This window comes from Kitasatospora sp. NPDC058444 (assembly GCF_042721415.1).
Classification (GTDB): domain Bacteria; phylum Actinomycetota; class Actinomycetes; order Streptomycetales; family Streptomycetaceae; genus Kitasatospora.
This window is the reverse complement of record NZ_JBHXLL010000059.1, coordinates 1-46,914: the sequence shown is the minus strand read 5'-3', so window position 1 is coordinate 46,914 and position 46,914 is coordinate 1. Positions and strand designations below refer to the sequence as shown.

Here is a 46,914-nt window from a genome sequence, read left to right as displayed (position 1 = left end):
CAGGCCGCCTTCTGGAACGTCTTCCCCACCCAGGGCCGGTGACCGACCCGCGCCCGTGACGAAGGGCCCGGCCTCCCACTGCTCGGGAGGCCGGGACGGGCCCCGTCAAAGGGGGCCCGTCCGTCGGTGTTCAGCCGGTGCCCGCGGAGATCCGGTCCACAGAGGCATCGCACGGCGGGACGTCCGGCACGCCGTGAGTGCGAGTCGACGCCCGCCAAGCCGTCAGATCATCCGCTCCGCCCCCGCGGGGAGGACCCAGTCAGGGATGTCGGACATCGGAATTGCTCCGGCTGACCCCCGCCAGCGCGGGGGTCAGCCGCCCTCACCCTGCTCCGCCGCGAAGGCGGGGATGTCCTCCCCGCGAGCGCGGGGGTCAGCCGACGACGCTCGCGCGGTGGCTGGCGGTTCTCCTCGCACCTGCGGGGGTCAGTCGACCCGCGCCAGCAACGCCAGCGAGCGCATCGAGTCCTCCCCGCGCCTGCGGGGGTCAGTCGTCCAAACACAGCTCGGGCGTCGCCCCCCCGCGCCTGCGGGGGTCAGCCGGACATCCAGGCGGCCGACGCGATCAGCCTGATGTGTGACTGCCCGCCGTAGATGTCACCTTCGAGGACTGCCGACCTGGGCTGGTGCCAGTTCTTAGCAGCACAGCGGCGGCTGAGCTGCCAGGTGTTGTTGTCACTTACGTACAACGCCGCATCTAGCAGACCCGAGGTGCGGAATGCCGGGTTTCGCGGAAACCCGCTTCCCAGCCGAGGACTTCCCCGTAACTTCCGCCTGGCGTTATCAGCTCACAGCGGAGGGCGAAGAGGCATGTCCTCGTCGTTGCCTGGTGGATTCTCAGCGAATGTGGTTTCGGGTGCTGGCTTGTGGTCCGATACGTGTGACCTCGGCGACCTTGCCCGTGTTCATGCGGGGTTCGACGTCCGCAGGACGACATTGAACCTTACGGTCGGCTGGAGCGACCGATGGACCGCGACGTGGTGCTCCGCACGGACGCCGGTCACCTGCACGGTACGGAACGTCGGCGAGGTCGAGGTGGTCCAGATCCGGCCGGTACGGCGCTTCACATGGCGGACCGGCCAGTGGCACAGGCCGGGCCTGGAGTACCTCGTCAGCACCGATCGGCACCACGGTTTCGAGAGCTATCAGGAGGAACTGTTGCTCCTGATCGCCGACTTCGCGGGCGATCTTGCGGAGGCGCTGGCCCAGCCGTTTCGCCTGCGGTTCTTCACCGCGGACGGTGGGATGGGTGAGCACACCCCGGACTTCCTGCTGCTGACCGGCTCGGGGCCGTGGTTGGTGGATGTCCGGCCAGCCGGACATATCCGGCCGGAGGACGAGGTGAAGTTCGCGGCGTCCGCCGAGGTTGCGCTGGCGGTGGGCTGGAACTACAGCGTGGTGACCGGCTGGCGTCGGCACGTGGTGAGGATCGTCGACGCCCTGTCGGCGGGTCGACGGGAGCTGACCGATCAGCTCGGCCTCCAGGAACAGCTGCTCCGGGTTGCCGCGTCGGGGCCGATCCCCTTCGGCGAACTGGTCGAGCAGTGCAGCTACCCGGCGATCGCCCGGGCGCACGCGGTCCACTTGCTGTGGCACCGCTGTCTGGGCGTCGACATGTCGCATCCGCTGTCGGACGAGAGCCCAGTCCGCCTGGCGGCGGACAGCAGAGCGCGCGGAGGAGAAGGGTGACGACATCCGCCGTGGTTGTCTGGGATCTGGCGCCCGGCAACGAACTGATCATCGACGGCTCCGAGTGGACGGTGGAGGCGTTCGAGCCCCAGGTGGGCAAGGTCGTCCTGGTCCCGGTTGACGGGTCTTCCTGGCACACCTCGGTGCAGGAGCTGATGCATCACCCCGGTTGCCGCCAGCCGACCCGCACGCGCAGGGATCTGCCGGCCGCGAGCCGGGGTCGCCAGCCGAAGGCGATGACCGACCTGACTCCGGAGAAGCAGCGGCTGACCCTGTTGCGGCTGGCCCACCTGAACGAGGTGGAGACCGGATACCTCAGTGGTGACCCGCTGCTGGCCGGACCGGCTGAACCGCGTCCGCAGTACGACCCGGAGCTCACTACGCTGACGCAGCGCAGGCAAGCGAAGGCGGAGGAACTGCGCCTGGCCGCAGTCGAGAACCCTGACCAGGCCGCCGTGCTGGGCCTCAAGCGGGCCGGGTACCGGACGCTGATCCGCTGGGACATGGACCGGCGCCGGTTCGGCCCGGTCGGTCTGGCGGATGACCGCTGGCTTCGTGAGGCGACCGGCCGCCGGATCTCGCTGGCAGTCCGGGAAGCGCTGTTCGCGGTCCGGGCGGAGACGCTGCACCGCTCCAAGCTCAGCGCGAAGGACCGCGAGCGTCTGATCCACCAGTACGTCCGGGAGACCTTCGGCCCCGACGAGCCGGTGCCGAGCTACACGACGCTGCGGACGGTGTGGAAGGAGTGGTTCGGCTCCAGCGGAGCACGGCAGCGGTATCTGCGCTCGGCCGCCCGCGCCCAGGAGGTGGCGACCGGCAGGCATGTCGTGGTCCACCGGCCGGGCCAGGTGGTGGCGCTCGACACCACGATCCTGCCGGTCAAGGTCCGCGAGAACGTCTTCGGCCACCCGGTGTCCGTCCACCTGACCCTGGCCCTGGATGTGTACACGCATTCGATCGTGGCGTTCCGGCTGACGCTGGTCTCCGACACCTCGGTCGACGTGGCCATGGTCCTGCGGGACGTGATGATGCCGCTGCCGATGCGGCCGGACTGGGGCGAGGACATGGAGTGGGCCTACCCCGGTGTCCCGGCGACGTTGGTGGCCGAGTTCGCCGGGCACAAGGTCGCGGGCCTGCCGTTCTTCGCCCCCGAGACCATTACCGCCGACCACGGCTCGGTCTACAAGAATCACCATCTGATCGAGGTCCAGCGGGTGATCGGGGCGAACATCCGCCCCAGTCGGGTCCTTCGTCCGACCGACAAGCAGGCCGTGGAGCGGGCCTTCGGGGCCATCCAGTCCCTGCTGTTCCGGATCCTGCCGGGCTACCAGGGGGTGGACGTGGCCGACCGCGGCGTGGCCCCGGAGGGCGACGCCGTCCTGACCGTGGCCGAGATGGAGCATCTGGTCGCTACCTGGATCGTCAAGGTGTGGCAAGAGCGCCGATTCGGGGCGTATACGCCGAGCTGGGATCCGGCCGGAGACCACAGCCCGAACAGCCTGTTTGCGGCCTCGATGGCGCAGGGCGGCTTCGCGCTGCAAATCCCCCGTCCAGAGCTGTACTACCAGCTGCTGCCGACCCACCGGGTGATGATCCACGGAAAGCGCGGCGTGAAGATCAAGAACCTCTGGTACGACGGCAACGCGCTGGACCCTTACCGGTTCATGCCGTCCGGGCGGGGCGGGGTCGCGAAGAACAAGTACGTCTTCCACCGCGACCCGCGTGACCCGTGCCTGGTGTTCTTCCAGGACCCGCGCACCCACGACTGGCACACCCTGCGCTGGACCGGCCTGCCGGAGGAGGGCGAGGTGCCCGCGTTCAGCGACGCGCGGGTGCGCGAGGTCATGCGCGAGGTCCGCAGCCGCGGCCTCGCCCCGAAGTCGGACGCGGAACTTCTTCCGTTGCTGCTTGAGTTGATCGGCGGCCACATTCCCGTCGAGCAGTGGCCGACCCGGCTGACCCGGGGCCGGCGCGTCGAGCACGCCCGCGAGGTGGCCCAGGCCGCCGCGGCGGCCGCCGACCGCCCACCGGGCGCGACCAGCACCGCCGTCGGCCGGCGGACAACGGCGGATGACACGGCCAATGTGGTGCCGCTCAAGTGGCGGGAGCGGGCCCGGCAGGGGCAGACGGCGGTGGACGACGAGCGCCGCCGTCGGCGGGAGGACGCCGTGCCCGAGCGGCCCGCCCCGCCTCCGGCGCTCGGGCAGCGGCTGCGCGAACGCAGCCTGCTCGCCCTGCCGGACGAGGACGAGTACGAGGCCACCGAGGGGGAAGCGTGAGCGGCGCGGCAAGCACACCACCGTGGGCGGGCGCGGCCACGTTCCTGCCCGGGCCGCCGCTGGACCGCACCCGGCACGACGGCTGGCAGCGCTGGCGCACGACCCGCGCGAGCTTCATCCCGGCGCCGGTGATGTCGGGTGAGGAGTACAAGCGGCTGAGCCCGAGGCAGCGCCGCATCTACGACCTGCACCGCCTGGCCACCCACAGCAGCCTGCCCGTTCAGGCCACCCCGATGAGCGAGGCCGTCGCCTGGCTGGTGCGCACGCGGATCGAGGACGGCGCGTTCAGCCACAAGTCGGGCACTCGCACCGGGGTGATGGTCAACGGCGGCGGCGCCCAGGGCAAGACCGAGACCGTGTGCGAGGCCGTGGCTGCCTTCGAGGACGAGTGGCTGACCCTGAACCAGCAGGTCAACCCGGAGGCGATGCCTGGCACCCGCGACCTGTTCGCCCCGGTGGCGTACGTGCGCTGCCCTGTCAAGGCCACCCCGATCTCCACCTGCCAGCGCATCCTCGACTTCTACGGCGAGGACCACAAGGGGATGCGTCTGGAGGACCTCGTCCGCACGGTGAATGCCGCGATCACCGACCACGCCACCAGGGCGCTGGTGATCGACGACATCACGAGGCTCAAGCTCCACCGCGAGGCCGACCAGGACGTGCTGGACCTGATCCGCGAGATGATGAGCATGCCGGTCACCCTGATCCTCGTCGGTGTCGGCATCCCGACCTCCGGCCTACTGCGGGACGGCCGGTGCGACCCCGTCACCCGGCAGTGGGTCTTCCCGCCAGTCAAGGACCGCGGACGCAGCCCCAACGCCGACGCCGCGACCCAGCACGAACGCCGCTTCGAAATGATCGACCTCGATGCGTTCAGCTACGACACCCCCGCCCAGATCGAAGCCTGGACCGCACACCTGCGGGGCCTGGAGAGCTGTCTGCGGCTGCTGAACGACACCGACGGCATGCTCACCACCGGCGGCATGCCCGAGCAGCCTTTCCGGCGCACCAACGGCGTCGTCGGCCTCCTGGAGAAGCTGATCCAGACCGGCTGCCGCCACGCCATCGAGACCCGGGCCGAGCACCTGACGGTCGACCTCCTGCAATGGTGCACGGTCAGCCCCACCGACCTGCCCGACCTGGACGCCGACTCCGGCGAACAACCGGAGATCCCCCAGATGCCGAAGAAGAAGCGCCCCGGCCGCAACACCGTCTTCGACGACGACGGCCCCACGGGGGCGGTGGGGTGACCGGCACGCCCCGCCCGCTGGCCCGCAGCCTCGCCCCGCTGCCCGACGAGTCACTGCCGGGCTTCCTGCTGCGGCTCGCCCACCGGCTGAACCGCACGCCGGCCCGGATGGCCGTGCTCACCGGCATCGCCCCCTACCGGCTCGGCCACGCGGTCAAGCTGCCCGCGCACCTGCTGGTCGCATTGCGGCCGGAGGCCGCAGCCCGCTTCGCCGCCACGACGCGCCTGACCCTCAGCGAGGTCCGAGCACTCGGGCTGCGACCGCACCAGGTGACGTATCCGCCGCTCACGGACGCCGGGGAGCGTCCGGACGGCCGGTTCGGCTCCCACGTGTGGGCGTTCACCGCCGCCAGCCGCTTCTGCCCCCAGTGCCTTGCAGGTGACGGCACCGCGGTCCAGAGCGCGCACGGCGGCCCCTGGCGCCTGCCGTGGCACCTGCCGGTCGTCTTCGCCTGCACCCGCCACCGGCGCCTGCTCGACCACCTCTGCCCGAGCTGCCGCCAGCCCCTCAACGCATCCGTCCAGGGCCGAGCTGGCCTGATCCTGCACCCGACCGGTCCCGCACTGCACCCCGCCCAGTGCCGCAACCACGCCCCCGACGCCGGCACCCGCAAACCCAAGCCCGCCTGCGGCACCGACCTGACCGCGACGGCCGCGGGCACCCGCGCGAAGGCGGACACCGACCTGGGCACCCTGCTCGATCTCCAGAGCAGGCTGCTGGCGCGACTGGCCTCGCCGGCCGCCGACGAGCCGCTGTTCTTCCCGGACCTGATCGCCGTCAGCCAGATGATCACCATCTCGTGGCCGGCCGCCGTCGACAACCTCAGCCTTCCTGAGGTCGCGACCGACGCCCTCGACAAGCACATCCACGCCATCCGCCGCCGCACCGCCGACCGCCCCCGCGGGGACAACGGCCGCATCGTCATCGGACCGCCACCCGCAGCCGCCGCCTGCGCGAGCCTGCTCGCCATGAGCGAGTACCTGGTCAGCCACCCGGACCCGGCAGCCGCCCGCGACTGCGTCCAGACCCTGGCCCGCCGCGCCGTCGAACGCGACCGCACCCGCTTCGTCGGCATCATCCGGCGCGGACAGCTCTCCCTGCCACTCGCCCGCGCGCTTGCCGTCCAACGGGGCGGCTTCCACGCCACGGCCGGCGCCGGCACGTCCGCGGCCCTGCGCGTACCGACGCGCACCTGCCGCTTCACGGCCCAGGAGATCCCCCAGCTCCTGCCGAACGCCGCCTACGAGCGCCACCTGGCCCACTTCACTACCCGCCTCACCGTCGCCAGCCGCAACAACGCACGTCTGGCGCGGCGGGCCGCCACCCTCAAGCTCGCCGAGATGACCAGCGGCGGTACCTTCTCCGACAGTGCCCGTCTGCTCGGGATCCCGCGCGGGCACGCCCTCTCCGGGCTTCAACAGCTCCGATTGCGTACGGACGGCGAGGACACCTGGCAGCAGTTCCTTCTCGGGCTCGACGCGATCGCCGCCGAACTCGACGGTCAGGAACACCGCATCGACTACCAGCGCCGCCGAACGGTGCTTGAGGACTGGAGCATCCCGCCGGCCCACTGGGCCCACCTCACCGATGGCCTGCCCACCCTCGACGCGGCTCCCGAACTGCGGATCTGCGCGTCGGTCCTGGTGTGGACTCAGGTCACCGAGGGCGACTACCTGTTCAGCCCACTGGTGCGGGACCGTGGCTGGGGCGGGCGACTGCTGGGTGGCCCGGACCTTGTCCGCGACCTGCCCCACCTCGCGGGCGCCCGCCGCGGCGCCAAGGCCCGCCTCCTTCCCCGCCTGGCCGCCTACACGCAGCAGACAGCCGCCTGGTGCGACGGCGGTGCACGGACCGGCGAACAACGGACGACCCCATGACCTCCCGGCCGATGGCCCGCAGCCTGGCACCGCTACCGGAGGAGTCCGTGGCCGGCCACCTGCTGCGGTTGTCCTTCCGCCTCCACCGGTCCCCGGTCCGCCTCACGGAACTGACGGGGCTCGGCCCGCAGAAGACCGAGCCACCTCAAGCAGTCGGGAAATGACCCAATCGCCGGTACTTCGGTTGGAGGGGATTGACCGTGAGATTAGCGATGGCGCGTCTGGAAAGAACTCTCCCGAAGGTGCACGGGATGCGACGACGACAACGCTGAGGACGACATCTCATGGGCATAGCAGGGCGCCTCCACGAACGAGGAGACTCCGCCGTCGCCACCGCTCTGTACGGGCCGGACCTCTTCCGGCCCGACGAGCTGACCGCGAGCCGCCTCGCCGCCGACATGCGACGCATTCCCGACCTCAGGAAGACCTGGAACCCGACGATGGGACCCCGGCTGTTCAACAGTCGCAATCCGGTCGGCACCTACGACTCCCACATGAAAGGCATCCCCTTCCAGGAGAACCTGGCCAAGACCCGGGCCCCGAAGGACTTCCCCGACCTTCCCCTCGCCACGGACGCCCCACGCCGCCACGGCTTCGCTGCCCGCGGCACGGCACTGCTGCGGGCCATGACCGAAGCGATCCCGGTACCCGACACCCCTTTCTGGCACGCAGTGGCCGAACAGACCTACGGGTACGCCTGGTGCCTCATCGACAACAACCGTCTGTGCCGAGAGTGTGTGCACGGATCCTGCTCCGTCAGCCTGTTCGACTCCTTCGCCGACTACTATCACTTCGCCGAACAGATGCCCGAGACCCTCGACATCTGCGCACAACGCGTCGTGGAGTACATCGACCACGTCCACCGCGACCACGCGGTCGACGGCCAGGAACGCAAGATCATGGACGCCTGGCTGGCATCGACCCAAGCCATCTACGCCGACGTCCTCCACCCCAAGGCCAAGCGGCTTCGTCTCCCCGACGACGAGCTCCGCACCATCCGGTACCGCGTGATCAACGCCGCGATCCGGGCGTTGACCCTCCAAGCCCGCCACGAGCAGGGCCCACTCATCGGGGACGACAACACCATCGACGCGGTCGCGCTGGCCGCCGTGGTGACGCACGACGCCTGTGACCGCCGCCACGACAACACCGCCAACGAGTACTACAACACCCTCACCTTCATCGCCGCCCACACCGGCATGGAAAGCGTCGACATCGTCCGCCGGTTCTGTACCGATGTCTGGGCGTGGGCCATCGACCAAGGCGCCGACTGGGCCCTGCACATCGCAGGCCGGCTGCTGGTCTGGCAGGTCTACATGGCCCGCTACCAAGCCGACGTCCTCCTCGACCACCTGACCGCCCCCGCCCGCCGAAAGAAAGCCAAGGTCGACCCCTACGGCGACCCCGTACTCAACACCCTCAACCCTCTGCCGCCCAGCCCCACCCCCGACGACTACGACCTGCGCTCGCGCTGCCAGGACAAAGCCCGCTACGACCACCTGCTCCACGCCTGCCTGGCCCACTTCCAGAACTGCCCCGGATGCCGCGGCTACGACACCGCCACCTGGCAGCAGCGGGTCCCCCTCATCGAGGCGGCCTACCGCACCAAGTACACCGACTGCCGCTGCCTGAACACCCTCAGCACCTACTCGATCCTCGCCTCGCTCGACCACCTCTGGTGGGCAGCGGACCCCTCGTCCCGCTACACCGGCCCGACCGGCGAATGGTCCCCCTTGCTCTGCTGATCCCCTCCTGCCGGATATGGCCGAACCACCGGTGTTGGGTGCCCTTGAGTGCCGTCCTGGCGTGCTTGCACGACGTCTGCCAGGGGCACGTAGCGGGCCGGAGACCATGTCGTCCGACATTGCTGGAGCTCGAATGATGGATCGATCGAGGGTGCTTGACGCCCCCGGTGCCCTTCCCCTGTTGGGGCACGCGTGGGAGCTGTGGCGCCGGCCGCTGGCGTTCCTGTCCTCCCTGGCGGGAACGTGTGACGTGGCCGCACTGCGGCTGGGACCCCGGCCGGCGCATCTCCTGGTCAGTCCCGAGGCGGTGTGGGAAGTCCTGGTGACCCGCAATCAGGACTTCAACAAGGGCGCCCTGTTCGAAAAAGGCAAGGCGGTCACCGGGAACAGCATCGTCGCCTCGGAAGGGGACTTCCACAAACGTCAACGGAACCTGTTGCGGCCGGCGTTCTCGGCTTCGCGGTTCGGCGCCTACACCGAACTCATCCGCGACGTCGCGCAGGACATGTCGGCGCGCTGGCACAGCGGCCGCACCATCGCAGTCGACCAGGAGATGTTCAGGATCAGCGCCGCGGCGGTGATGGTGTGCCTGTTCTCGGCGCCGGGGCTGGCGGAGGAGGCCGCCGCGGTGGCGATGCGCTCCATGCCGACGGTGGCCACCGGTGTCGCCATGCGGGCCCTGTCCCCCTCGCAGCTGCCGTTCCGGCTCCCGCTGCCCGCCAACCGGCGCTACGAGCGGTCGCTGCGCGACATGCACGCGGTGATCGACCGGATCATCGCCGACTACCGTGCCACCGCGGTCCGCCACGGCGACCTGCTGTCCATGCTGCTGGACGCCCAGGACGAGGAGAGCGGCGAGCGGATGACGGACGCCCAGATCCACGACGAGTGCGCCGGGCTGCTCGCGGTCGGGTCCGAGACCACCGCCCGTACGCTGGCCTGGATCTTCCACATCCTGGGATCCCGTCCGCACATCGCGGCGAAGGTACGGGCCGAACTCGACGACGTCCTCGGCGACGGCCCGGTGACGTACGAGGCCATCACCCGCCTCGACTATCTGCCCCGTCTGGTCGACGAGGTGCTGCGGTTCCACTCGCCGGCGTTCCTGTTCACCCGCTCCCCGCACACCGACCTCGACCTGGGCGGGCACCGTGTCCCGGCGGGGACGCTGATGCTGTGGAGCCCCTACGTCCTGCACCACAACCCGGCGTTCTTCCCCGCGCCCGAGCGGTTCGACCCGGACCGGTGGATCGAGCCCACCGCCGAAGCGAAGCGCGCCTTCCTGCCCTTCGGCGCCGGCCCGCACCGCTGCATCGGCTCCGCGTTCGCCGTCAACGAGATCATCACGATCCTCGCCACCGTGACCCGCCGCTGGCACCTGGCCCCGGCCGCCACCGGGCCGGTGCGCTCCACCGCACTGGCCATCCACTTCCCCACCCGCCTGCCCATGGTCCCCGTCCCCGTCACCGCCGCGAGCTAGCCACGCCCCGCCTCTCGACCGGCCGGCTCGCCGCGAGATGGCGGGCCGACCGGCCTCCAGGTACGCCGGACAGGTCTGCGGCCACGGGGCCGGCAGTGCCTCCGCTCCTTCGAGCTGTTGCCGTGCTGCCTGAACACCGTGGGCCGGATCTCCGGCTGGGCCGGACGGCCGCCAGAACCCCACCGAAGGCTGCGGGGCGACGGCGACGCGGCGTCCTCGGCGTTGATCGCCGGCGAGAACCACCGGGCCCGTGAACCGGCTCGGTCCTCGCGCCCCGGGCCCGAAGGCCCAGGCCCGGGGCGCGCCGTGCGTACCAGGGACGGGGGTGTCAGGGGTTCGGGTGGGTACCGTGCTCGGGGTGTGTGGTGTTCTCGATCGGAAGGCCGTCGATGCGCGGGACGTCCGCCCAGATGTGGACGTCCCTGATGTCGGTGGTGGCGGTGGCTGCTCCCCCGGTCAGGGTGAAGGTGAAGGTCTCGCCCGGTTCGATCGCCTTGCGGGCCGACCAGGGCGCGGCGCTCAGTTCGACGAGCAGTCCGCGGTCGTGGGGTTTCGCGGAGACCACCTCGGGTGTGATCGGGTGGCCGGTGGCGTTCACCGGGCCGCCGAGTTGTGGGGGCAGGACGAGGGACAGGCGCCAGTTCGCCGGGATGGTCCTGCCTCGGGAGGGGTTGGAGACGGTGACGGCGGCCTCGAAGTAGCCCACGTCGCGGCGCCGCGTGCGAAGGGCCAGGCTCGGCCGGGTCCCGTCGTGTCGGCGCCGGGGGGGCGACCTTGACGAAGACCCACCTCATCCGGAGGTCTTCCGGGTCGAACACGGCGGCCTCCACGAGCGTGTCCACGTTCGTCGTCAGGAATCCCTGTGCTCCTCGGCTGACGACGTACGTGCCGTCGTCCTGGCGCGTCCACGCGAACGACGTGCCTGGCACGTCCAGGGTCACGGCGACCGCGGGAGGCTTCACGCGCAGGTACGCCCCGGACGCGGTGTTCCTCAGGCATCCGGCGTCGTCGGGCGACCAGAGGGCCCCTGTGGCGTCGAAGTCGCGGGTCAGGCCGATCTGCGAGCCCTGCGCGAGGCTCTTCGGCACGAGGTAGCGGCCGTCGTGCACGGACTGGAGCAGGTACTGTCCGCCCGCCGCGGGTTTCTCCGAGGGCCTGTGGTGTGTTGGCAGCGGGCGGAACCCGAACGCCATCCATTCGATGCCGGCGATGACGGGGCGCCCCCAGTCGTTGAACTTGCCGCCCTGGATGTCGGAGAGGACGTAGTCGGTGCGGTAGAAGTCGATCCCGTCGCGGCTCAGGGTGCCCGTGTTGCCGACCCATCCCGGGGGCGCCTTGGTGGTGTCGTTCTCGCCGCCGACGCCGAACGCGAGCTTGAGCACCCCGTGTTCGGCGCCGTCCCACTCGATGCCCCACACGTGGGTGACGGGGCGGGCGCCGGTCTCGATCGGGCTCGGGGCGCCGGTGTCGGTCTTGCCGACCGACACGACCGGACCGACGGGCTTGCCGTTCCAGGGCTGCCAGCGGGCGCCCGCGACGCGCGAGCCGTCCTTGACGCTGCTGCGGTACACGGTGAGGTCGCGGACCTGCGTGTACGGCAGGGGACGTGCGCGCACGGCGGCGGGCATATCCTCCATGATCCTGCCGAGCGGGCCGTCGTAGACGACCCAGTCCAGGTCGACATCGTGACCCTCGGGGTACTGGAGGGCGTCGAAGTAGGGCCAGGAGCTGTGCTGGGCCCAGCCGTTGAAGACCATCTCGCGTTCGTAGCGCAGGCGGTCCTCGTCGGCGCTGTAGGCGTTGAAGCCCTTGTCGTAGGTGCGTTTGGCACGGTTGGGGTAGGAGTCGGGGTCCTGGGTCCCGACGATTTTGGTGAGCTTCCCACTGAACGTGTCCACGGTCGAGGGTTCGAAGCCCCAAGCGCGGCCGTGCAGGGTCATGTCACGGAGCAGGACCAAGTGGAGGTTGACGACCTGGATGAACAGCGGCAGGACCAGGACCGGGTTCAGCTGCGTGCCGGTGGGGTTGAAGCGTGGTGCCGCCGCGGCGATGACCGTCTCGGTGGCGATCCATTTCGCCCGGATGGCGGGAAGGTCCTCGCCGAGACGGGCGAGGTCGCTGTAGTCCTCGGCGGCGGTCCGCAGGCCGTTCAGGTCCGCCTGCAGTTGTTCGTAGTACGCCTGGTTGAGCTTCTCGCCGATCAGTTTCTCGACCTTCTCGCGCAGCTGGCTCCACACGTCCGGGCCGGGGAACAGGTGCTGCAGGATCAGCCCCATCGCCGCGCCCGCCACCGTCCCGATGCCGGGAACCAGCTTCAGCAGCGCCGGCAAGGCGACCTTGACAGCGTCGATCGCGGTCTGCGAGATGTCCTTGCCCTCGCGTGCCCACTGACCGAACGCCCCGGCCGTGGTGTCGGCGCCGGCCCGCTCGCCGGTTCCTCGCTCCTGGCTCATTGCCCCTCCCCGCCCCGCGGTTCGCGGTGCACCGGCCGGCACGCCGCGCGAAGCCCAGACAATCAGTCGGTTACGACCTGTTGAAGGCGCTAACCGGACATCGCGCACCGCCTGTCGCGGACACCGCACGGGACCGCAGTAGCGAGCCGGGGCCGGTGTGCCGTTCGAAGCGCGCGATGGTCCCGGCCGAGTCCACGTCGCTCACCCCTCGCGCAGGGAACGACCACAGCACGGCACCCATTGGGGGCGAAGGCCGAAAGTCGCGCAGGACGCCGGAGCTTCCCCGGTCCTGGCCGGCCCGGACCGGACGACGCCGAGCGCGCGGCCCTGGGCCGTGGACGGACGCAGTTCGCCGGGGCCGTCGCTGCGATCGACGGGGGCCCGCGTAGGCCAAACGGGTGATACCGGCCGGTACTGCGAGCCCGAACGGTGCGGCTCACTAGGCTCCCGTGATGTTCATACGACCAAGGGGAGGGCTCGCATGGCGAAGACGGGACCCGGGGACGGCGTGGTGGGGATCATCACCACCGTCGCGGGCTGCTTGGAGTTCACGGACGGCAAGGGCGACGGCGGGCCCGCGACACAAGCGGATCTCACCTTCCCGTCGGCGGTGGCGGTGGACGCCCACGGCAACCTCTACATCGCCGACACCGGCCGCAGCCGGATACGGAAGGTGTCGGCGGGCGACGGGATCATCACCACCATCGCGGGAGACAGGCATGCCGGGAGCGGTGGTGATGGTCCCGCCACCCGCCCGCCGCTGTATGAGCCGCAAGGGGTGGCGGTCGACGCGCACGGCAACCTCTACATCTCCGACACCGAGCACCACCGGGTGCGCAAGGTGTCGGCAAGTGACGGGACCATCACGACGGTGGCGGGTACCGGTGAGCGCGGCTTCGGTGGTGACGGCGGCCCCGCCACCCGTGCCCGGCTCCAGGCGCCGGAGGCGCTGTGCGTGGACGCGCAAGGCAACCTCTTCATCGCGAGCGACTCCCGGGTGCGCAGGGTGTCGGCCGTCGACCAGACCATCACCACCGTCGTGGGCACCGGCAGGGCCGAGGGCGGCGGCGATGGAGGCCCCGCTCGGCTCACGGCCATCTACACCCCGAACGGTCTGGCGGTGGATGCCGAGGGCAACCTCTACCTGGCCGACGGGATGCTCGAAGCGGTGCGCAGGGTGTCGGCGAGCGACCAGACCATCACCACCATTGCGGGAAGAGGGTTTCGCCTGTACAGCGGTGACGGCGGCCCCGCACGCGAGGCCTACTTCGACCGTCCTGAAGGGGTGGCGCTGGACTCCCGGGGCAACCTCTACATCGCAGACTCACACAACTACCGGGTGCGCATGGTGTCGGCCGGCGACGGGACCATCACCACCGTCGCGGGAGACGGCAAGCAGGGCACCGGAGGGGACGGCGGCCCCGCCATCAAAGCGCGGCTGGCGCTTCCGAACGCGGTGGCCGTGGACGCGCAGGACAACCTCTACATCCTTGACAGCGGCACCGTGCGGAAGGTGACGTTCACCGCTCCGAAGCCGGCACCCGCACCGGCACCCACAGTGCCGAAGACCCGCGCGAACCTCTCCGGGCAGGCGTCCTGCGACAACCAGAAGACCACGCCGGCCGCGGCCTTCAAGAAGCGCCTCACGGTAACCGCCAGGAGCACCGACGACGGCTCGCTGCTCGCGGGAATTCCCGTGCTGTTCACCGTCTCCGGCGGCACCGGCTCCCACTTCCCCAACGGTGCCGCGACCGCGGAGGCGGTCACCGACGCCCAGGGCACGGCGAAGGCCCCCCAGCTCACCGCGGGCCCCACCCCCGGCACGGTGACCATCAGCGTGGAGGCCCACCGCAACCCCGGCAGCAACCCGGCCCGCTACCGGGCCCAGGTCACCCCGGCCTGACCGAGACGCGCCCCTGGTGGGCCCGGACCGCCCCGGACCCACCAGGGCTGCCAGCAGCCCCGTTCGCCGGTGCATCAGCAGGGGCTGCCCTGCCCTGGAAACCACCGGCCACCACCATGTTCTCCCCAGGACAACCGCCAGCGTGCCAGGGAATATCGCACGATCGGAATGACGCTCCCCGCCAGTCGACGAGCGCGAGCGCCGTGTCGTTGCGCTCACCGGAGGTGCTGGCCCACACGACCCTGGCCCCCGCAGTGCCGGTGCCGGCCCCTTCGCGGCCGTCACTCGAAACGAGCCGCACCCATCTGAATGACCAGGGGCGTTGTCGGTGGGTCGGCCAGCGGTGACAGACGTCGGCGCTATATGTCAGCTAAAGGCATCAACAACATGATGTCCTCCCCGCGCCTGCGGGGGTCAGCCGTTGATCCACGCCGTCATGAGAGGGCTCAGCAAGTCCTCCCCGCGCCTGCGGGGGTCAGCCGCGCCCGGCCGCCGTCGAGCCGACCCTCTTCGAGTCTTCCCCGCGAACGCGGGGGTCAGCCGTTCGTGGACCTGGTCCAGGAGGCGGTGGAGGAGTTCTCCCCGCGAGCGCGGGGGTCAGCCGCCTTCGTCGGTCAGGGTGGGCAGGTCGGTGACGTTCTCCCCGCGAGCGCGGGGGTCAGCCGCAGATCGCCCCCGAGCCGCCGGCCGCACGTTCTCCCCGCAGGCGCGGGGGTCAGCCGTTCACCAGGGGCACGGTCAGCCGAGGTTGAGGTTTCTCCCTCCGCGGCCACCCGAGTCCTCCCCGCGAGCGCGGGGGTCAGCCGGCCGAAGCGTCGTCCCCGTCGCCCTGCTTCCCGTCCTCCCCTCGCCCGCTGGGGCAGCCGCCCATCACGGCCCTGGCCGGTCCTCCCCGCGCCTGTGGGGGTCAGCCGAGCACCTGGGCCCGCCGGGCGCCGGCCGACGAGTTCTCCCCGCAGGCGCGGGGGTCAGCCGGCCACACCGGCATCGACCCGACCCTGCTGCGCGCCCTCCCCGCGCCTGCGGGGTCAGCCGGTGGCCGACGCGGGCGGCATCCTCGCCTCCGTGCCCTCCCTGCGCCCGCGGGGGTCAGTCGGTCAGGGTGTCGGCGGTGGTGTGAGCTGGCAGACGACGACGAGCTCCAGGCGGGGAACGACGTAGTAGGCGAGCAGGCCTCCGGCGACGTCGAGGTAGCGCATCGACTCGCCGCTACCCTGGTAGGAGGTGCCGTCGAGGTAGAGCGCCTCGGCGGCGCGGACCAGTTCGGCGGCCCGCTGCTCGACAGCGGCAAGGAAGTCGGCCAGGGCGCCGGCGGTGACGTGCCGCTCGCTGGGCAGGTACTCCCAGCTCCAGGTCACGCGTTCACCGCCGCGTAGGCGGCGCGGTAGAGCTCGGCGACAGTGGTGGCGTGCTCCCGGCACTCCTGCACGGTGCCGGCGTGGTTCGCGAGGTAATTCGCCCGGTGGTAGGCCTGGGCAGTGGCCGGGTGCCGCTCGACCTCCACGACGGCGGCCCAGTGCGCGACGAAAGCCCGGATCGGCTGGACGCTGCCCGTGGCGATGGCCTCGGCCATCGCCCTCGTCTGCCCGTCGATCATCTCCGGAAGGCGGTCCGCAGCGACGACGGCCAAGGCGGCCTTCAGCGCGGCCGGACTTCGCTCGGGCCGGGGGATCAGCTCGATTCCGTCGTGCACGGGCTGACTCATGGCGACACTCCATCTCTCGTCTGCTGCGAGGCTACTCGCTTCGGAACGTACGGTCAGCGGCCTCACCCTGCAGTCCCCCCGCGAGCACGAAGGGCAGCCGGCCAACGCAGGCGACACCAGCGGCGACCTCCCCGCGCCCGCGGAGGTCAGCCGGAGTGGCCAGCCGCCGTACGGCTGACCGTGCAGTCCTCCCCCGCGCCCGCGGGGGTCAGCCGGCCATCGAGGACGCCTGCGGCGTCTCCTCCAGCTCCTCCCCCCCGCCTGCGGGGGTCAGCTGATCGTGGCTGCGGTCCAGGCCGAGGTGCGGGCGTCCTCCCGCGAGCGCGGGGGTCAGCCGGCCATGACGCGCGGACTCGCCGAGCTCGGCATGTCCTCCCCGCGCCCGCCGGGGTCAGCAGAGGTAGCCGGGGGGGCAGCTTCGCGCCGTTGGCGTCCTCCCCGGGCCCGCGGGGGTCAGCCCCGTAGGGGTCGACTACGCCATAGCCACGGGTATTCGACAGCAGCACCGCACTACGGGGGTCGCCGAATGGCTAGCGTCGCCTTCCATGACGAGGACCACGCCCTTACGCCCGATCGATGTCGAGGCGCTCTTCCCGGAACTGGCTGCCCACCGGGGCACGACGACGCGGCTGCACCCGCGGCCCGGCAGTCCGCAGACATCGGACAGCTCGGTCGGCGGTCCCATGCTGTGGCCGGCGGACGAGCCGTGGCCGGTGTGCCGTGTGGCGCACGGCCGCGGGCGGGGGCGGCGCCCGGTCGACATCCACCACTACCGGCAGGTGCTGGCCGCCGCCTGGGCCCGAAACCAGGCCGCAGGCCCGACAGAGGAGGAACAGGAGCTGCTGCAGGAACTGCACCGGGAGCACCGGATCCCGGGGACATCGGAGACGGATCCGCTGCCGATGATCGGCCTGGCTCAGCTGTACCGGCGCCATGTCCCCGACCTCCCGGCCGGACCGGGAGGCTGCGACCTGCTCCAGGTGTTCTGGTGCCCCTTCGACGCCCACGGCCCGAGCCGGTACGACCCGGCGCTGCACCTGCACTGGAGGCGGTCGTCGGACGTCGACGAGGTGCTGGCACCGCAGCCGCAGCCTCCGGTCGTCGGATCGGACGGGTTCGTTCCCGAGCCCTGCGCCCTGCACCCGGAGCAGGTGGCCACCTACCCGTTCGCCGGCCTCCTACCCAAGGACCTGTGCGCCCGGATCGACGCCTGGGACGAAGCCCAAGAAGACAAAGCCAAGCAATCGACGGACGAGAACACGGCCAAGCCGATCGGCTACCAGTACGACCTGTCCATCCCGCCCGGCTGGCGCGCAGGCGGCTTCGCCTCCTGGCACGCCACCGACCCGTACCCCATGGACTGCCAGACCTGCGGCACACCGATGCGCCTCCTGCTGACCATCGACAGCACAGAGTGGGACGGCGGCAGCAGCAGCTGGAAGCCACTGGAAGACCGACACCTGCCCACCCACCAATACGCCACCCCCACCGAAGTCACCGTAGGCCGGCGCGGCGAACTCAACGTCTTCGCCTGCCCCACCGATCCAGACCATCCGCACCGCTGGAGCACCCAATAACTCGAGGGCAACGGCCCCGTACCTGGTGCGGTACTCCACTCATCGGTGACCATGGACGCTGTCGCTTCTCTTGACGATGCCTCCTCCCCTCGGCTCCGTCCCGATCCACGCGGGCTCAAGCCCTGCCCGGACGCCCGATGGCGACCGCGGAGCACGCAGTCGCGGCCGTCTGCCACCATGGGCGCTGCTCCTTGACACCTCAACAGGCCAGCCCGCCTCGTGCCCCTCGGCAGGATGGTCAAGAACTGGCAAAGCCGTCAGAACGGTGCAGGTCGCGAAGGTCCTCCCCGCATGCGCGGGGGTCAGCCGGTCGTCGGGCACGCCCAGGTCATGGCCGCGGTGTCCTCCCCGCATGCGCGGGGGTCAGCCGGTCGTCGGGCACGCCCAGGTCATGGCCGCGGTGTCCTCCCCGCATGCGCGGGGGTCAGCCGGACCGCCGATGAGCACCACGACGCCCGCCCACGTCCTCCCCGCGCCTGCGGGGGCAGCCGACCATGGAGACGGAGAAAGGGACGTCGAGTGGGTCCTCCCCGCGCCCCCAGGGGCTTGGCTCGTCTTCAGGGCCAGCCGTCATGCGGTGCTGCAGTCCGTGACAATGGCTCCTTCCCTCGGCTCCGTCCCGATCCACGCGGCTCAAACCCTGCCCGGACGTCCGGTGGCGATCGCGGAGCACGGTGTCGTGGCCGTCTGCCACCATGGGCGCTGCTCCTTGACACCTCAACAGGCCAGCCCGGCTCGTGCTCCTCGGCAGTCTGGTCACGAGATGGCAAGGTCGTCAGAACGGTGCAGGTCGCGAAGGGTCCTCCCCGCGAGCGCGGGGGTCAGCTGGCAGCCGTCGACGTCGTCCTCACGGCCTCCACATCCTCCCTGCGAGCGCGGGGTCAGCCGCAGCCCGCCCAATTCCTCCCGCTCCCGCAGTTGTTCTCCCCGCGGACGCGGGGGCGCCGACACCGCGGGCAGCGCCAAGACCTTCCTCGCCCACCTACGCGCCCTGCGGCGGCAAGGCACCCAGACCACCTTCTCCGTCGGGCATGCCGTCACCGAACAGGTCCGCAAGGCCATCCGGATCCTGCCCGACCAGGTCTGGCACCCGGCCCTGGAACAGGACGGGACCCTTCGTGCCGGCGCCGAGGTCGCCGAGCCGACCGGCCTGGTCGACCTCACCGGATATCCGGGCGGCACCCGCATGATCGTCCGACGCGAGCGTCCCCACCCCGGCGCCCAGCTCTCCCTGTTCGACCAGGACGAAGGCATGCGCCACCAGGTCTTCCTCACCGACACACCCGTCGCCGACGGCGGTTCGATCCAGTACCTGGAGGTCCGCCACCGCGCGCACGCCAGAGTCGAGGACCACATCCGCTGCGGCAAGACCACCGGCTTCGGCCGCTTCCCCTCCCGCCACTTCGCCATCAACCAGCCTGGCTGGAGCTGTCCCTGACCGCCATCGGCCTCCTCGTCTGGGCCCGGACCCTGCTACTGGAAGGCGAGTTGGCCACCGCCGAGCCCAAGAAGCTCCGCTACCGCCTCCTGCACGCTGCGGCCCTGATCACGCGCGGAGCCCGCCGCATACACCTGCGGATCGCCGCCACCTGGCCCTGGCGCGCCACGAACTGGCCGCGGCGTTCAGCCGCCTGGCGGCACTACCCCGACCGGCCACCTGACAGACCAAGCCGCCCCTGACCACGACACGACACGAGGGCCCAGGAGCACCCGGCCATCGCGCCGGGCCCTCGGCATGCCCAACCTCCAACGGCGGCCTCGAGACCTCCGATACAGGGATCGCCTCAGATCAACCGACGCGAACCGAAACATGGAGGCTAGGCACAATCAGCGGGTCATGACAGCAGATTGGTCACCCCGTAGCAGCGGAAATCCACGGCCCTCTTCAAGAAGAAGCCGAGCTCAGCGGCTCCTTCCCCTCGATGAGCACACTGCTGACCATCGACTGACACCACCCCACCCACTCACAAGGCCACCGCCGGGGTCCCGCACGGCGGGTGTCGCCGTGAGCCGATCGGACGAAATCCGTGGACACCCGCCGCCGGGGTCCCGGCCGGAGACCCTGTGGGCTGAACACTGACTGCCGCCCGGAACCGGCGAGCGCGAGGGAGCGAGGAGACCTGGTGAACCACGGAATGAGCGTGCTGCTCCGGGTGATTCCGCTGCTCATGGGCGCGGTGTCGGCCGCGCTCGGCGGCTACGTCCTCGCGCACTCCACCGGGCCGAGCGCCCGGGTCGCGGGCCTGACGCTGGTCTTCCTGGCCGCCGTCTGTCTCTGCCTGTTCGCCGTCGCGGCGACCGTCGTGCGGCAACTGATCGGCCGTTTCGGCGTGTTGGAACGGATCGGCTACCCGGCGTTCGGCTTCGCGGTGGCCGGGGCCGCCGTCGGCTACGGGCTGGGCCTGCTGGCGGAGAGCCACCGGCCGGTGGCCGACTTCGTGGCCGGCAGCGTGGTCCTCGGCATCGGCCTGGTCTGCGTGTGCGCCTCGTCGGTGGCCGCGGTCGCCACCCGCTTCACGCTGATCGGGCAGAACGCCGTCCTGCCGGAGGGTTCCCCGCCGCGCTCGCCCGCGCCGTTCGGCCGGTCCGCGGCCTGGGTGCTGGTGGCGGTCCCAGTCCTTGCGGCCGCCGCCGCCTGGGCATGGGCGATCGTCATGCTGGCCAACGGGGGCGGCGGGGACTCGGACGGGCGCTTCACGGCCGGGCATGTGGTGGTCGACCAGGCGATCGTCTGCACCGCCCTGATCGGGCTGGTGATCACCCTGCTGCGGCAGATCCGGAACACGTACACCCGGCGGGAGCGGGTCTGGTGGCTCGTCCCGGCCGCCGTGCTCGGCGCCATGGACATCACCGGGGGCCTGGTCGTCGTCGCCCTGGACCCCCGGCCTGGTCAACTGGCCACCGGGTACGTGCAGATCGGGCTGGGTCTGCTGTGCTGGACAGTGCTGAGCGCGGTGCTGCTGCTCGCCCTCGGCTGGCGCCGTGCCGCGCCGCCGGCCGGCCGCGCCCCGCTGGTCCCGGTCGGCACCACACTGCTGTGCCTGTTCATGTCGGCGTTCCTGTTCGAGTCGGCCGACCCGGACGTGACGGTCGCGGCCCGGGTCCTGGTCGGCCTCGGCGCCGTCTGCTTCTCGCTGTTCGCCGTGGTCTCCGTCCTGGAGGCCGGCGTCGCCGACCGGAACTGACCGGCCGCCCGAAAAAGCCGGCCGAGAAGGTGACACACGCGGAGAAAGAGGCCCGAAACCTCGCCGCAGCCACCCAGCACCGCGAGCGGGAAGGGCACCTCAACGTGCCGCGCAAACACAAGGAGACCCTGCAACTCGCCGACGGCGAGCACAGTCGAGATCAGCCTCGGCCACCAGGAGCCGCTCCGCTCCGAAACAGAACCAGAACGGCCACCCCACAGAGCGCCAGCCGACCGCGCGCAGCCGCCGGGGCGTCCCGGGCCGCCAGGTCGGATCGCGGGTCGGGACCGCGGTGCAGCAGTGCGGTACGGATCCTTCTGTCCAGGGGAAACGCGCCCTTGTCCAGGGGAAACGCGCGGCCGCCGCCGAGGTGGTCCGGGGCACGTCGTGGGAGCGGATCGCCCACGGGCTGCACATCACCGCGCAGGAGGCCACGAAGATGTGGCAGGGCGAGGTGGACAGGAATATGGAGGCCCTGCACGACAACACCAGCCCGAGGAGCTACGGCACCATCAGCTGGGGGCCATCGACCGCTCGATCGCCGCACTGCCCGAAAACCGCTCGCCTTTCCCACCGCGACCGCTCGGCCCGGTTCGGTCCTGGACGCCGGAGCCACCTGGACGGTCCTGCCGGGGCTGCGGGGGCCGGCCCGCAGAGGGTTACCCGCTGGCGGCGCGGCCGGCCGGCCCGGGCCGGGGCCGCTGACCGGTGCAACGGCGGGTCGGCGGACGTCGCCGACGTGGCGCTTGCCGGTGGCGGGCCCGGCCCACCAGGGCGGCGGCCTCCTCCTCGGTGAGACGGCCGTTGGCGCGGACGATCTCGCGCAGCGTCCGGTCGACGTCCCTGGGCCATCCGTGCGGCGCCGCCGCAGACGTGGAGGCGGGCGCCGCTCCAGAAGCCGCCCCACCCGGCGACACCCTGGAGCCGCTGCCCGCGCCCGCCATGCACCGTCGGGAGGTGGACCCGGTCTGGTCGGCGCGGACGAAGCCCCTGGCGAGCTTGTTCGCCAGGTACGGGGCCTCCGGCGTCATCTGCCCCGGGCGAGGTCGCCGCAGTCACCGGCCCGTGCGCGTCGAGGGCCGCCCGCAGCCGGCGCGCCGTCGCGGAGGTCACCTCGTCCACGTCCACGGGGCGGCGCGGCCCACCGTCCCGGGCCGGTGCGGCAGGCGGCGGGCCGGCGGCGGCGGGCCGGCAGGCGTCAGGCCGGCGGGGGCGGGACGGTGACCGGGGAGGAGGCACCGGGGAGGAGGAGGCGGGGCGTGCCGGTGCCGTCGGCGGGGGTGGCCCAGACGTCGGGGGCCTGGCCCGCCCGGGCCGGGAGGGCGTAGGCGAGGGTGGCGTCGTCGAGCCAGGCGGCCTGGTCGTCGACACTGCGGGTCTCGGCCAGCGGGTGTTCGTGGAGGTCGGCCAGGTCGAGGACGTGGAGGCGCCAGGGCGCGGCGGGATCGGCGGAGACCTTCTTCTTGAAGGCGATCCGGGTGCCGTCCGGGGAGAGCGAGGGGCATTCCACGTTCTCCCGTAGGGTGCGGGCCGACCAGGCCTTGAGGTCGCCCTCGACGAGGTGGGTGCGGCCGGCGGTGGAGACGGTGGCGTAGAAGCGGTTGTCGTCGGCGGCGAAGTTGACGCCCCAGTAGTTGACGTCGGCGGCGTGGTAGCGGGTGCCGCCGATCGTCAGCGGGATCTCCTCGACGGACTTGATCAGGTAGCCGGTGCGCAGGTCGAGGATCGAGGTGCGGGTGGAGAAGCGGTCCGCCGCGTAGGAGTCGCCGACGGCGAAGGTGGTCCAGGAGAGCACCTGGCCGGAGGGCGAGACCCGGGCCCGGTTGGGGATCCCGGGGACGATCACCGACCGGAGCTCGGTGAACCGCCGGTCGTAGACCACGGCCTGGGTCCGGGCGGGGGTGCCCGGCAGGGCGCGCAGGCACAGGGCGCGGTCCCCCGCGGTGTAGAAGCGGGCGCAGGACGGGCCGCCGGGCTCGCCGCCCGGGCTGCGGGCGACGCGGCCGGTGGCGGTGTCGCGGTAGTAGAGACCGGGCTGGTCGAGCGTGAACGAGACGTCCGCGGCGACGGGTTGCGGTCCGCCGTCCCGTTGGCGGGCGTGCACCACGTAGCCGAGGGAGCCGCCCAGGAGGACGAGGGCGGCGAGGACCAGCAGGACCGTTCGCGACTTCATCGGCGCGCCTTCCTTCCCGGGAGGATCCGCCAGGCGGCGGTGAGTGCGGTGGCCAGGGCGAGGGCGGCCGCGACGAGGGCCGGGCGCGGCCCCCACCACGTCCAGGCCGCGCCGAACCCGGCCGCGCCGACCAGACGGGCCAGGGCCTGTCCGGTCTGCAGGACGGCGAGGCCGCTCGCCCGGCCGGCGGCCGGGAGCGCGGGCGCGGCCAGCGCCATCAGCACGCCGTCGGTGGCGGCGTAGAAGACGCCGAGGAGGACCAGGACCAGCACGGCGGTCGGCAGGCCCGACGGGACCAGGAGCGTCAGGTAGGCGGCGAGCAGCGCGCCGTGGCCGAGCAGGAACGGGATCCGCCGTCCGGCGCGGTCCGCGATCCGCCCGGCGGGGACGGCCAGCAGCAGGTAGCAGGCCGCCGCGCCGAGCGGCAGCAGGGGGAAGAGCGCGGCCGACAGGTCGAGGCCGCGCTGGAGCAGGAGGTAGAGGAAGGAGTCGCCGACGGTCGCGGCGCCCAGCAGCGCGGCGGCCGCGACCACCCGCCGGAAGGCGGGGTCGGCAGTCGACCGGGCCGCCGTGCCGGCCGGGCCGGGTGCGGCGTTCGGCCCCGCGGCCGGGGCAGCGGACCCGTCAGCGGTCGGGGCAGCGGACGGGAGCGCGTTCGGGAGCGCGGACGGGACCGGGCGGGTCGATGCGGCCCGTGGCGGCGGTGCCGACGGGTCGGCCGGGACGAAGAGGCCCAGCACCACGACACCGAGCAGGCCGGTGGCGAAGCTGACCACGAACACCGCGTCGTACGCGTCCGCGGTCGCCCACAGCACCACGAAGGCGACCAGCGGGCCGAGCAGCGCCCCGGTCGTGTCCATCGCCCGATGCACGCCGAACGCCCGGCCGAGGGTCTCCGGCGGTGCGCTGAGCGTGATCATCGCGTCCCGGGGTGCGGTGCGCACGCCCTTGCCGAGCCGATCCGCGGCCAGCGCGGCGGCGATCCCGCCGGCGGCCCCGCCGGCCATCAGCAGGCCCAGCCGGGAGAGCGCCGACAGCAGGTAGCCCGCCCCCGCGACGGTCCGGTGCCGGCCGGCGCCGCGATCGGCGAGCCGCCCGCCGAGGAGCCGGACCAGTGCCGTGGCTCCGTTGAACAGTCCGTCGAGGAAACCGAACTGGAGGGGTGAGAGGCCGAGGCCCAGGACCAGGTAGAGCGGCAGCACGGCGGTGACCATCTCCGAGGAGACGTCCGTGACCAGGCTGACCGCGCCGAGCGCGACGACCGTGCCCGGGACGCGCCGCCCCACCCCGGCGGGGCGGCGCGGCGCGTCCGGACGACGGCCCGTGGTGGCCAGGTACATCATCAGTGGCAGCTGTAGGTCGGGCTGGTGTCCTTGGCCTTGCCGTCCGTCCCGACGAAGCTCCAGCCGTACCCGGAGTCGGTGAAGTCCAGCTTCAGCACGCCGTAGTCGCCGCTGATCCGCTTCTGGCTGTTCGGCTGGACCTGCTCGATCGGGTACGGCTCGGCGCCGCCCATCCCGCCGACGATCTCGACGATCCCGTCGGCGGTGGCCTTCCCGTCCGGGTCCTGCGGGGCGAACCGCTCGTAGTGGTGGTCGTGCCCGTTGAGCACCAGGTCCGCCCGGGCGTCGTAGAGGATCCGCCACACCGGCCGGGAGACCGGGTCGTTGCCGTGCCCGCCGGAGGAGTACAGCGGGTGGTGCCAGTAGGCGGCGACGCACTTGCGGGTGTTGGCCGCGAGGTCGGCCTTGAGCCAGTCGATCTGGGCGCTCTGGTCGAAGGCGTTGGAGTCGAGGGCGACGAAGTGCCAGTTCCCCTCGTCGAAGCTGTACCAGCTCTTGCCCTGCGGGTAGGCGATGCTGCCGAAGTACGCCTTGTACCCGGAGAGCGAGCCGGCCGGGTCGTAGGTCTCGTGGTTGCCGGGGACGGGGTGGGTCTTCGCCTTGAACGCGCCCCAGCTCTTGTCGTAGTAGGCGCGGAAGTCCGACAGCCGGGCGTCGTCGTACTGGTTGTCACCCATCGTCAGATAGAACTTCGGGTCGATCCTCTGGGCGAGGGCGGCGGTCTTCGGGTGCGCGCAGGCGCTGTCCGAGGCGGTGCACTGCGCCGCGATGTCACCGGCCGCGACGACGGTGAACGCCCCGCCCGGGGCGGTCCCGGTCGGCGACGGCGTGGCGGTCGGCGAGGGCGTGGCGGTCGGCGAGGGCGTGGTGTCCGTGACCCCGTAGACCTCCATCTCGAACAGCGAGTACCCGTAGGACGTACCGCGGGCCGTGCCGTACATCCGGACGTACCGGCCCTTGCCGGTCAGCCCGGTCCAGTCGTCCGTGCCGCCGTTGCCGGCCTTCTCCTCGGCGACGGTGGTCCAGGTCGCCCCGTCCGCCGACACCTCCAGCCGGTACGCCTTCGCGTACGCGGCCTCCCAGGAGAGCTTGATCCGCGAGACGGTGGCGTTCGCCCCGAGGTCGACCCGCAGCCACTGCGGGTCCTTCCCCTCCGTGCTCGCCCACCGGGTACCGGTGTTCCCGTCGAACGCCTTGCCCGCCGCGTAGGACGAGCCCTCCGTGGACGAGGCCGTGGCGGCCCTGCCCCGCGAGAGCAGCGGATCGGCCGCCGCTCCCGCCCGCCCGGACCAGCCGAGCAACAGTCCGCCGACCAGCACGAGCACCGCGGCGAACACTCCGATGTGAACAGGCCTTACCGAGACTTGGGGACGCATCCCTGAACTCCCTGACCTCGAACGACGGCGAGAGCTGGACTCCGGCGGGGCCCGCACGCGATCCCCGCCGGTCGAGCGGTGGTTCCCTCACCACCGCGGCGGCCGGGTCAGAGCTCTCGCTGAGCGCGTCACACCCCGATCGAGGGGGCGCCGCGCCAAGCCGCCGCAGAGAGCCTAGTAAAAAGTAAAGTTTCCTGACAATAGTCCGGGCGTGCCGAAATCCCGCGCGGATCGACGGGCGCCGGCCTACGGGCGCCCTGGAGCGGCGACCCGAAAAATACCCCCGGGGGTACAGTGGAGACAGAAGCACGACGCGCGGACCGCGCACCAGGAACGGAGCACGATATGGACTACGGGCTCTCCACCACCCTCGATAAGCGGCCCTTGACCTGCTTAAACGCGGATGAGGTGGCATCGGTGGGGGTCTCGCGTCAGGACCCACGGCAGGCGCTACGTCAGGGCCCATGGCAGGCCGGCCAGGGGCCAGAGCACTGCCAGGCGACAGATGACTCGTTGGGTCGGTGGTGGGCGGCGCCATACAGCACTGGCCTCATGCGTCACTTCTTATCGGCGCGGACACGTCCCGTAAGCCGTCGCACGCACCCGAGCGCGTTCGGACGCGTCTCTGCGCTGTCGCAGCACTGGTGCGGTCTATCGCCGGCGGGCACACTCTAACTCCACGGTCGCGGCATGAAGGCTTGTCAGCGACTCGGACACTCCCTCGCGAGGTGAACCATGACCGCCGGTGATCTCGACACCACATTCGGCACGTCCGGAACGGTTACCGTGAACTTCGGCCAGGCATCCATCGCCAACGCACTCGCCATCCAGTCCAACGACAAGCTTGTCCTCGTCGGCCGCGTCGGCCCCGTAGCCACCGGCGACTGGGGCATCGCCCGTCTGAAGAAAGACGGAGCCCTCGATCCGAGCTTCGGCACCGGCGGTCTGGTCACCATCAACTTCACCACTGCGGAAGACGTCGCCCGCGCGGTGGCCATCGACTCCAGCGGAAACATCGTCGTCGGTGGATTCGTCGGCTCGGAACCGACAGGCGCCATCGCCTTCGCCCGCCTGACCTCCAGCGGCGCTCTCGACACCACGTTCAACCCGAGCGGCAGCGTCCCTGGCACTGTCACCTACCGCATCGACCCCACTCTCGGCAACGCGGTACGTGCTCTGGTCATCGACTCCTCCGGCAAAATCCTCGGTGTCGGAGTCGCCGGGGCCAACCCGGGCTTGATCCGCCTCAACGGCAACGGCTCCCTCGACACCACGTTCGCCGGGGGCGCGGGCAAGGAATCCGTGTCCATCGGCGCAGCCGGGCACGTGTTCGCGCTCGCGCTGCTGTCCTCGGGCGAGTTCGTCGTCGCCGGGTTCGACACCACCACCACGACTCTGGACGACTTCCTCGTCGCTCAGTTCACCTCCACCGGGTCCCTCGAGACCACGTTCGGGAGCAGCGGCTTCACTGACACCGACTTCAACAGCCTCAACGACCTTGCCTTCGCCGTCGGCCTGCAGAGCACCGGAAAGATCGTTCTCGGTGGCGACACCGACTCCACCGACCCCGTCGGAATCAGCGGTAACGTGAAGGCCGGATGGACCCGCTACTCCACCGGCGGCGCCCTCGACACCACCTTCGGCACCAGCGGCAGGACCCAGATCAACCCCACCCTGTTTGCCGACGGCGTACGCGGCATCGTCATCGACAGCAGCGACAGGATCGTCTCCGCCGGGTTCATCGGTGAAACCAACGCCCTGACCAGCTTCGCCGACCCCGTCGCTGGCAGCTTCGGCGTCTACCGCCTCACCTCCAGCGGCGCGGCCGACACCAGCTTCGGGGCCGCTGGCGTCGGATGGGTCCGCACCACCTTCGCCAACGGCGGTGACGGAGGGCGCGCCGTCGGCCTGCAAAGCAGCGGAAAGATCGTCGTGATCGGCGGCGCGACCACCGGCACCCTGCCCCAGCTGAACTTCGCCGCGGCCCGCTACCTCAGCTGACACACCCGGACAGCCAATCCGCTCCACCGAGGGGCCCCTTGCACAGCGAGGGGCCCCTCGAAAATGCAAGATCAAAATGCACAGCCCCAGATCGCAGCGGGCGCCGCATTCCTTCATCCCGGAGCTCGGTACCGCGCACAAGTGCAACGTTGAACGCCAACAGCCAGAGATGGCCGGATACATCGAGATCGCCGAGTCCTCCCCGCGCCTGCAGGGGTCAGCCGCTCTCGGAGCAGACTGCCGATCTGCTGTACAGGCAGTCGTGAACTCAACCCGAAAGCGGGACAAGATGCCCAACCCGTCGCCTGTGGGCGGGTCAAGGGGGAGACTCATACGCAGCGGCCGTTCTCTCGTGCTTCGTGACTCGACATCTCGAAGCGTGGAGAACGGCCGCCTCCGCTGTCCCGGGAAGAAGCGCAGATCAGCAGGTCGGGTGACCTGCGAGGTTAAACGGAAAGCTGAGATGACAAGCTCAGACGGCTCAGGTCGAGCGGTGCGGGCCGAGGTCGAGGAGGATGGCCGCCAGTTGCTCCGCGGTGAGGCTCGGTGCGGGCAGGGCCGATGTAGGGCGTGTCTCGGCGCGCAAGCCGTCCAGGAACAGGGCAAGTTGCCGGCGCCAGGCATGTGGAGGGCCCACGGCCTCGAGTGAGGGGGCGGAACGGCCCAGCGTGGCCAGGCTCATGAGCAGGTCCTCGACCGTGACATCGGAACGCATCGCGCCGTCCCGCTGGGCACGGTCCACCAGCAGGGCCATCGTCTGGTGATTGTGGACGTGGACGGCGTCGAGGGAGGTCACACCCTCGACCGGGGTGGTCATCAGATCGTTGATGCCGCGGTCCGCGGCCAGCACCGTGAAGACCGCCTCCAGGTAGTGGGCCAGGCCTTCCCAGGCGTCGGTCGCGCCGCGGGCTTCTTCCCCGGCTGCGATCGTTCCCTGGAGCGCGTCCTGGAACACCGCGTCGATCAGGGCGGCGCGGGTGGGGAAGTGCCGGTACAGGGTGGCGTTCCCGACGCCGGCCCGGCGGGCGATCTCGTCGAGGGGAGCGTCCAGGCCCTGGGCGGCGAAGGCCTTGCGCGCGGCGGCCAGCAGCAGCTCGCGGTTGCGCCGCGCGTCACGCCGTACCGGCGTGGGCCGTTCGGTGCCAGGGGTCACACTCTCGCTCCTTGTGTTGCTCGCGCCCACGTGCACACCGCGGTGGCGGGGGCCTGGGTCCGGTACGGATGCTAGCGCCATCGGTGGCGGCGTCATGCCGGGAGCCGCCGCGACCAGCGCACCGGCAGGGCGGTGAGGCCCCTGAGCATGGATCCCGGGCGGCGTACGAGGGAGTCGGGTTCGACGGCCAGGGCGAGGTCCGGCAGCCGGCGTAGCAGCGTCTCCACGGCGATCCGCCCTTCGACGCGGGCGAGCGGCGCACCCAGGCAGTGGTGGATGCCGTGGCCGAAGGCGAGGTGACCACGGGCGGTACGGCGGATGTCGAAGCGGTCGGGATCAGAGAAATGTTCGGGGTCGCGGGAGGCTGCGGCCAGGGAGAGCATCACGCTGTCGCCGGCCGCGATGAGGACGCCCGCGATCTCCACGGGTTCCGCGGCAAAGCGGAAGGCCGCGGCGGTGACGGGAGCATCGTGGCGAAGCATCTCCTCAACGGCGCCGTCGAGGAGGCCGGGATCCGCCTGCAGAGCGGCGAGCTGGTCGGGGTGGCACAGCAGGTTCAGGACACCGCCCGAGATGAGGTTGACGGTGGTCTCGTGCCCCGCGACGAGCAGCAGGAAGGCCATGCCGAGCAGTTCCTCGGCAGAGAGTCCGTCCGGTCCGGTGGAGGCGTGGACCAAGGCACTCATCAGATCCGGGCCGGGATCACCGGCCTTGGCGGCGATGAGCGCGGCGAAGTACGCGCTCATCTCACCGGCGGCGGCGCCCGCCGCGGCGGGCGATGACGGCGCGACGAGCTCGGTCGACCAGGTGTGGAAGAGGTGCTGATCCCCGACGGGAACTCCGAGCAGCTCGCAGATGACGGCCAGCGGCAGCGGCAGGGCGTAGTCGGCGACCAGATCGGTGGCCCCGACGGACGGGAGGGCGTCGAGGAGGCCGTCGGCGATCTGCTGCACGCGGGGCCGCATGCTCTCAATCCGCCCGGCGGTGAACTCGCGAGCGACCAGGGCGCGCAGGCGGATGTGCTGGGGCGCGTCGGTCTGCAGCATGTTCAGCCCGATGGCGTTGCCGCCGTCGCTCTCCCACGTCGCGGAGTGCCGTATGTCGTTGCGCAGCCGGGGGTCCGTCAGCGCGGCGCGCACCTCGTCGCGGCCGAGAACGAGCCAGACGTCACCGCTCCCGGGAATGTGGACACGGTGCACGCGGCCCTTCTCGCGCAGGGCGGCGTAGACGGGGTAGGGGTCGGCGGTGAAGTCCGTGCCGGTGGGAGCGAGTTGATCGAGAGTTGGGGCAGTCATGTCGGGCGCCTTTGCTTTTCGGCTGGACAGGGAGTGATGCCCGGTTAGGGGGCAGGGCGGGCCGGTGGGTCCGGTGGGCCGGTAGGCCCGGTGGGTGGCGGCGGCGTTGCCGGGCACCCCCGGCGGTTCCGACCGGTCAGGCGGGCTTCGGCAGGGTGGCCTGTGTACCGGCGCCTTGGGCACGTATGAGTCGCTGGCGCGTGCCGCCGCGCTCCAGGAGGTGGAACTTGTAGCCTCCCGGCTTGTGGGCCTCTTCGGCGAGGTGCTTGACGACGCCCGCGCAGACGGCCTCTTTGAGCTTCGCTCCGAGGCGGCCGTCGGCCTTGAACCAGACCGCGGTGTCATACCGGTCGGCGAACTGGAAGATGCCGTCGCCCCGGCCCAGGCTGAGGCACTGGGCGCCGAAGGCCTGGTTGAGCACGGCGGGCCGTTCGCCCCCGATCAGGCTGAGCACGGTGTCGGCCGCCCGGGTCCCGTCGGCATCGCGGCCTGGCAGCTCATCCGCAGCGGCAGGCCCGACGGGGCCGCCGAGTCGCCGGCCGCGACGATCCGGCCGTCGTCCACGCTGATCAGTGTCTCGTCGGTGAGCAGACGGCCTTCGGCATCGGTGCTCAGCCCGCTGCGCACGGCCAGGTCCGGGACGGCGAAGCCGGCGTCCCGGACGGTCAACCCGCTCGGCACCTCACGGCCATCGGCGAGCGACACGGCGTCGCGGGTCGCGGGCCGTCACCTGCGTTCCGGAGCCTTCGAGCACGGTCACCCCGAGCTTCGCGAGCCGCCGGGCGACCGAGCGTCGGCCGCGGGGGTGCAGGTACGGGCCGAGCGCCCCGCCGCAGATCAGGGTGACGGCACGGCCCTCCCCCGCAAGTTCGGCGGCGGTCTCGATGCCGCTGGCGCCACCTCCGACCACCGTCACCGCGGCCGACGCCGGCGCGGCCTCCAGGACCGGCCGCAGCCGGGCGTCTTCCTCGAGGGTGGCGAGCGGGTGGGCGAACTCCGCGGCTCCGGGGACCTCCGGGGCGGCGCTGCCGCTACCGACCGCGTAGACGAGGTAGTCGTAACCCAGCGTGCCTCCGTCCGCGAGGGCGAGAGTACGGTCGGCCACGTCGATCCGGATGACGGTGTCCACGACCAGCCGTACCCGGTCGGCCGGCACGTCTCGTACGCGACGACCGCGGTGCCCGTCCCGCCGACCAGCTGGTGCAGCCGGAACCGGTGGACGAACGAGGGCCGCGGGTTGACCAGGGTGGTGTTCACATTGCCGCGCCGGGTGAGGCGGTTGGCCGCCATGACGCCCACGTAGCCGCCACCGATCACTACGACGTTCGTGCTGCTGTTCATGATCACACTTCGCTTCGGGGTTGCGGCGAAAGGGGCCGCGTTGGTGACTGTCATGGAGGTGGCCCGCCCGTCGGAGGCGGACACCGTTCAGTACGTCAAGCAGCCCATACCGCGCGGACGGCGTCCGCACATGAGGCTGCCTGGATACGGCCGGCCCGGGCGGCTGCTGTCCGGCGGGTCTGGTCGAGCATGTTGCGCCCGAAGGCCTTGCGTGACGCACGGTCTGGGGTGAGGACCGCCACCAGCGACCCGTCCGCGGTGAGTTCCGCCCCCTGCTCGGTGGCGCTCGGGTGCGGGCCGACGGCTTCGGGGATCGGAGTGATGGCGACGACGCGGTCAGCGCCGCGGGCGAGATGCACGTTGGCCGTCGAACGACTGCCTCCGTCCATCCACCGGCGTCCGGCCGCCGACACGGGCGGCCAGACCACGGGTACGGCACAACTCGCCGCCACCGCCTCGGGGAGGGTGACGAGTGAGGCCGAATCGAAGACGACCAGTTCTCCGTCGGCGGCGTCAACTGCGGTCACCCTCAGGTCCGCCGCGGCGGGCCAGTCGGATACACCGGCCAGGAGCACGGCGACCGCCCTGTGGACGTCTGACTCGGGGACGGTACGGGAGGCCAGCGCAGCCCGCCCGAGACGCTGAGCGGATCGCTGCGGATCGCGCGACCCGAGTGCGGCCCAGAGGAAGCGGACCGTCTGGCGCAGCGTGACGGTGACGTCAATCTCCGGGGCTCCGTCGAGTTCTTCGCGGTACATCTCCTCGATGCGGACGCCGGAGGTCAGCCGTGCACCGATCACGGAGCCGGCGGAGGTTCCGATCGTCAGGTCGGCGCCGGAGAGGTCGAGGCCCTCCTCGGCAAGCCCGGCCAGCATCCCGACCGTCCATGCGAGACCGACCGCTCCCCCGCCACCGAGTACCAACGCCGTGTTGGTCATGATCCCCACCTCTCAGTTCAAAACGGGGAGTAGTCCCCGTTTTCTCGACAGGGGCACAGTAGCACGAGAAGTGGGGAGTGATCCCCGCTTTCTTCGCAGCGGTTCGGTACGGTCTCGACCTGGAACCAGCACGTGAGCATCTTGTCCGCGCTGTACAGCTGGGCGGTGGACGAGGAGTTGGCGAGCGCTGTGCCGTTTACCTACAAGCAGGCCGTCACGGCGTACGGCGACCAGTTCCGGTTGCGGCCGGTGAACACGGCCAGACGCCGGATGCCGAAGCCCCACGTGACGATCAAGTACTTCGAGGAGGACTTCGAGGACCTGTTCGTGAAGGGGCTGGCGGGCCTTTGCCCGGATGGCAGCGAGGATCTCGACTACCGGGGCCGGACGACCGCGCGTAACGCGGCCGTGGGTGGGTTCGCTCTGTCCAGCGGGATGCGGCGGCAGGAGTTCACCTATCTGCTGCGCTGTGAGGTACCGGCACTGCCGCGGCGGCGGCCACTGTTGCCGATCCGGGTCCCGACAGCGGCACCGAGCGCACCACCCACCGTTACGGCACCGCCCGCGTCCGCGCCTGGCACCACCTCCACCCGCAGATCTGGCGACGCTCCGCCTGGAGCGCCCATCAGGGCCAACTCCCCGCCATCGAAGGGACCTTGAACCGGATCGACGTCGACCACCTGCCCTCCGGCGGCATCCCGAAGCCGGTCTGGCTGTGGTTCTCCGACCCCACGCCCAGCGGTGAGGACACCGACACGGCCTGGCACGCTTTCCTGCGGCGCTTCGACCTGGAGCGCACCTTCCGCTTCCTCAAGCAGACCCTTGGCTGGACCCGTCCCCGCCTGCGCGGGGGTCAGCCGCCCGGCCTCATAGTCGCGGTGGACGAGATGGGCATCCCCCCGCGCCTGCAGGGGTCAGCCGACGCGGTTCGCGCGGAGGGGGACCAGGCCACCGTCGAGATGAAGCTCACGCAAACCGGACGGCCCGACGACACCTCACAGGCCTCTGCGGCCTGACCAGCCCGGCCTCGTGACCGAGGCCAGGCCCGCCGGATGCCGTCGCCCTACAGGTGCGGGCCGATCACCAGCACCGTGACAACCGAGACCGGCTCGTCCTGGCCGTTCTTCTCCTCCGGCCCGTACATCCAGTAGATCCGCCAGGCGGACGGGTTGTTGTTCTCACGTAGGAGTCCCAGATCTTCTCGGCGGTGCGCCCGGGGAAGGCCTCGTACTGGTGGGAGTGCAGGCCGGGGTAGCGCGCATCGCTGCCGGGCGTGCGGTGCGCAAGAGGCTCTCGCCGGGCATCCCTCCACTGCATCCCGCCATTTCGCCCCATCCTGCTGACACGCCTCGCGGGCCGTCTCCAGAGTTCGTGGGCATCGACCCCCGTTCGAATAGAGCCCACATGAAGTGGCGGAAGACGGCCGTGACGCTCGGTCTGGTCGGCGCGCTCTCGGTTCCTGCGGTCGGCGTCTCCACGGCCGCGGTGCTCGAACCCACGGCCGCCCAGGCGACGGCTGCGGCGACATGCTGGCGCGCTTCCTTCTTCGGGTACTACTGCGGCTACGACACCAGCAACGCCTACGCGAGCCGCGGTGACTCGGGGGCGAAGGTCAAGGAGCTCCAGGCACTGTTGATCTTCTGGGGCTTCTCCGTGGGCTCCTCTGGCATAGACGGCCAGTTCGGGTCCGGCACCGAATCCGCCGTGAAGCGCTACCAGAGTTCCGAGGGGATCTCTGCCGACGGCATCGTCGGCCCGACCACCTGGTCGCACCTGCGCGCCTTCCCCAGCTGACTCTGGGCGGGCATGGAGGGTGATCGAGGCGCAGCGTGCGCTGGTGGCCGTGTAGTCCGAGCGTCGGGCGGGCGCATCTGGCCGCGTTGCCGGCGTGGGGCGGTGATGTGGGGGTGGTCCGTGGAGGGGCTCGCCGAGAAGCTGGCGGCGGAGTCGGCGCGGTTGGACGAGGCTGAGCGGCAGGGCTGGAGGGTGTTCCAGTGCCGTACGGCAGCGATCTGCGCGGTCTGGCCGGTGGCCGTGCGCAGGGTGTCGCCGGGCACGAGGCCGGCGGCGTTCTGCCAGGTGCCCCGGTTGGCCGCCCAGTACGGGTGCTGGTCGGTCGAGGTGATCGTGCTGGTGCTGCCGTCCGGACTTCGTAGTCTTCCGAACCTCTGGGCAAAACCTCACCCCGATCGGTACGGGGATCGAGCTGGCCTCCCGGGTCATCGAGCCGCTGCTCCTGGCCCTCGTCATCCTCGCGGTTCGCGAACGCGTCAAACGGTAGCCGTGTAGATGAGGCCATCGTCAGCGGGTTTCGTGTCCGACACAGCCATCAACGAGTGGTGGTCGCTCATCTCCTCCGGGCCATGGCCGTCCCGGCCTTGGCGGGCCGGGACGGCGGCTCGTCCGGTCGCGGGGTCAGTCAGCGACCGTCTCGGCCGTACGCCATCCGCTCACCAGAAGGGTCACGCCCGCCGGTCCTTCGCCGGGTAGAGTCTCGCAGGTGGAGGGTCAGGCCCAGGCCCGAGCTGGTTCCAAAAGGCCCCCAGTTCGAACGGCGACGCCACCGCCCGCGCGCGTTGGGGTTGTCGCAGAAGTCGCAAATTTGCGATCCTCAACCGCTCCGAAGGGCGCCCGTGCCCGGGTGACGACAGCCTCGTGCTCCAACGCCCCGGCTTCCAGGAGGACATGGGCTCCTCTCAGCGCGGCAGTCGTGGCCCGGGCGCGGCATGCCCGGTGCAGAAGCGGGTGACCGACCCGGCCGGGCGGCAGGCGGCGTACGACCTCCTGCTGAAGGAGCGGCCGATGGGTGGACCGGCCCGCACGAGGGAAGGTACGCGTCGGGGCTCAGTCCACGCACGGGATGCCGCCCGCCTTCACCGGCGGCCCCTGCATCGGCAGCCCTGCCGCCGGGTCGGCGGAGGGGTCGGTGGCCGCGGTGCCCGATGGCAGGGCCGTCGGGCTCGGGCTCGGGCTGCGGGTGGCGGCGAGGGTGACCAGGACGCGGCCCGCGGGGACGGCCGAGGAGTAGAGGGCGTTCACCCCGTAGCGGGCGGCGAGGTGTTGTGCGTCGGCCTTCGCCCCGGACCCGTACGCGACGCTCGTGGCCCGGGTCCTGGCCGGGGCGTCGCCGATCCTGCCCGCCTGGTAGCCGAGTTCGGCCAGCGCCCTGGACTCCTCGGCCGCCGTGCCCGCCCCCGCAGCCGCGTTGACGTCGACCACCGCCTTGGGCGGCACGCTCGGGGTGGCGGTGGCCGGCGGGGCCGCTTCGCCCGGCGCGTCCCCGGACGGCGTGGCGGCCGGAGGGGGCGGCGCCGGTTCGTGGTTGAAGAGCTGCCGGACGATCTTCCTGATCAGCTCCGGGTTGACGGTGTTGACCTCCTGCCCGCCGACCGTCTTGAAGCCGCTGATCGGCAGCGTGTTGAACTCCACGTTGCCGCCGGTCAGGTTGGGCGCCTGCTGGGCGAAGTCGAGGATGTTCCACTCGTTGTCGATGACCACGTCCTTCTTCACCACCGCGAACAGCTTCTGCATCTGCCCGAAGTCGTTGAGGATGCCCTGCTGCTTGAGCTTGTACTCGACGGAGGACAGGAACGCCTGCTGCCGGTGGGTGCGGTCGAGGTCCCCGTTGGTGAGGTGGTGGCGCTGGCGGACGAAGGAGAGCGCCTGCGCGGCGTTGAGGGAGCTGATCCCGGCCGGGAGCTTGAGGCCGGTGCCGCCGCCCTCGTGGGTGGCGGTCCGGGCGATGATCGGATCGTCCACCGGGTGGTTGAGGCAGACCTGGACCGGCTCGACCGCCTTGGCGATGTCGTAGAAGCCGATCAGGTTCACCTCCGCGAAGTGGTCGATCGGGACGTTCAGGAAGCTCTGCACGGTCTGGATGGTGGCCGAGCGGCCGGCCTCGCGGCTCTGCCGTTCCAGCAGCGCCTTGGAGAGCCCCTTGCCCGCCAGCTTCTGCTCGGCGGCCTCCTTGGCGATGCCGTACGCCTCCTTGATCTTGTGCATCCTCCCGTCCGCGCCGACGGTCTGCACGTAGTCGTCACGCGGGACGGAGAGCGCGGTGACCTTGCCGCCGTTGGCCGGGATGTGCAGCACGATCAGCGCGTTGGTGTTGTACCCGCCGATCCCGCTGGAGCCGGCGTGCAGTTCGTCCTCCACGAACTGCCTGGGCAGGTCGTTGCCATCCATGTCCTTGCGGCTGTCCAGGCCGATCAACAGCAGGTTGACGGACTTGTCGAGGTGCGGCGGGGCGTTCTTCTTGGCCTCGCTCAGCGCGGTGGACTTGACCATGCCGTCGTCCAGGCTGCGGTACTCGTACCAGGTGAAGCCGCTGGCGCCGAGCACGGCGACCGAGACGGTACAGGCCAGGGTGCGCCCGGCGACGGTCAGCGGGGCGGCGCCGCGGCGCAGGGCGCGCCCGCGCCGGTCGCGGCCGCCGGTACGACTGCCGCCGGTACGACTGCTGCCGTGCTCAGCCACGCCGGCCCCTTCCCGCCGGGGCGGCCGTCCGGCCGGTTCGTCGGCGCTCCGGCGCCGGCCGGCGGCGAGCCGAACCGGCGCGGACCGCGACCACGGCGAGCGCCACCGCCACCGCCGCGGCCATCACCGGGAAGGCCCCGACCACCCAGCGCAGCGCGCCGGTGCCGAGGTTCTCCCCCCGGTACTTCCCGGGGTGCGCCAGGTACTCGACGCCCGAGGCGGTGAGCAGCACCACGACCGGCGCTGCCGTCACCACCCACCACCGACCCGCCCGGCTGCACAGCAGTGCCGCGGCCGCCGTCCCGAGCACCGAGCCCATCACGAAGAGGGGGCCGACGCCCGGCCCGTCGAGCGCGTCCGCGACCGCCCCGAGCAGTGGCAGCCCGACCGCCGAGAGCGCGGTCGCCCTCCCGCCGCGACGACGCGCCTGCTGGCGACGGCGGGCGGCCCCCGGACGCGGCCCGCGGGCCGGCCGGGGCGCCCCTGGGCCCGCGAGACCCCCGGCGGCGCCTGCGGCTCCGGCACCGGCCGCCCAGGAGCGCTGGGCGGGCAGGGCTCGGTCCTCGGTGCGCGGTCCCGCGTCCTGGTACGGCGTTCTCGCCCGCTGACCGGCCATGCGCACTTCCCTCGATCGTTGCGGCCGCGGCGGAGCGATCGCGCCGCCGCGCGTGCCGGGACGCCTTCGGTCCCGGTGACGTCCTGGTGGGGATCCCAACCTCGACATTTCCGTAGAAGACGGTCTGGAGCATACGAACCCGTTTCGGCAAAGTCATCCGCCGTCACCCGGCGGCGACGAACCACCTGGTGGGCCATCGTTAGGATGGTCACGATCCCCGCCACGTCGGCACACCATCAGGAACGCATCAGAGGAGCAGAGCGTCACCATGTTTGAGAGTCTGAAGAACCTCGCGGACAAGGCCACCGACCTCGCCCGCGAGCACGGCGACGTGATCGGGCAGGGCCTGGACAAGGTCGGCGACGCGATCGACGGCCGCACGGACGGCAAGTACAGCGGGCAGATCGACACCGGAGTCGAGAAGGCGAAGGACTTCCTGCGCAACCTCGACGGCGACCGGAAGCCCGCCGAGTAACCTGCCGCAGGGAGCGAGCAGCCGCACGGCGCTCGAACGGGCGCACGAGCGAACGGGGAGGGGCGGCAGCGGTGAGCGAGGAGAAGAAGGGGTCCGGCCGGGGGCGCTGGCTGGTGATCGGCGTCGTGGTCGTGGCCGGACTCGGTCTCGTCCGCGGTACCGGCCACGACGGCGCGGCCTCCGCCGACCCGTCCCCGACCGCCGCCGCCTCCGGCCCCTCCACGGGCGCCGCGCCGTCGGCCGGCTCGTCCGCGGCACCGTCGAAGCCCTCGAAGCCCTCGGGCCGCTACGACCCGGCCGACTACGCGGCTCCGGTGCGCCAGTACGCCGCCGAGGCCGGGGTCAATCCGCAGCTGCTGATGGCGATCCTCTACAACGAGTCGTACAAGCCGCACGACCCCGAACTCGAACGGGCCTGGCAGCGCGGCAAGCCGGACGCCTCGTTCGGCATCGCCAACATGCACCGGGCCGCCTTCGACGACACCAAGCCCGGCCGCCCGTTCGCCTCCCGGCAGTGGGAGGAGCTCCCGGACGACCGGAACCTGGCCGTCCAGGCGGCCGCCTGGCACCTGCACGACCTCGCCGCGCAACTGCCCGCACGCCCGGGCGTCCCGCTCACCCGGGACGAACTGGTCGCCCTCGGCTACAACGCGGGCGCGGGCAACATGCTGGCCTTCGCCCGGGGCGTCAAGATCGGCTCCCAGGCGCAGTCCTACCTCGACCGGCTGCGCGACAACTGGTCGAAGTCCGGCGAGGCCGTCACATGACGATGTCCGGTGGTCAGCCCGGGCCGATCCGGGCGGCCCGCGGCCGGTCGGAGACGTCCCACGGCTGGTCGGGGACGTCCCGCGGCCGGTCGGAGACGTCCCACGGCTGGTCGGGGACGTCCCGCGGCCGGTCGGAGACGTCCCGCGGTCAGCTGACGCCGATCCGGGCGGACCAGACCCTCCGCCAGGCCAGCGCGTCGGCGACCCCCTCGGCGAGGCCGCGCCGCGGCTGCCAGCCGAGCAGGTCCCGTGCGGTGTCCACGACGGCGTAGCAGCCGATCACGTCCCCGGGCCGCGGACCCGCCTCCCGCACCTCCAGGCTGGTGCCGACGGCCTGTTCGAAGGCGGCGATCAGCTCCCGCACCGTGGTCCCGTCCCCGGTGCCGACGTTGATCACCCGGTAGCGGTCCGCCACGCCCGGGGCGATCACCTCGTCGAACCGCAGCAGTGCCGCCACGTGCGCCTCGGCGAGGTCCTGGACGTGGACGTAGTCGCGGATGCCGGAGCCGTCGCGGGTCGCCCAGTCGGTGCCGGTGACGGTGAACGGAGTGCCGGTGGTGTGCGCCTCGATCAGCTTGCCGAGGGCGTGGGTGGGCCGGAGGTCCTGGAGGCCGGTGCGCAGCTGCGGGTCGGCGCCGATCGGGTTGAAGTAGCGCAGGGCGATGACGCGCTGCCGCTCGGCGCCCTCCCCGCGGGTCCAGTCCTGGAGGACCTGCTCCATCATCTGCTTGGTGCGCGCGTACGGGCTGCCGGCGTCGACCGCGCTGCTCTCGTCCACCCGGGCGTCGGGGGTGGGGGCGTAGATCGAGGCGGAACTGCTGAAGACGACCCGGGTGCAGCCGTGGCGCTGGAGGGCGTCCAGGAGTTCGACGGTCTTGGCGACGTTCTCCCGGTAGTAGTACAGCGGTTTGGCCACCGACTCCGGTACGACGATCTTCGCGGCGCAGTGCACGGTGGCGTCGATGTCGGGGTGCTCGGCGAAGATCCGGTCGAGTAGGGCGGCATCGGCGATGTCGCCCCGGTAGAAGACCCGGTCCGCGACGAACTCGGTCCGCCCCCGGGAGAGGTCGTCCAGCACGACCGGGGTGATCCCCCGGTCGAGCAGGGCGGAGGCGACGGTGCTGCCGATGAAACCCGCGCCGCCGGTGATCAGGACCTTCTTCATGCGCGGACGCTCCCTTGCGATCGTCGGGCGCCGGTGGCGCCCGGTGACCGCAGGGACGTCGGTTCGCACCCGGCCGGTTCCGCGGCGCGGGCGGCCCCGCTCCGGGGGCAGCGGGTTCCGGGCGGCGCGGCCTCGGCGACGGCTCGGCCTCGGTGACGGCTACGGCTACGGCTACGGCTACGGCTCAGCCTCGGTGGCGGCGCAGCCAGAGTCCGGTGGCGACCAGGACGACGGCCACGCACGCGGTGCCGATGGCCGCCCAGGTGGTGGCGTCGGAGGTGGTCGCGTGGGCGGGCCGGGACGAGGCCTCCCGGGCGGCGGCAGCGGCGGTGGCCCCCGTCCCGGCTGTCGTCCCCGTCCCGGCTGTGGTCTCCCGGAGCGGGGCCGGGGTCACCTCGGCGGACCGCGGCGAGGCCTCGGACAGCGCCGGGCCCGCCGTGTCCGTGGGCACCGGGTCGGCGATCGCGACCGTGTCGACGTCGAGTTCGCTCTCGCCGTGCCCGAGGGCCGGGAACGCGCAGTCCACCGTCACCCGCCAGTGCCCGACCGGGAGGGCCTCCCGCGTGGTGTACGTCCCCGGACGGCCGGGGACGGTGACCAGGCGCCAGGGGCCGACGGTACGACCGTCGGAGGCCGTCGCGACGAGTGTGCCGGCGAACTCCCCGGTCACCGGGTCGTGGTCGTTCTCCCAGGTGGCGACGGTGCTGACCCGGCCGTTCTGCTGGCCGGTGACGTCCAGGTGGACGCTGTCGCCGTGGGCGGCGGCGGGTACGGCCGTGGACAGCAGGGCCGCGGCGGTGAGGGCGAGGGCGGTGAGGTGGGGGTGGGTTCGCATACGGGAGGGTCCTCGGGGCGGTGTGGGGGCAGGGGTGCTGGGAACGGCCGGCGCCGGGGACGGCTGCCGCTGGGTGGGCGGCGGCCGTTCCCGGCGCGGCGGACCTGCCGGCCCGCGGGCCTCGGGGCTCGCGGGCGTCGGCGGTTCGGGTCGAAGGGTCGGCCGGCGTACGGGCCGACCGGTTTTACGGGCTCACAGGAACAGCCTTACCCCGAACGACTCACGAGGTCTTCACCAGCGACCAGTTCTGGTAAGGGCCGACGCTCGGCTTTCGCGGATCCGGCCTCCGGCCACCGCTGCTCCCGCCGCGTGCCGGTTCCGGGCACCGGCGCACCGGCGTCCGCGGTGCGGGTGAACCCGCCGTCGGCGTAGGCGAGTTGCCGCTTCCGGGCGGCCTCGTCGGGGCACGACCGCCACTCGGCGGGCCGGCCCGGAACCGCCGGGCGGGCACGGCTCTCCGTCTCAAGACGGCTGAATTCGGCGCGATCTGACTGATGGCCAGTTCATGAGCGCGGCACTGCGGCGCCTGCGCCGGCGAAGTCCGCCGCTCGGGCGCCCCATCGCGTCCCCCTCCTCGCGCGACGACCCGCACGCCCCCGCACTGGAGGGGGGCTCGGATCTTCCGACGCCTCGGAGAGCGGGAGGGGCGCCCGGGAATAACAGAAACCTCTTGCGGAATTCCCAGGGCGGCCCGGCGGTCCTGCGGTCCGACGGTCCGGCCGTCCACGCCGACCGGACGGTGGCCGGGCCGCCGCCCACTACCTCCCCAAGTCGTCATGCACAACGGAAACATGACGACTCGTCAGTCCAACTGCTTGATCAGGCGGCGACCTTCACCGGTTCCGCCCCGTAGGTCACCACACCGGCACCGTAGCCCCCGTGCAACCGGGCCAGCCCGGCCGCCAGGGCGCCCCGGTCCCCGGCGAGCCAGAGGCGCAGGGCCGCGGAGAGCGCGGCGCTGGCCGGGCCGGCCGCGGGGCCGCCGGTCCGCACCAGCCGCTCGCCGAGCAGCGGCAGCAGGTCCGCGACCGGCGCGGGCAGCCACAGGGTGAGCGCGAAGGGCGCCGGTCTGGCCAGAACGCGCAGCAGCGGCAGGACGCAGGCGTCGTCGTGCAGCGTGGGGATGATCTCCAGCAGTCCGTCCACCGCCACCTCGGAGACGTCGCCGCCGTGCCCGCGCGCGAGGTCGCGCAGTAGCGCGCGCTCGACGGCGGTGATCCGGACGGTCAGCATGACCTCGTCGCAGTCCATGGTCCCGGCCCCTTGTCGTGGAGAGTTCGTGGTGTGGTCGTCGGGTCGTGGTGTCAGTCCTGTGCCGAGAGGGTTCCTGCCCCGATCCGGCCGTCTGATACCGGCGCTATCAGGCCGTAGTGGCCGTCGAAGCGGCGGTAGAGCACTCGCGCCCGGTGGTCGCCGGGGTCGGTCCAGCCGACGAACGGCCCGCCGGTGAGCCAGAGTCGGCGGGCCGCCTCGGCGAGGTCGAGCGGGGGCATCGCACCGGTGCCCGCGGCGCACAGCTCCACCGTGCCGCCCGGCGAACAGCGGTGGACCAGGCCGTCGCGCCCGGTCGCGGCGTCCGCGAAGAGGTGGAACCGCCGGTCGAGGGCGAGCAGTTCGAGCACGGCCTGGTCGGGGGTGCGGCGGGCGAGCACGACCGCCTTGTGCCGGGCGATCCGCCGCTGGGCGAGCGGACGGTCGGCGAACTGCGGGCGGTAGGCGCTCTCGTAGGCGGCGGCGAAGCCGATGTCGCCCTGCTCGCGCAGTCGGACGGCCCGGCCGGCCAGCGTGCCGAGCACCAGGTCGACGGACTCCCGTGCGGTGCCGGTGGCCAGTTGCACCCGGACCGGCCCGACGGCCGCCAGCTCGACGTCCGCCTGGGCCAGCGCGGGCCGGGTCACCGAGCGGTCGCGCGAGCGGGTCAGCCGCAGTCGCAGCGCACGGACGTCGGGGCCGAGCGCCGTGGCGGTGTCCAGCGCGCGGGCCCGGGCGTACTCGGCGTCCTCGCGGGGCAGCTCGCCGCGGATCTCCACCCGGACGTCGAGGGCCGGCCGGTGGCGCAGACGGGTCATCAGGTTCCTCCTTCTTCGCATCCATGCTGGCCCTCGCACGCCCGTGCGGCGAGGGTCCAAAGACCCTGCCTCGTGGGCAAGCCGCCGACCACCCGAACGGACGCATCCGCGCAGGTCAACACCGAGTTTCGAGCACGCACGAAAGGGTCGATCCACTCGGCCGTTGGAGTGATCCCCGCACATTCGGCGCAACGCTCGGGAAACCGGCGCGTTTGCTCAACGTGCGCCCTCCCGCCGGGGGCGCGCGCGGGGCCCGCGCTGGGCGGTACCCCGCCTGCCGGCCGGCCCGCCGCTGCCACCCGGCATCGCCCGCACCGGCCACTCTGGTGAGAGGTAGTGTCATGTCCCTGCTGACCGAGACGCGGAAGCTGATCGTCCCCGCGAGAACCGCTCCCGGCCCGTCCCCGCTGGCCCGCGCCGCCGTCCCGCCGCTGGCCCCCGGCGCCCTGCCCGGCCTCGGGCACGCCGGCGCCCTGCTGCGCGACCCGCTCGGCTTCCTCGGTTCGCTCTCCCGCCACGGCGGGGTGGTCCGCATCCGCCTCGGCCCGCGCACCGTCTGCGTGGTCACCGACGCCCGGCTGGTCCACACCCTGCTCGTCGCGCTGGCCCACGACTGCCCGCGCGGGGCCGTCCAGGACACCCTCAGGACGGCCTTCGGCGACGGCCTGCTGATGTCCGAGGGCCAGGCCCACCGCGACCGCCGCCGGATCATCCAGCCGGCCTTCGGGCCGGACCGGATGGGCGAGTACCTGGCCGTGATGCAGCAGGTCACCGAGGAACGGGCCGGCCGCTGGCGCCCCGGGCAGGTCCTCGACGTGGCCAAGGAGATGAACCACCTGGCCCTGGAGATCGTGACCCGCTCGCTGTTCGACGCCCGGCTCAGCGAGGACGCCACCGTCGCCTTCCACCGGGCGCTGCCGGACCTGGTGAAGGGCCAGATCGTCCAGTCCCTCTACCCGAACCCCGCGCTCGCCCGGCTGCCGCTGCCCGTCAACCGGCGCTTCGACGGCGCCGTGCGGGTGCTCAACCGGGTGGTTGACCAGGCCGTCAACGGTCGGTCCGCGACCGCGGGCCCCGGAGCGGGCCGGCGCACCCTGCCCGCCCTGCTGCGCTCCGCGACCGACCCGGCCACCGGGTGCCCGCTCACCGAAGCCGACGTGCGGTCCGAGGCGATCACCATGTTCGGCGCGGGCACCGAGACGGTCTCCACCACGCTCACCTGGCTGCTGGACGAGCTGCTGCGCCACCCCGAGGTGGAGGCCCGGATCCTCGCCGAGCTGGACGAGCACCTGCCCGCGGGCGCCGTCCCCACCCCGGAGGCACTGGCCCGGCTCACCTACACCCGCAGCGTCACCCAGGAGGTGGTGCGGCTGCACGCGCCGAACGCCTTCCTGATGCGCACCGCCCAGGTGCCGGTCGAGCTCGGCCCGTACCGCGTGCCGGCCGGCACGGAGCTGCTGTACAGCCTCACCGCGCTGCACCGCGACCCGGAGCGCTACCCGGAGCCGCTGGACTTCCGCCCCGAGCGCTGGCAGATCGGCAGCGGCTCCGGGCGGCCGTCCTTCCTGCCGTTCGGGGCGGGCAAGCACAAGTGCATCGGCGAGGCCTTCGCCTGGGCGGAGCTGACCGTCGCGGCCGCGACGATCCTGCGCCGCTGGCGGCCGATGGCCGTGCCGGGCTCCCGGGCCCGCGAGGTGGTGTGGACGACGGTCCAGGCGCACGGCCTTCGGGTGCGGCTCGCACCGCGCGGCGCGCGCTCCCCGCGCGGACGCACGGCGTCGGCCTCCCGCGAGGGTGACGCCGCGTCCTCACCGGGGGCCACAGTGCCCTCCTCGCACAGTGAGACACCGCCGGTCCGGTGTCCGTTCACGGGCGCCACCGGCGCGATCACCCCGGCGGCAGCCGCGGCGGCCACGGGCCGGTCCGCTCCGGCGGTTCCGACCTCACCGGCTCCGACCTCACCGGCTCCGACCTCACCGGCTCCGGCCTCAGCCGCTCCGGCGGGCCCCCGGCCGCCCCGCGACCTGCGCCGCGCCGCCGACCGGCACGCCGACTGGGCGGTCCGCCGCGGGCTGCTCACTCCGGCGGAGCTGCCCCGCTACCGGGCCTACGCACTGCAGGAGCTGATCGGCCACGCCTACCCCCGCGTCCGGGGCGCCGAACTCGACCTCCTGGTGGACGTGCTGGGCTGGTTCACCATCCTGGACGACCGCTTCGACGGCTCGCCCGGCCGCCACCCCGCCGAGGCCCGCGCCGTGGTCGACCCGCTGATCGCGGTGCTCGAAGGAGCCCGCGGCGGGAGCCCGTCCGAGAGCCACCTGCTGCTCGCCTGGCGGGAGTTGTGGGCACGGCAGACCGCCTCCATGTCCTCCGAGTGGCGCACCCGGGCGGCCCGGGAGTGGCGGTCCTGCCTGGCCACCTTCCCCGCCGAGGCGGACCACCGCGCCCGCGGCACCGTGCCCGCCCTCGACCGAGACCTGACGGACACCATGAAGCTGCGCCGGCACGGCAGTTGCCTCTACCCGTTCATGAACATACTGGAACGGGTCCACGGCGCCGACGCCCCGGCCGCGCTGCACGCGGAGCCCGCGCTGCACCGGCTGCGCGCCAACACCGCCGACGCCGCCACACTGATCAACGACCTCTACTCGCTGAAGCGCGAGGAGCGGCAGGCCGGGCCCGCGTTCAACACGGTGCTCACCCTCGAGCGGGCCCACGGCTGCACCCGTGGCCGGGCGGTCCACGCGGTGCGCAGCCGGGTGGAGCGGCTGCAGCAGGAGAGCGAGGAACTGCGCCGCGACCTGCTGCGCCGCCACCCGGCCGGGCGCTGGTACCTGGACGGCACCCGGGAGCTGGTCGCCGGCGTGCAGGCCTGGACCAGCACCAGCCACCGCTACCTGGTGCCGGACGGCGGGCGGCGCCGGTGAACCGCCTGTTCCCGGCGCGCTACTTCCGGCCGCCGAGCGCGAACAGCAGCAGCACGAAACCGGCGAACAGGTGCGTGGCGAAGATGTAGATGCCCGCGCGGATCAGCATCGCCTTGCGGCGCCGCTTCTCGTCGCTCGTGCTGTCGCTCATGGTGGTGCTTCTCCTCGGGTCGGACGGACGGGCCGGGCGCGGCTCAGCGAGGCCGACCACCGGAGGCGCGCAGCTCGGTGAGCAGCGCGCCCTGGTCGGTGATCAGCTCGGTCAGGATCCGGCGGGCCGCGCGCAGCAGCTCGGCGACGTCCGGAGTGCTGAGCGCGTACACCACGGTGTTGCCCTCACGGGTCGCCGTGACCAGCTGGGTGCGGCGCAGCACCGCGAGCTGCTGGGAGAGGTTGGACGGCTCGACCTCGATCTCCGCCAGCAGCTCGCGCACCGGCCGGGGGCCGTCCTGGAGCAGTTCCAGGACCCGGATCCGCACGGGGTGGCCGAGGGTGCGGAAGAACTCCGCCTTGGCCTGGTACAGCGGTACCGGCATCGTCCGTGCTCTCCCTCGGTTCCGGCTCGGTGGTCGTCCGGCCGGGCGGTGGATCGATGCCGCGGCCGGTAGGCATCATCGCGACAGATGAAGATTTCTTCAAGTCGTCACCGCGCGTCGACCTGCGACAGCGCTCCGACAAGCCCGCGGCAGTCGCCCGGCCGGGCGCCACCGGGGCGGTCCCCCCGAGGCGCCCCGCCGCCCCCCCGCAAGCGTAAGACCGGCCCCGGGCGCTGCCCAAACCCCGACTCGGCGGGAACCGTTACGAGCCGTGAGCCGACAAAA

General features: G+C 72.0%; 33 protein-coding genes and 2 pseudogenes. 17 read left to right on the top strand and 18 right to left on the bottom strand.

Going from position 1 to position 46,914, the window contains the following annotated elements; all coding sequences use genetic code 11:
• Nucleotides 1-810: 810 nt before the first annotated feature.
• From ACFWP2_RS36305 to ACFWP2_RS36280, 6 genes are all read left to right on the top strand, one after another.
• Nucleotides 811-1,689, top strand: a complete 879-nt coding sequence (locus ACFWP2_RS36305) for a TnsA-like heteromeric transposase endonuclease subunit (protein WP_380459748.1) — start codon at nt 811-813, stop codon at nt 1,687-1,689.
• Nucleotides 1,686-3,968 carry a transposase gene (locus ACFWP2_RS36300; RefSeq protein WP_380459746.1) on the top strand — a complete coding sequence of 761 codons (2,283 nt, stop codon included), beginning with the start codon at nt 1,686-1,688 and terminating at the stop codon, nt 3,966-3,968. Before ACFWP2_RS36305 ends, ACFWP2_RS36300 begins: the two co-directional genes overlap by 4 nt.
• Nucleotides 3,965-5,218: an AAA family ATPase gene (locus tag ACFWP2_RS36295; RefSeq protein ID WP_380459744.1), complete on the top strand. Its 1,254-nt coding sequence runs from the start codon at nt 3,965-3,967 to the stop codon at nt 5,216-5,218. The genes ACFWP2_RS36300 and ACFWP2_RS36295 overlap by 4 nt, the downstream gene beginning before the upstream one ends.
• Nucleotides 5,215-7,095, top strand: coding sequence for a TniQ family protein (locus ACFWP2_RS36290; protein WP_380459742.1), 1,881 nt, complete (start codon nt 5,215-5,217; stop codon nt 7,093-7,095). Before ACFWP2_RS36295 ends, ACFWP2_RS36290 begins: the two co-directional genes overlap by 4 nt.
• A gap of 284 nt (nt 7,096-7,379) precedes the next feature.
• Nucleotides 7,380-8,840, top strand: coding sequence for a hypothetical protein (locus tag ACFWP2_RS36285; protein WP_380459740.1), 1,461 nt, complete (start codon nt 7,380-7,382; stop codon nt 8,838-8,840).
• Nucleotides 8,841-8,856: 16 nt separating this feature from the next.
• Nucleotides 8,857-10,320, top strand: a complete 1,464-nt coding sequence (locus ACFWP2_RS36280) for a cytochrome P450 (RefSeq protein WP_380459738.1) — start codon at nt 8,857-8,859, stop codon at nt 10,318-10,320.
• On the opposite strand, the gene ACFWP2_RS36275 is transcribed toward ACFWP2_RS36280, so the two are convergent.
• Nucleotides 10,317-12,773, bottom strand: coding sequence for an insecticidal delta-endotoxin Cry8Ea1 family protein (locus ACFWP2_RS36275; protein WP_380459735.1), 2,457 nt, complete (start codon nt 12,771-12,773; stop codon nt 10,317-10,319). The two genes, ACFWP2_RS36280 and ACFWP2_RS36275, sit on opposite strands and share 4 nt — an antisense overlap.
• A 481-nt stretch (nt 12,774-13,254) precedes the next feature.
• Here ACFWP2_RS36275 and ACFWP2_RS36270 point away from each other — a divergent pair, with 481 nt between their 5' ends.
• A complete protein-coding gene (locus ACFWP2_RS36270; protein WP_380459733.1) occupies nt 13,255-14,676 on the top strand; it encodes a hypothetical protein in 1,422 nt (473 codons plus the stop codon).
• Between the two features lie 1,097 nt (nt 14,677-15,773).
• Here ACFWP2_RS36270 and ACFWP2_RS36265 read toward each other — a convergent pair.
• Nucleotides 15,774-16,034, bottom strand: coding sequence for a hypothetical protein (locus ACFWP2_RS36265; RefSeq protein WP_380459731.1), 261 nt, complete (start codon nt 16,032-16,034; stop codon nt 15,774-15,776).
• Nucleotides 16,031-16,381, bottom strand: a complete 351-nt coding sequence (locus tag ACFWP2_RS36260; protein WP_380459729.1) for a hypothetical protein — start codon at nt 16,379-16,381, stop codon at nt 16,031-16,033. Before ACFWP2_RS36260 ends, ACFWP2_RS36265 begins: the two co-directional genes overlap by 4 nt.
• A gap of 545 nt (nt 16,382-16,926) precedes the next feature.
• On the opposite strand from ACFWP2_RS36260, the gene ACFWP2_RS36255 reads away from it, so the two are divergent.
• The 3 genes and pseudogenes from ACFWP2_RS36255 to ACFWP2_RS36245 all read left to right on the top strand — a co-directional run bounded on the left by ACFWP2_RS36255 (nt 16,927) and on the right by ACFWP2_RS36245 (nt 21,143).
• Nucleotides 16,927-17,958: a hypothetical protein gene (locus tag ACFWP2_RS36255; RefSeq protein WP_380459727.1), complete on the top strand. Its 1,032-nt coding sequence runs from the start codon at nt 16,927-16,929 to the stop codon at nt 17,956-17,958.
• Between the two features lie 943 nt (nt 17,959-18,901).
• Nucleotides 18,902-19,619: pseudogene (locus ACFWP2_RS36250) on the top strand (transposase); the annotation flags it as partial.
• Between the two features lie 462 nt (nt 19,620-20,081).
• A complete protein-coding gene (locus ACFWP2_RS36245) occupies nt 20,082-21,143 on the top strand; it encodes a DUF2776 family protein (protein ID WP_380459725.1) in 1,062 nt (353 codons plus the stop codon).
• A gap of 1,198 nt (nt 21,144-22,341) precedes the next feature.
• On the opposite strand, the gene ACFWP2_RS36240 is transcribed toward ACFWP2_RS36245, so the two are convergent.
• From ACFWP2_RS36240 to ACFWP2_RS36230, 3 genes are read right to left on the bottom strand one after another with little or no spacing between them, the layout of a single operon-like run.
• Nucleotides 22,342-23,316: a hypothetical protein gene (locus ACFWP2_RS36240; protein WP_380459723.1), complete on the bottom strand. Its 975-nt coding sequence runs from the start codon at nt 23,314-23,316 to the stop codon at nt 22,342-22,344.
• Nucleotides 23,313-24,656 (bottom strand): MFS transporter, encoded by a 1,344-nt coding sequence (locus ACFWP2_RS36235; protein ID WP_380459750.1) that lies wholly within the window; start codon nt 24,654-24,656, stop codon nt 23,313-23,315. Before ACFWP2_RS36235 ends, ACFWP2_RS36240 begins: the two co-directional genes overlap by 4 nt.
• 2 nt (nt 24,657-24,658) lie before the next feature.
• Nucleotides 24,659-26,035, bottom strand: coding sequence for a discoidin domain-containing protein (locus ACFWP2_RS36230; protein ID WP_380459721.1), 1,377 nt, complete (start codon nt 26,033-26,035; stop codon nt 24,659-24,661).
• Nucleotides 26,036-26,770: 735 nt separating this feature from the next.
• Here ACFWP2_RS36230 and ACFWP2_RS36225 point away from each other — a divergent pair.
• The gene (locus tag ACFWP2_RS36225) at nt 26,771-28,036 is read left to right on the top strand and encodes a hypothetical protein (protein WP_380459719.1); all 1,266 of its coding nucleotides are present in this window, start codon (nt 26,771-26,773) and stop codon (nt 28,034-28,036) included.
• A gap of 481 nt (nt 28,037-28,517) precedes the next feature.
• Here ACFWP2_RS36225 and ACFWP2_RS36220 read toward each other — a convergent pair whose 3' ends face one another.
• From ACFWP2_RS36220 to ACFWP2_RS36205, 4 genes and pseudogenes are all read right to left on the bottom strand, one after another.
• Nucleotides 28,518-29,189: a TetR/AcrR family transcriptional regulator gene (locus tag ACFWP2_RS36220; protein WP_380459717.1), complete on the bottom strand. Its 672-nt coding sequence runs from the start codon at nt 29,187-29,189 to the stop codon at nt 28,518-28,520.
• 92 nt (nt 29,190-29,281) lie between these two features.
• On the bottom strand, nt 29,282-30,484 hold the full coding sequence (locus tag ACFWP2_RS36215; RefSeq protein ID WP_380459715.1) for a cytochrome P450: 1,203 nt from the start codon (nt 30,482-30,484) through the stop codon (nt 29,282-29,284).
• A gap of 136 nt (nt 30,485-30,620) precedes the next feature.
• Nucleotides 30,621-31,825: pseudogene (locus ACFWP2_RS36210) on the bottom strand (NAD(P)/FAD-dependent oxidoreductase).
• A gap of 95 nt (nt 31,826-31,920) precedes the next feature.
• Complete coding sequence (locus ACFWP2_RS36205) at nt 31,921-32,763, bottom strand: patatin-like phospholipase family protein (RefSeq protein WP_380459713.1); 843 nt, start codon at nt 32,761-32,763, stop codon at nt 31,921-31,923.
• Between the two features lie 132 nt (nt 32,764-32,895).
• Between ACFWP2_RS36205 and ACFWP2_RS36200 the strand changes: the two genes are divergently transcribed.
• The 3 genes from ACFWP2_RS36200 (at nt 32,896) to ACFWP2_RS36190 (ending at nt 34,557) form a co-directional block, all read left to right on the top strand.
• Complete coding sequence (locus ACFWP2_RS36200) at nt 32,896-33,423, top strand: hypothetical protein (RefSeq protein ID WP_380459711.1); 528 nt, start codon at nt 32,896-32,898, stop codon at nt 33,421-33,423.
• Complete coding sequence (locus tag ACFWP2_RS36195) at nt 33,420-33,779, top strand: hypothetical protein (protein WP_380459709.1); 360 nt, start codon at nt 33,420-33,422, stop codon at nt 33,777-33,779. The genes ACFWP2_RS36200 and ACFWP2_RS36195 overlap by 4 nt, the downstream gene beginning before the upstream one ends.
• A gap of 388 nt (nt 33,780-34,167) precedes the next feature.
• Nucleotides 34,168-34,557 carry a peptidoglycan-binding protein gene (locus tag ACFWP2_RS36190; protein WP_380459707.1) on the top strand — a complete coding sequence of 130 codons (390 nt, stop codon included), beginning with the start codon at nt 34,168-34,170 and terminating at the stop codon, nt 34,555-34,557.
• Nucleotides 34,558-35,607: 1,050 nt separating this feature from the next.
• Here ACFWP2_RS36190 and ACFWP2_RS36185 read toward each other — a convergent pair.
• Together ACFWP2_RS36185 and ACFWP2_RS36180 are read right to left on the bottom strand one after the other, a co-directional pair.
• Nucleotides 35,608-37,239 carry an LCP family protein gene (locus ACFWP2_RS36185; protein ID WP_380459705.1) on the bottom strand — a complete coding sequence of 544 codons (1,632 nt, stop codon included), beginning with the start codon at nt 37,237-37,239 and terminating at the stop codon, nt 35,608-35,610.
• Entirely contained in the window at nt 37,232-37,855 is a 624-nt protein-coding gene (locus ACFWP2_RS36180; protein ID WP_380459703.1) for a DUF6542 domain-containing protein, read from the bottom strand. Before ACFWP2_RS36180 ends, ACFWP2_RS36185 begins: the two co-directional genes overlap by 8 nt.
• A gap of 268 nt (nt 37,856-38,123) precedes the next feature.
• Here ACFWP2_RS36180 and ACFWP2_RS36175 point away from each other — a divergent pair, with 268 nt between their 5' ends.
• Together ACFWP2_RS36175 and ACFWP2_RS36170 are read left to right on the top strand one after the other, a co-directional pair.
• A complete protein-coding gene (locus tag ACFWP2_RS36175) occupies nt 38,124-38,330 on the top strand; it encodes an antitoxin (RefSeq protein WP_355258067.1) in 207 nt (68 codons plus the stop codon).
• A 71-nt stretch (nt 38,331-38,401) separates the two neighbouring features.
• Nucleotides 38,402-39,097: a transglycosylase SLT domain-containing protein gene (locus tag ACFWP2_RS36170; protein ID WP_380459701.1), complete on the top strand. Its 696-nt coding sequence runs from the start codon at nt 38,402-38,404 to the stop codon at nt 39,095-39,097.
• A 148-nt stretch (nt 39,098-39,245) separates the two neighbouring features.
• On the opposite strand, the gene galE is transcribed toward ACFWP2_RS36170, so the two are convergent.
• From galE to ACFWP2_RS36150, 4 genes are all read right to left on the bottom strand, one after another.
• The gene (gene galE, locus ACFWP2_RS36165; protein ID WP_380459699.1) at nt 39,246-40,262 is read right to left on the bottom strand and encodes a UDP-glucose 4-epimerase GalE; all 1,017 of its coding nucleotides are present in this window, start codon (nt 40,260-40,262) and stop codon (nt 39,246-39,248) included.
• A 184-nt stretch (nt 40,263-40,446) separates the two neighbouring features.
• Nucleotides 40,447-41,097, bottom strand: coding sequence for a hypothetical protein (locus tag ACFWP2_RS36160; RefSeq protein WP_380459697.1), 651 nt, complete (start codon nt 41,095-41,097; stop codon nt 40,447-40,449).
• Nucleotides 41,098-41,916: 819 nt separating this feature from the next.
• Nucleotides 41,917-42,348, bottom strand: coding sequence for a hypothetical protein (locus tag ACFWP2_RS36155; RefSeq protein WP_380459695.1), 432 nt, complete (start codon nt 42,346-42,348; stop codon nt 41,917-41,919).
• Nucleotides 42,349-42,401: 53 nt separating this feature from the next.
• On the bottom strand, nt 42,402-43,166 hold the full coding sequence (locus ACFWP2_RS36150; RefSeq protein WP_380459693.1) for a sigma 54 modulation/S30EA ribosomal C-terminal domain-containing protein: 765 nt from the start codon (nt 43,164-43,166) through the stop codon (nt 42,402-42,404).
• Between the two features lie 341 nt (nt 43,167-43,507).
• On the opposite strand from ACFWP2_RS36150, the gene ACFWP2_RS36145 reads away from it, so the two are divergent.
• Entirely contained in the window at nt 43,508-46,093 is a 2,586-nt protein-coding gene (locus tag ACFWP2_RS36145) for a cytochrome P450 (protein ID WP_380459691.1), read from the top strand.
• Nucleotides 46,094-46,112: 19 nt separating this feature from the next.
• Here ACFWP2_RS36145 and ACFWP2_RS36140 read toward each other — a convergent pair whose 3' ends face one another.
• Both ACFWP2_RS36140 and ACFWP2_RS36135 read right to left on the bottom strand, forming a co-directional pair.
• Nucleotides 46,113-46,244, bottom strand: a complete 132-nt coding sequence (locus tag ACFWP2_RS36140) for a DUF6126 family protein (RefSeq protein WP_359902629.1) — start codon at nt 46,242-46,244, stop codon at nt 46,113-46,115.
• A 43-nt stretch (nt 46,245-46,287) separates the two neighbouring features.
• The gene (locus ACFWP2_RS36135) at nt 46,288-46,629 is read right to left on the bottom strand and encodes an ArsR/SmtB family transcription factor (protein WP_380459688.1); all 342 of its coding nucleotides are present in this window, start codon (nt 46,627-46,629) and stop codon (nt 46,288-46,290) included.
• Nucleotides 46,630-46,914 lie beyond the last annotated feature (285 nt).

Excerpts from the sequence above, each read along its gene's own strand:
- ACFWP2_RS36285 (WP_380459740.1), top strand. The coding sequence starts at position 7,380 with ATGGGCATAGCAGGGCGCCTCCACGAACGAGGAGACTCCGCCGTCGCC.
- ACFWP2_RS36255 (WP_380459727.1), top strand. The coding sequence starts at position 16,927 with ATGACGAGGACCACGCCCTTACGCCCGATCGATGTCGAGGCGCTCTTC.
- ACFWP2_RS36280 (WP_380459738.1), top strand. The coding sequence starts at position 8,857 with ATGGCCGAACCACCGGTGTTGGGTGCCCTTGAGTGCCGTCCTGGCGTG.
- ACFWP2_RS36180 (WP_380459703.1), bottom strand. The coding sequence starts at position 37,855 with ATGGCCGGTCAGCGGGCGAGAACGCCGTACCAGGACGCGGGACCGCGC.
- ACFWP2_RS36135 (WP_380459688.1), bottom strand. The coding sequence starts at position 46,629 with ATGCCGGTACCGCTGTACCAGGCCAAGGCGGAGTTCTTCCGCACCCTC.
- ACFWP2_RS36305 (WP_380459748.1), top strand. The coding sequence starts at position 811 with ATGTCCTCGTCGTTGCCTGGTGGATTCTCAGCGAATGTGGTTTCGGGT.
- ACFWP2_RS36155 (WP_380459695.1), bottom strand. The coding sequence starts at position 42,348 with ATGGACTGCGACGAGGTCATGCTGACCGTCCGGATCACCGCCGTCGAG.
- ACFWP2_RS36275 (WP_380459735.1), bottom strand. The coding sequence starts at position 12,773 with ATGAGCCAGGAGCGAGGAACCGGCGAGCGGGCCGGCGCCGACACCACG.
- ACFWP2_RS36205 (WP_380459713.1), bottom strand. The coding sequence starts at position 32,763 with ATGACCAACACGGCGTTGGTACTCGGTGGCGGGGGAGCGGTCGGTCTC.
- ACFWP2_RS36150 (WP_380459693.1), bottom strand. The coding sequence starts at position 43,166 with ATGACCCGTCTGCGCCACCGGCCGGCCCTCGACGTCCGGGTGGAGATC.
- ACFWP2_RS36235 (WP_380459750.1), bottom strand. The coding sequence starts at position 24,656 with ATGTACCTGGCCACCACGGGCCGTCGTCCGGACGCGCCGCGCCGCCCC.
- ACFWP2_RS36145 (WP_380459691.1), top strand. The coding sequence starts at position 43,508 with ATGTCCCTGCTGACCGAGACGCGGAAGCTGATCGTCCCCGCGAGAACC.
- ACFWP2_RS36140 (WP_359902629.1), bottom strand. The coding sequence starts at position 46,244 with ATGAGCGACAGCACGAGCGACGAGAAGCGGCGCCGCAAGGCGATGCTG.
- ACFWP2_RS36260 (WP_380459729.1), bottom strand. The coding sequence starts at position 16,381 with ATGAGTCAGCCCGTGCACGACGGAATCGAGCTGATCCCCCGGCCCGAG.
- ACFWP2_RS36270 (WP_380459733.1), top strand. The coding sequence starts at position 13,255 with ATGGCGAAGACGGGACCCGGGGACGGCGTGGTGGGGATCATCACCACC.
- ACFWP2_RS36175 (WP_355258067.1), top strand. The coding sequence starts at position 38,124 with ATGTTTGAGAGTCTGAAGAACCTCGCGGACAAGGCCACCGACCTCGCC.
- ACFWP2_RS36225 (WP_380459719.1), top strand. The coding sequence starts at position 26,771 with ATGACCGCCGGTGATCTCGACACCACATTCGGCACGTCCGGAACGGTT.
- ACFWP2_RS36240 (WP_380459723.1), bottom strand. The coding sequence starts at position 23,316 with ATGAAGTCGCGAACGGTCCTGCTGGTCCTCGCCGCCCTCGTCCTCCTG.
- ACFWP2_RS36190 (WP_380459707.1), top strand. The coding sequence starts at position 34,168 with ATGAAGTGGCGGAAGACGGCCGTGACGCTCGGTCTGGTCGGCGCGCTC.
- ACFWP2_RS36215 (WP_380459715.1), bottom strand. The coding sequence starts at position 30,484 with ATGACTGCCCCAACTCTCGATCAACTCGCTCCCACCGGCACGGACTTC.
- ACFWP2_RS36230 (WP_380459721.1), bottom strand. The coding sequence starts at position 26,035 with ATGCGTCCCCAAGTCTCGGTAAGGCCTGTTCACATCGGAGTGTTCGCC.
- galE (WP_380459699.1), bottom strand. The coding sequence starts at position 40,262 with ATGAAGAAGGTCCTGATCACCGGCGGCGCGGGTTTCATCGGCAGCACC.
- ACFWP2_RS36160 (WP_380459697.1), bottom strand. The coding sequence starts at position 41,097 with ATGCGAACCCACCCCCACCTCACCGCCCTCGCCCTCACCGCCGCGGCC.